43 protein-coding genes, 1 tRNA gene and 2 pseudogenes are annotated in these 42,552 nt (G+C 61.8%); 29 read left to right on the top strand and 17 right to left on the bottom strand.

Translation table 11 applies throughout. The annotated features are described in order from the left end of the window. Positions 1–987: 987 nt before the first annotated feature. The 10 genes from VHB27_RS12005 to VHB27_RS12050 all read left to right on the top strand — a co-directional run bounded on the left by VHB27_RS12005 (position 988) and on the right by VHB27_RS12050 (position 7,298). Complete coding sequence (locus VHB27_RS12005; RefSeq protein ID WP_325600640.1) at positions 988–1,377, top strand: hypothetical protein; 390 nt, start codon at positions 988–990, stop codon at positions 1,375–1,377. Between the two features lie 3 nt (positions 1,378–1,380). After that, the gene (locus VHB27_RS12010; protein WP_325600643.1) at positions 1,381–1,533 is read left to right on the top strand and encodes a hypothetical protein; all 153 of its coding nucleotides are present in this window, start codon (positions 1,381–1,383) and stop codon (positions 1,531–1,533) included. Then, the gene (locus VHB27_RS12015; RefSeq protein ID WP_325600645.1) at positions 1,530–2,009 is read left to right on the top strand and encodes a hypothetical protein; all 480 of its coding nucleotides are present in this window, start codon (positions 1,530–1,532) and stop codon (positions 2,007–2,009) included. Before VHB27_RS12010 ends, VHB27_RS12015 begins: the two co-directional genes overlap by 4 nt. Continuing rightward, positions 2,006–2,407 (top strand): hypothetical protein, encoded by a 402-nt coding sequence (locus VHB27_RS12020; RefSeq protein WP_325600647.1) that lies wholly within the window; start codon positions 2,006–2,008, stop codon positions 2,405–2,407. The genes VHB27_RS12015 and VHB27_RS12020 overlap by 4 nt, the downstream gene beginning before the upstream one ends. 2 nt (positions 2,408–2,409) lie before the next feature. Continuing rightward, on the top strand, positions 2,410–2,727 hold the full coding sequence (locus tag VHB27_RS12025) for a hypothetical protein (RefSeq protein WP_325600648.1): 318 nt from the start codon (positions 2,410–2,412) through the stop codon (positions 2,725–2,727). 5 nt (positions 2,728–2,732) lie between these two features. Continuing rightward, a complete protein-coding gene (locus tag VHB27_RS12030; protein WP_325600650.1) occupies positions 2,733–2,954 on the top strand; it encodes a hypothetical protein in 222 nt (73 codons plus the stop codon). A 50-nt stretch (positions 2,955–3,004) separates the two neighbouring features. Continuing rightward, positions 3,005–3,898 (top strand): hypothetical protein, encoded by an 894-nt coding sequence (locus tag VHB27_RS12035; protein ID WP_325600652.1) that lies wholly within the window; start codon positions 3,005–3,007, stop codon positions 3,896–3,898. A 219-nt stretch (positions 3,899–4,117) separates the two neighbouring features. Next, positions 4,118–4,351 carry a hypothetical protein gene (locus VHB27_RS12040; RefSeq protein ID WP_325600654.1) on the top strand — a complete coding sequence of 78 codons (234 nt, stop codon included), beginning with the start codon at positions 4,118–4,120 and terminating at the stop codon, positions 4,349–4,351. Then, on the top strand, positions 4,333–5,373 hold the full coding sequence (locus VHB27_RS12045; protein ID WP_325600656.1) for a hypothetical protein: 1,041 nt from the start codon (positions 4,333–4,335) through the stop codon (positions 5,371–5,373). The genes VHB27_RS12040 and VHB27_RS12045 overlap by 19 nt, the downstream gene beginning before the upstream one ends. Next, positions 5,373–7,298 carry a lytic transglycosylase domain-containing protein gene (locus VHB27_RS12050; protein ID WP_325600658.1) on the top strand — a complete coding sequence of 642 codons (1,926 nt, stop codon included), beginning with the start codon at positions 5,373–5,375 and terminating at the stop codon, positions 7,296–7,298. The genes VHB27_RS12045 and VHB27_RS12050 overlap by 1 nt, the downstream gene beginning before the upstream one ends. A 121-nt stretch (positions 7,299–7,419) precedes the next feature. Here the strand turns inward: VHB27_RS12050 and VHB27_RS12055 are convergent, their stop codons facing one another. Further along, the gene (locus tag VHB27_RS12055) at positions 7,420–8,343 is read right to left on the bottom strand and encodes a pentapeptide repeat-containing protein (protein WP_325600660.1); all 924 of its coding nucleotides are present in this window, start codon (positions 8,341–8,343) and stop codon (positions 7,420–7,422) included. Between the two features lie 55 nt (positions 8,344–8,398). Then, the gene (locus VHB27_RS12060) at positions 8,399–8,608 is read right to left on the bottom strand and encodes a helix-turn-helix domain-containing protein (protein WP_408903995.1); all 210 of its coding nucleotides are present in this window, start codon (positions 8,606–8,608) and stop codon (positions 8,399–8,401) included. A 170-nt stretch (positions 8,609–8,778) separates the two neighbouring features. On the opposite strand from VHB27_RS12060, the gene VHB27_RS12065 reads away from it, so the two are divergent. The 3 genes from VHB27_RS12065 to VHB27_RS12075 all read left to right on the top strand — a co-directional run bounded on the left by VHB27_RS12065 (position 8,779) and on the right by VHB27_RS12075 (position 10,383). Next, on the top strand, positions 8,779–9,204 hold the full coding sequence (locus VHB27_RS12065; RefSeq protein WP_325600664.1) for a hypothetical protein: 426 nt from the start codon (positions 8,779–8,781) through the stop codon (positions 9,202–9,204). After that, positions 9,201–9,683, top strand: a complete 483-nt coding sequence (locus tag VHB27_RS12070; protein ID WP_325600666.1) for a hypothetical protein — start codon at positions 9,201–9,203, stop codon at positions 9,681–9,683. Before VHB27_RS12065 ends, VHB27_RS12070 begins: the two co-directional genes overlap by 4 nt. 256 nt (positions 9,684–9,939) lie before the next feature. Next, positions 9,940–10,383: a hypothetical protein gene (locus VHB27_RS12075; protein ID WP_325600668.1), complete on the top strand. Its 444-nt coding sequence runs from the start codon at positions 9,940–9,942 to the stop codon at positions 10,381–10,383. Positions 10,384–11,022: 639 nt separating this feature from the next. Here the strand turns inward: VHB27_RS12075 and VHB27_RS12080 are convergent. The 4 genes from VHB27_RS12080 to VHB27_RS12095 form a co-directional block, all read right to left on the bottom strand. Continuing rightward, positions 11,023–11,097, bottom strand: a tRNA-Met gene (locus tag VHB27_RS12080). 42 nt (positions 11,098–11,139) lie between these two features. Continuing rightward, entirely contained in the window at positions 11,140–11,805 is a 666-nt protein-coding gene (locus VHB27_RS12085; protein WP_413788625.1) for an N-acetylmuramoyl-L-alanine amidase, read from the bottom strand. A gap of 143 nt (positions 11,806–11,948) precedes the next feature. After that, a complete protein-coding gene (locus VHB27_RS12090) occupies positions 11,949–12,728 on the bottom strand; it encodes a TerB family tellurite resistance protein (RefSeq protein ID WP_325600672.1) in 780 nt (259 codons plus the stop codon). A gap of 60 nt (positions 12,729–12,788) precedes the next feature. Then, positions 12,789–13,319 carry a VOC family protein gene (locus VHB27_RS12095; protein ID WP_325600674.1) on the bottom strand — a complete coding sequence of 177 codons (531 nt, stop codon included), beginning with the start codon at positions 13,317–13,319 and terminating at the stop codon, positions 12,789–12,791. Positions 13,320–13,420: 101 nt separating this feature from the next. Between VHB27_RS12095 and pgi the strand changes: the two genes are divergently transcribed. After that, the gene (gene pgi, locus VHB27_RS12100) at positions 13,421–15,094 is read left to right on the top strand and encodes a glucose-6-phosphate isomerase (protein WP_325600676.1); all 1,674 of its coding nucleotides are present in this window, start codon (positions 13,421–13,423) and stop codon (positions 15,092–15,094) included. An 83-nt stretch (positions 15,095–15,177) separates the two neighbouring features. Here pgi and VHB27_RS24785 read toward each other — a convergent pair. The 7 genes and pseudogenes from VHB27_RS24785 to VHB27_RS12130 form a co-directional block, all read right to left on the bottom strand. Continuing rightward, positions 15,178–15,378, bottom strand: a pseudogene (locus VHB27_RS24785) (YciI family protein); the annotation flags it as partial. Positions 15,379–15,519: 141 nt separating this feature from the next. Beyond that, entirely contained in the window at positions 15,520–15,951 is a 432-nt protein-coding gene (locus VHB27_RS12105; protein WP_325600678.1) for a VOC family protein, read from the bottom strand. 61 nt (positions 15,952–16,012) lie between these two features. Continuing rightward, positions 16,013–16,189, bottom strand: a complete 177-nt coding sequence (locus tag VHB27_RS12110; RefSeq protein ID WP_325600680.1) for a hypothetical protein — start codon at positions 16,187–16,189, stop codon at positions 16,013–16,015. Positions 16,190–16,699: 510 nt separating this feature from the next. Then, positions 16,700–17,116 (bottom strand): annotated as a pseudogene (locus tag VHB27_RS12115) (DUF6596 domain-containing protein); the annotation flags it as partial. Positions 17,117–18,254: 1,138 nt separating this feature from the next. Beyond that, a complete protein-coding gene (locus tag VHB27_RS12120) occupies positions 18,255–18,911 on the bottom strand; it encodes a glutathione S-transferase family protein (RefSeq protein WP_325600682.1) in 657 nt (218 codons plus the stop codon). An 893-nt stretch (positions 18,912–19,804) separates the two neighbouring features. Further along, positions 19,805–21,058 carry a DNA polymerase IV gene (locus tag VHB27_RS12125; protein WP_325600684.1) on the bottom strand — a complete coding sequence of 418 codons (1,254 nt, stop codon included), beginning with the start codon at positions 21,056–21,058 and terminating at the stop codon, positions 19,805–19,807. A 4-nt stretch (positions 21,059–21,062) separates the two neighbouring features. After that, positions 21,063–21,968, bottom strand: a complete 906-nt coding sequence (locus VHB27_RS12130; protein WP_325600686.1) for an ROK family protein — start codon at positions 21,966–21,968, stop codon at positions 21,063–21,065. 78 nt (positions 21,969–22,046) lie between these two features. Between VHB27_RS12130 and VHB27_RS12135 the strand changes: the two genes are divergently transcribed. From VHB27_RS12135 to VHB27_RS12155, 5 genes are all read left to right on the top strand, one after another. After that, positions 22,047–22,298: a sulfurtransferase TusA family protein gene (locus VHB27_RS12135; protein ID WP_325600719.1), complete on the top strand. Its 252-nt coding sequence runs from the start codon at positions 22,047–22,049 to the stop codon at positions 22,296–22,298. Position 22,299: 1 nt separating this feature from the next. Then, positions 22,300–23,232, top strand: coding sequence for a histone deacetylase family protein (locus tag VHB27_RS12140; RefSeq protein ID WP_325600688.1), 933 nt, complete (start codon positions 22,300–22,302; stop codon positions 23,230–23,232). Between the two features lie 50 nt (positions 23,233–23,282). Next, complete coding sequence (locus tag VHB27_RS12145) at positions 23,283–26,183, top strand: bifunctional [glutamine synthetase] adenylyltransferase/[glutamine synthetase]-adenylyl-L-tyrosine phosphorylase (protein ID WP_325600690.1); 2,901 nt, start codon at positions 23,283–23,285, stop codon at positions 26,181–26,183. Beyond that, positions 26,180–26,653: a thioredoxin-dependent thiol peroxidase gene (bcp, locus tag VHB27_RS12150; RefSeq protein ID WP_325600692.1), complete on the top strand. Its 474-nt coding sequence runs from the start codon at positions 26,180–26,182 to the stop codon at positions 26,651–26,653. The genes VHB27_RS12145 and bcp overlap by 4 nt, the downstream gene beginning before the upstream one ends. Positions 26,654–27,132: 479 nt before the next feature. Further along, a complete protein-coding gene (locus VHB27_RS12155; RefSeq protein WP_325600694.1) occupies positions 27,133–27,825 on the top strand; it encodes an IS630 family transposase in 693 nt (230 codons plus the stop codon). Positions 27,826–27,954: 129 nt separating this feature from the next. Here VHB27_RS12155 and VHB27_RS12160 read toward each other — a convergent pair whose 3' ends face one another. Further along, the gene (locus VHB27_RS12160; protein ID WP_325600696.1) at positions 27,955–28,653 is read right to left on the bottom strand and encodes a response regulator transcription factor; all 699 of its coding nucleotides are present in this window, start codon (positions 28,651–28,653) and stop codon (positions 27,955–27,957) included. A gap of 982 nt (positions 28,654–29,635) precedes the next feature. Between VHB27_RS12160 and VHB27_RS12165 the strand changes: the two genes are divergently transcribed. From VHB27_RS12165 to VHB27_RS12175, 3 genes are all read left to right on the top strand, one after another. After that, positions 29,636–30,358 (top strand): IS3 family transposase, encoded by a 723-nt coding sequence (locus VHB27_RS12165; RefSeq protein ID WP_413788626.1) that lies wholly within the window; start codon positions 29,636–29,638, stop codon positions 30,356–30,358. An 8-nt stretch (positions 30,359–30,366) separates the two neighbouring features. Then, a complete protein-coding gene (locus VHB27_RS12170; protein ID WP_325600701.1) occupies positions 30,367–30,603 on the top strand; it encodes an integrase core domain-containing protein in 237 nt (78 codons plus the stop codon). Positions 30,604–31,459: 856 nt separating this feature from the next. Next, on the top strand, positions 31,460–31,798 hold the full coding sequence (locus tag VHB27_RS12175; protein ID WP_325600703.1) for a ubiquinol-cytochrome c reductase iron-sulfur subunit: 339 nt from the start codon (positions 31,460–31,462) through the stop codon (positions 31,796–31,798). A gap of 2 nt (positions 31,799–31,800) precedes the next feature. Here VHB27_RS12175 and gspM read toward each other — a convergent pair whose 3' ends face one another. Genes gspM through VHB27_RS12190 form a run of 3 tightly spaced genes read right to left on the bottom strand, consistent with a single transcriptional unit; the run spans position 31,801 to position 33,800 of the window. Beyond that, positions 31,801–32,385, bottom strand: a complete 585-nt coding sequence (gspM, locus tag VHB27_RS12180) for a type II secretion system protein GspM (protein WP_325600705.1) — start codon at positions 32,383–32,385, stop codon at positions 31,801–31,803. Then, positions 32,382–33,335, bottom strand: coding sequence for a PilN domain-containing protein (locus VHB27_RS12185; RefSeq protein WP_325600707.1), 954 nt, complete (start codon positions 33,333–33,335; stop codon positions 32,382–32,384). Before VHB27_RS12185 ends, gspM begins: the two co-directional genes overlap by 4 nt. Positions 33,336–33,392: 57 nt before the next feature. Further along, positions 33,393–33,800: a pilus assembly FimT family protein gene (locus VHB27_RS12190; RefSeq protein ID WP_325600709.1), complete on the bottom strand. Its 408-nt coding sequence runs from the start codon at positions 33,798–33,800 to the stop codon at positions 33,393–33,395. A 342-nt stretch (positions 33,801–34,142) separates the two neighbouring features. On the opposite strand from VHB27_RS12190, the gene VHB27_RS12195 reads away from it, so the two are divergent. From VHB27_RS12195 to VHB27_RS12225, 7 genes are all read left to right on the top strand, one after another. Then, a complete protein-coding gene (locus VHB27_RS12195) occupies positions 34,143–35,873 on the top strand; it encodes a GspE/PulE family protein (protein ID WP_325600711.1) in 1,731 nt (576 codons plus the stop codon). Between the two features lie 2 nt (positions 35,874–35,875). Further along, positions 35,876–37,108 carry a type II secretion system F family protein gene (locus tag VHB27_RS12200; protein ID WP_325600721.1) on the top strand — a complete coding sequence of 411 codons (1,233 nt, stop codon included), beginning with the start codon at positions 35,876–35,878 and terminating at the stop codon, positions 37,106–37,108. After that, positions 37,105–37,503: a prepilin-type N-terminal cleavage/methylation domain-containing protein gene (locus VHB27_RS12205; protein WP_325600713.1), complete on the top strand. Its 399-nt coding sequence runs from the start codon at positions 37,105–37,107 to the stop codon at positions 37,501–37,503. Before VHB27_RS12200 ends, VHB27_RS12205 begins: the two co-directional genes overlap by 4 nt. Further along, positions 37,500–38,090: a prepilin-type N-terminal cleavage/methylation domain-containing protein gene (locus tag VHB27_RS12210; RefSeq protein ID WP_325600715.1), complete on the top strand. Its 591-nt coding sequence runs from the start codon at positions 37,500–37,502 to the stop codon at positions 38,088–38,090. The genes VHB27_RS12205 and VHB27_RS12210 overlap by 4 nt, the downstream gene beginning before the upstream one ends. A 320-nt stretch (positions 38,091–38,410) precedes the next feature. Next, entirely contained in the window at positions 38,411–38,890 is a 480-nt protein-coding gene (locus tag VHB27_RS12215) for a hypothetical protein (protein WP_325600723.1), read from the top strand. A 318-nt stretch (positions 38,891–39,208) separates the two neighbouring features. Then, positions 39,209–41,146 (top strand): alkaline phosphatase family protein, encoded by a 1,938-nt coding sequence (locus VHB27_RS12220; RefSeq protein WP_325600717.1) that lies wholly within the window; start codon positions 39,209–39,211, stop codon positions 41,144–41,146. Positions 41,147–41,212: 66 nt separating this feature from the next. After that, positions 41,213–42,552 (top strand): hypothetical protein (locus VHB27_RS12225; protein WP_325600718.1); only part of this gene is annotated, 1,340 nt, incomplete at its 3' end.

The following is a 42,552-nucleotide window of genomic DNA, read 5'->3' on the forward strand; positions in this document are numbered from 1 at the left end:
TGATCTTATCGTAAATCTTGCGACCGCGACGCAGGCTTTGCCGAATTCGGTGGCATGGCAGCGGATCGAGGAACTGCTGGCCGAGGCCAAGATTCCGCGTCGGGACTGGCCGAAGACGCGGGCTGTGATCTGGGTGCAACGACGGAAGCAGCAGCGCGATGTGGCAGCCGCCAGGTAGTCTCTTAGAGCAGATGCAGCAGGCCGAAATCGACGCCTGGGAGGCTGAGCGTCGCGCCATCCGGCCGGACCGTGCTGGGAAAAGGGCGTTCAGGTCTTCGCTGGCCTGGCGCCGAGTGCGATACGCAGTCCTAGCCGAGAGCGCCGCACAGAACGGGGGCAAGCCCGCGTGCGCCTTGTGCGGTGCGACGGCGAGTCCCGGCCGTTCGCTGCATGTCGATCATGTTTTCCCGATCGCCACCGACAAGGGTTGGGAGCACCGTTTCGACAGAAGATTTCTTCGAGTGAGCTGCGCCGATTGCAATGTGGGACGGCTCGCATCCCCGATCGAGATGGAAGGCTGGACGCCGGATGAGGGCTGAGCCAGCGGGCGCCGCCCGATGTTGGCGGTGTTCTGCTGGTAGATTGTGCCGTTACGCTGGACGGTACGGGTCTCAGGTATCTGGTAATGATTACCAGATGGATTATCTTGGGAAATTCCCAAGATAGAGCGCCGCAAGGAAGCATACGAGGCGCTGCATCCGGAGACGCGGGCGCATGTTGCCGGCGCGCACGGTTCGAACAAAGCCCAAGGTAACGCAAGCGCCAACTTGGCGCCTGCGTTCACCGCAGACACCGCCGCCAAGACCGGGCAATCCGAGCGCACCATCCACTTCATCGGCCATGCGCACTTCGGCGGCCGGATGATGGGAACAAACGCGACTAATCGTGCGCCGTTGTGTATAGTTGTTCAATGTTATGCATAGTTGTACCTAGACGTTCATTTGATTTGTGCTTGAATATCCAAAGATACCATCATATATTCTGCCCATGAGCACTTCGAACAAGATCGCCACCAGCGTCACGTTGCCGGCCGAACTTTTCGTTTACTTGGATGCCGCCGCCGAGGCAGCGGAACGGTCGCGGTCCTGGGTGATCTCCCGCGTACTCGAGCAGCATTTTCAGAATTCGACGGGTTTCTCTTCGCCCGCCGGACGAGGATCAGACGGCCAGTGCCTCGGTCAGAAAAACCCCGTCGACCAGCGGGAGGCCCCCTTTCAGGCGCCGCGGCTGGTGGAATCCCCGACCTCTGCCGTCGCTCCAGCGGCCGAGGTCGGGCGGTTTCAAACTGAACATGCGCGCCGGCATCTTGAGGCGAAAGAACGGCAGGAAGCGGCGTTGTCCGAGGCGCGGCGTATTGCTCTGGAACAGATGGGATAGAACATGGACGCAAACGAAATCCTCTGTAAATCTCTGATGGAAACATTCAAGCTGCACATCGAACATTCCGCCAGGAACACGGCCGCACAACGGGTCAATGCCGATGCGCTGGCCGATGCTCGCCGTGTCGCCGTCGAGAAGTGTGCGCCCCGATGAGCTTTGCTACAGACATGGACCGCGCGCGGCTGAATTATCGCCTCGTGCAGGCCGACCAGGAAGTGAGCCGCATAGGCCTGTCGGGCGAAGACGTTGCCGCCCTCGATGCCGCCTACTCGCGTGCGGACGCTTGCGCGATGCAGATCGGGACGACGGCGCCGAAGCCACTGCCGGGCGATACGCCGACACAGTTCAAGCGGCACCTGATCGAAACCTTCTCGCCTCATTCGCCCCGATACAAGGACAAAAAGTTCGAGACCTTGCCTAGTAATCTTCTCGATTGGGGCATGGAAGAGGTGTTCAACGATGCTGTCCATGCCGCACGCACCGCCCCGGTGCAGCGCGGGGTTCTTCGTCAGCACAAGCACAAAGACGAGGCAGGTCGCACAATCACGACGTGGACCGGCGACAATCTGGCGTGGATGCAATTTTTCTATACTCCCGGTGCTTGCGGATATATTCGGAGGCCGGAATGAGCGGACACGCTCCCAACGACGTTTTGGTCAAGTTGCCGCTCGACGTGCTGGAGAAAATCCACGGCAACTACAAAAGGATCGGCGATACCGAGGGCATGAGCCGCTGCGACGCCGCCATGCGCCAGCGCGGCTTCGAGCAGACGCCCGACGCCGCACAGTCCGGACGGCTATGGGGCAAGCTGGTCCAGCTTGATCCCGTGACAGGGGTGCGGCCGGCGGTCCAATATTTTGGAGATAACATGAGCTGGATGAAAGAATTTATGGGGACGGGTATCCGTGGGAAGATCCGGTCGGAACTGACGCGGGGTGAGAATTCGGAGACCTACCAGGACATTCAGTCGCGGACGGTGACAACGGTGTTGAAACCCGGTGAGCGCGTCGTGGTGATGAGGGATTGACGATGGCAATCACCCCACGAACCTCTGCGATCGCCAACAACCTCGGAGTTCTCAGCGAAATCGGGGGCGTGCTGCTATCTGTCGGCGGGGGGATCATTCCGTTTCCACCCGTTGTCCGGAACGCGGGTTCCGCAGATTGCGTCTGCACAATTTACGACGGCATCGACAACACCGGAACGGTGCTTGCCTCGTTTGCGCTGGCGCAGACCGGCGGCGTGGCCATGCCGAACACTTCGTACGTGCACGGACTCTATGCCACGATGACGGGCACCACCGCCGGCACAATGTCCTTGTGGTTCACCGGTCCGGTCGCGGAGTAACAGTGATGGATATCCCAGCAGCCGCTCAGGCGCTTCAAGACAAACACGCGGCGACCCTTACCGCTCTGCTCAACTCGTTGGGCGGCCGGAAGTTGACGGCGGCGGAGACCAGGGACGCCATCGACCTGCTGACGGCTTTGCAGGCGATACTGCGCGGAGTCCCCGATCTGGCGTATCGCATCGAAGCGGCGTTGCCCCGCCGCGATCCGGAGACCACGGTGGCGTAACGACTGAACGGCCCGTCGTGAGACGCGCCAGTCCCTAAGACGGAGCTACAATGGCCAATATCGCCGTATTCGCGAACAACGACACAACGACCCTTGCTGCGACCATCACGTCCAGCCAGACGTCCATCACGTTGGTCAATGGCGCCTCGTTTCCAACCCCGGCTGCTGGTCAGTTCTTCCCTCTCACTCTGATCAGCGCATCGAACTCCTCGATATTCGAGATCACCCATTGCACGGCGCGCAGCGGCAACACCGTGACCGTCGTGCGAGGCCAGGAAGGGACGACCGCTGCGGCTTTCAATGCCGGGGACTTGGCGCAGAATCTTCTGACGGCGGCCGTGATGTCGCAGATGATGCAATGGCCACAGCAAGGGATGCAGGCGTTTTTCACATCCGGCACATTCACTGTACCGCCTGGCGTGACCTCGGTCTACGTGCACGGCTGGGGTGCGGGCGGCGGTGGCGGTGGCGCGTCCGCCGTGGGCGGTGCAGCCGTGGGGGGCGCGGGCGCGGGTTATTTCGAGGGCGTGTACCCCGTCACACCTGGGGCTGTCATTCCAATCACGATTGGGGCAGCCGGGATCGGCGCATCCGGATCAGGAACTGGGACTAGCGGCGGCACGACGTCGTTTGGGACCCTCGCCACGGCAACGGGCGGCAGCGGCGGCCTAGGGGCGACGAGCGGGGCACAGCTCATTCCCTCAACACCTGGGACGGCCGTGGGTGGGGCGGTGAACATTCCAGGGCTGGAGGGCATAAACGGCCTGCAAATCGCTGGCGTCGGGTTTGGAAGCCAGGGCGGCTCGACCTTCTGTTCGCCGCCGCCGCCGATCAGCAACGGTGCCGGCAGCAGCCCGTCGTCCCCCGGCGTGGGCGGCTCGGGCGGCGCCAACGGCAACCCCGGAGCGGACGGATACGGCGGCCTGATTATTATAAGGTATTGATATGGAACCCCAAATTTCTCCCGATGTTGCGCTTTTACTACGGTCGTGGGCCGACCACTTAAGCGACATCATTCTCAACAGCGATCAAGTCGATGGGAATCATTGGTTCGCGCTGCGCACCGCACTAAGAGACGCGCGCGCGTTTCACCAGTTCGAGCCATCCGAGCGGCACTTGGCGGCTCTGGCGCGAACGCCGGACACCCTTCCGAGGACAGCGGCGTGACGGACATCGCTGAGCAGATTAAGGCCCAAGCCGACGACTTGGCCGAGGCCATTCTCGATGCTGAAACCGTGCAGGCCCATAAGTGGCTCGCACTCCAGGGAACGCTGCGGCTGAACGAAAAGCTGGACCTGTTTGCCCCCACCGAGTGGCACCGGGAAGCCGCAGCGCGCAAACCCTTGGACGAGGCGTTGCGGCCCTGGAGGAGGTATCTGTGCGCTACTACCGCATAGAGTTCGCCAAGCCCGATGGCACGGCCTACACATTCAAATCGCTGAATGGCCAGGTCCTCACGAGTCTACTCCCCCAGGGGCCGCAGACGCCTCAGTATGGCCTCACCAACCCGGCGGCGCTGCTGGTCGAATTCGACCTGCCAATGGCGAACTACGCGAACCCGGACAACAACGCGTGGCTTCGCGTCTGGGGCCTTGGCCTGGAGGATATCGGCAGCACGGCCAACCTGAACGGCCTGACGGTCTCGATCTATGGCGGCATGGCCAGAGGGCTGCCGCTGGCCAATCCCGCCCAGGCGGGACTATTGGTGCGGGGGCAAGTCTGGCAAGCGTATGGCAACTGGGTGGGCACCGACCAGACGATCGACATGATCCTGAAACCCGGCGGTGACTTTGCCGGAACCTATGAAAAGCCGGGCAACTTCCCGTTCTCGTGGAAGGCCGGGACACCCTTGGCCGATGCCATTAAGCAGACGCTCGCCGTGGGGATGCCGAAGTATCCGGCCAAAGTACAGATCAGTCCCAAACTGGTAATCGGCTACGACCAAGTGGGATACTACCAAACGCTGGGAGACTTTGCCGACTTTATCTACCAACTTTCACTCTCGATCATCACGGACGACAATTACGACGGTGTCATAATCTCCACGAATGGCGACACGATCTTGGTGATCGACGGGACGGTTACGCCGCCGCCCAAACAAATCGCCTTCCAGGACCTGATCGGCCAACCGACTTGGTTCGCTCCCAATCAGATATCGGTCAAGTTCGTGTTGCGAGCCGACCTTCAGATCGGCGACGTCATCCAATTGCCACCAGCACTGTTCACCACACAACTAGGTGCCGTCCCGCCTGGCATCCCAAACCGCCTCACGTTCTCTGGCAATTTCAAGGTTATGCACCTTCATCACTTCGGCAATTCTCGCCAGCCTGACGCTGCGTCGTGGAACACCACGGCACAGTGCGTGCTGATCCAACAGCAGGTTCAAACCGGCCCCGGCGGCCTTCTGGGGCATGTGTGATGGCTGTGAAATCGATCATCGACATCGACATCAACGACTCGGCCTTTCAAAAATTCCGCGAGCAGTTCCAGGCCTACCAGCGGCTGCTGAAAAACTCGTCGTCCGACTGGTCCAAAGTCACCCAAGAGATCGACGGCTCGCGTGAATCGTTTCAGAAGATGGTCGAGTCCTCCAAGGCGCGACTGGCACAGACCCGACTTACGGCCGCTGCAGAGAAAGAGGCGGCCAATCAACTGGACCGCTCGACCAACGCGTCTGAACGGCAGGCTCACGCATGGCGCGACCTGGCCAAGAACGCCGGGTCGTTTGCGTCCAAGATCGCTGACAGCACGCGATCGCTGCTGCGCTGGGCGTCCATCACGGGCGTCATCTCGGGCGTCCTGGGGGCCGGCGGCCTGTTCGGCATCGAGCGCCTAGCGGTCTCGGCCGGCAATCAGCGCCGCAGCGCCCTGGGCCTGGGTGTCACGCCGGGGCAATTGACGGCCAGCAGCCTGAACCTGGGGCGCCTCGTCGACCCTGGTGCACTGCTGGGCGGCGTCAACGAGGCGTTGCATGATCCCACGAAGACGGCGCCCTTTGCGGCCCTGGGGCTGAACGCCCAGGCCGAGGAGCGCAAGGGCACGGCCCAGGCGGCGATCGATGTGATGCGGGCCTACAGGAGCCTGCTGGACAGGACGGACCCGGCGCTGCGGGGCCTCGTGACGCAGCAGTATGGCCTGGGCCAATTTGGTTTCAACGGTGAAACCGCCAACCGCGTGGCCAACACGCCGCGCGCGGAATTCGACAGCATCCTACGCCAGCAGCAGATCGATGCCCGGACCCTCGACCTCACCCAGCAGCAGCAGAAGGCGTGGCAGGACCTGCAGGTCCAGTTGAACCGTGCGGCGGCCACCATCGAGAAGACCTTCACGGTCGCCCTGACCGATCTGGCCAAGCCGATCGGGGACGTGTCTGTTGGGCTGACCCATCTCGTTGAGTCCCTCGGCCGCTCCGACGAGGTGAAAACCCTGATCGGGGACGTGGCGAACGGACTTGAGGGCTTTGCCAAGTTCGTGGGCACCCCTGAGTTCAAAACCGACGTGCAGACCTTCGGCCAGGGGGTGAAGCAGCTCGCCGAGGATATAAGCTGGGCGCTGAAAAAACTGGGCGCCCTGGATACCAAGACGGTCGAGAATGAGGCGGGTGGCGGTGTGCTGGGCTGGATTCTCGGCGGTCCATTTGGCGCGGCACTCGGGGCCGGCGCCGGTTGGGGCGGTTCCAAGCTATCGCACTGGGCCGACGAATTCGACAAACGGCACCCTTGGTTTCGAGCGCTCGACGAGTATTTCGGGTGGAAGTCCGGCGCGTCCTCGGACAGCCCTTCGCCCGGTCGGTCGGGATCTGGATCCGGCGCCTGGAACTACGTGACGCCCGGCGCCTATCGTCCGGGCCGAAGTCTGTTCATGCCGGCGACCTTCCGGACCGGCGGTAGCGGTGGCCTCCCCGCAGGCCTGCTCGATCGGGTGGCCTGGGTCGAGTCCCACAACAATCCCAATGCGGTGTCCCCTGCGGGCGCCAAGGGCCTGTTCCAGTTCATGGACAGCACCTGGGCGCAATACGGACACGGCAGCGTCTTCGACCCCGTGCAATCCCGCGCCGCGGCCGGTCGCTACTTCCGCGACCTGCTCAGCCGCTTCAACGGCAACATCGAGCAGGCGGTGGCGGCCTATAACTGGGGACCCGGCAACGTGATGAACGACCTGGCGACCTATGGCCAGAACTGGCGTGCCCATCTGCCTCAGGAGACGCAGCGCTACATCGGCAGCGTGCTGGGCGGCGCGGGCAGTCAGTATGCCAGCCAGTTCAAGGACCGGTCAGTGACGATCAAAATCGAGAACCGCACGGGCGGCAATGCCTCGGTCACGGTCTCACAGTTGGCGGTGTGAAACCGTCAAGATACGGAATTAATGGTAAAATTCGTGCAATCACCAATCCAAACAATGATTCCGCCAGATTTGGTGAAACTTTTATAGGTTACTGACGTGGCACATGCATGTCAAGGCATAACTATGTGCCCTTTGAGGAGGCTCGGAACAAAAGCGATGCAAACAGTGCGATAAATATCGTGCCCAAAAGAGCTTCAGAAATGACCATGAAGGGAGGTAAAATTAAGTCAGAGCTAGGAGAGAGTAGATTGGTTGGAATGAACGGTAGAAATGCCTCAGCCGAGGTTTTATATAGCATTTTCAGATAACGAAGGACATCTCCAACCGGCTGCTGCGTCCAGAAGTATTTAGATTGATCTCTCAATGATCCAGTTAAAGCATTTACCAACGGTAATATTATTAGGCCAAATATGGCTAGGCTACGTGCGAACGATGCCCAAGACACACCATATCCCCACACCATGCCGTTGATTTTAGAAGCAATCCAGCGAAACCCATATCGCACTCTTTTTGAGCCATCATAATGCTTTCGGTAGTGATCATCTTGTCCAATGAATGCATACCAGAAGTGTCGCTCTCGCTCCTTATAGCTCTGCTTTATTAGACGATCTACTTCTTGCCAATTTCCAATAGTTTGGTGCTCGACTGCAAGATTTCGGAAGAATTTCGCCGCATTCTGCGGATCGCGCGGCTTTTGGTCAGCGACCTGAATAAGAACCGGTGCGCCTCCAAAGAAGCGCGTGTAGTTGATTTGTGTATCTGGAAAACTAGCCCAGGAGAACTGGCATTCTCGGAATACAGAACCATGAAAATTGCAATGTCGATAGGTTCCTCCCACTAGATAGCAGTCGATAAACTCACAATGCTTAAACTCACAATGCACGAACTCGGCATCTCTCAGTCCAATTTTCTCAAATGTACAGAACTCAAAGGTGAATGCAGAAAAGACAGCCTTATCCATTCGTTCGTCAATGAAATGACGATTCGTGTATTTCTTATCCACGCTATCCGGGCGAGGAAAGTCCTCCACGATCCGGGCTGGCATTTAACCCCATCCTACAGCTCCAACGCTCAGACATGTGATTGGGGGCCGATTCGTGTCAAGAAGCCTTCCTCAACCGCACGCCAGCCCCGCCGCCGTTCTCCGGGATGAACTCGACCCCGGCGGCTTCGAGGGCGCGCTCAATCGCTGCCAGAGTGGCAGGGATCGGTGTTGCCGCTCCGGACTCAAACCGGTTGACGGTGGCTACCCCGACCTTCGCGGCTCCAGCCAACTTTGCGGCGCTCCAACCAAGCGCTACCCGAGCCATTTTGCACTGACGAGAATCGATCATGTGATGATTCTACGCTCATTCGATGTTGACGCAATCGAATGATGGTGTCTTGATAATCAGGTGATTGCATTCCAATCATGTGAGCGGCCGGGCGGGAAGGTGGAAGCTCCCTCACCCGGCCTAACCATCAACACGGGGATCACACCATGCTTCAGGGTAAACACGACCATAGTCCACCCACCCGCCGCTTCGCCATGCGGTTCAGCCTCGCCGCCCTGACCGCTGGCCTCACTGGGCCGGCGGTGGCTGGACCTGCAACTGCCGAGGCACTGCCAGCTTCATCCGCGACAGATGCCGAGCTTCTCGCGCTGGCGGATGAGTTCCACCATTTGACAGGACGGATCCACGCCTGGAATGCCGGCGAAATAGATTCCGAGGAAGGCGAGGCCGCCAACGCCGACTGGTGGGACTGCATGCGTGAGATGATCGACATCCCTGCGACATCCCATCAGGGCCTCAAAGCCAAGGCCAGAAGCGCCCTGGAGGCATTGGAGTTGGTCGCGGACAGTCAGCACTCCGGCGAGGATTTGGCCCGCGCCGTACTGGCGCAGATGGCACAGGTGCAGGCATGAGCGCGCCCTATCCCGCCATACCGATTCGCAAGGCCGCTCTGCGCCTGAATGCAGCCGCGGTCGAACGCTATCGTCTGGAAAACAACGTCGATCAGCTCGTGTTGAAGAGCACACCCGCCAAGCAGGCCGCTTCCCGTCTGCTGGACGAGTGCTGCGCCTTGGAGGATCTGATCATCGCGTCCTCACCAACCAGCCTGACAGAAGCTGCAATCCAGGGCGCAGTGCTGTTTTATGGCATAGGCCGGATGCTCGATGAGGATGACGCCTTCTACCTCAAGAGAGACCTTCGGAAGGTGCAACTCTCGCTGGGCGGCATCGTTCGTGCGCTGGTGGCGGAGACCAGGCTGGATCTGAACCAGATCGGCGAAACAGACCTTGCTCGCTACCTGGATGCCCATGCACCGCCGGCGGAAACGGGGTGGGGAGGAGAAACTGGAGCGGCGGCGGATCACGCGGCGCCGCTGGAGGCCCCGTCATGACAGCAGAGATCATCGCCTTCCGTAGCACCGCCCCACGCGATCCCGACCCACCATCCACCGGGTGCAGTCCTGAGACTGAGGAAGTCCGCCTGACTCCGGACGAGGTCGCCGCTCTTCGGAGGTTCGCCCTCGCATTCTGGCGGAACCATCCCGATCGTGACGCAGAGCGATAACGCCGAGGCGCGCGATTTCTCTACCCCCTGGGCGGCAGGCTTCGGCCTAGCCGCCCTTTGCTCTGCTTGAAGGAGAGACCCCTATGGCTTCCCAGCCTCGGTTAAGTTTCGAGGCACCCACCCCCGACGACCGCTTCCTGTCGGCGATCCTGCGCGTCTCACAGCAGGTCGAGGCCGTGGCCCGGGACGTCGCGGTCCTGAAGCAGCACATCGCCAGGCAGCGCCGGGAGATCAAGGAGGCGGTGAAGCGCCAGCACGTCGCGGCCATCGCTGCGCTGGGCGGCCGCTGTCCATGCTGTGGATCCAGGGAGGTCGTCGGGGCCGATGGTCGCAAGGCCGAGGGGGCGGAGTTCGACCACTTCTATGCGGCGTCGAAGCCCGATCTGGAGCACACGTGGCTGATTTGCCGGCCGTGTCACTCGGACCTTACGACTGGGCGACTGGCACGGGATGAGCGCGAGGCCGAGTTCCGGGCGTATCAAAATCGAAGGCGGCGGATGGCACCGCGGGTGGCGGGGCTGCTGTAGGCGGTCTGGCGACTGAACTGCAGGAATTCCTGCGGTTCCTCAGATCTGAGTCCCCCCAAAAGCACCACTTGACAAGCGGGCATCCATCGATTCTCTAGAGGGCGAGGGGTGGTGCCGCCACCTCTTCCGATTCACATCACACTAGAACGGCAGTTCGAGCTGCCGTGGCCGTGAGCGCCAATGCTCGCGCACTGACTCCACACGACCAAACCGGACGCGCACGTACTGGCATACGTGAACGTCCTTTGGCTTCGTAGTTGCGTGCATCGCACCAACTCCGGGTGGATAGAGCCACCTGCTCCGGATCGCCCCATGCGCCCGCCTCAAAGGTGCATTGCAAGCGACTCGGAGTAAGTTGGACTGGTAGCGGCACCTTGCGAATAAAGGGGGATAAACGCGATTCGAGTCAATAACTAGAATCGCGTCGTCATTTGATACATTTTCGTTTTCTAAAGTGGTGTGGGCGGAATCCGGCTTGCGATGCGTGGCCGTGTCGCACCCATGTCGCATGGACTTGCCGCTACACGTTGCGAGCCATTGATATTCCTCGGTTTTCCTTGCGACACACTGCAACAAGGTTTGCAGCAAAAGGGCCACCTCTCGGCGGCCCTAATCAGTTGATATAACTGGCTTTTCGGATGGTAGCGGCGGACGGATTTGAACCGCCGACCAAGGGATTATGATTCCCCTGCTCTACCGCTGAGCTACGCCGCCATCCGGGTGGACGGCGGCATCTACGCCCCTCCCCTGCACCCGTCAACCACTTCGTATCAACTTCTGCACATCTAGCAGGCGGACCAGCGTCCCATCGTCCGCCTGCCCGGTCACTGCCTCCGGCCGCCAATGCCGCTGAAATGCCCGCAGCACCAACGATAAAGCCGGGTCCAGGGCGCCTTCCGCCGCCGCCTGATATCCGATTTCCCGCAACGCCGCCCGTACCGGCCGCAGCGATTCTGCGTCTCGCACCGCGCCACGAATGCCCATAGCGGGAGATTCCTCCGGCCACAGCCCGACACCGTTCTCCGCCAGTCCCTGCCAGTCGAACAGTTCGCCCGGATCCTCCTTCCGGTCTGGGGCCACGTCACTGTGGGCGACCACATTCCGCGCCGGGATCGGGTGGCGCGCCAGCACTCCTAGGCACAGATCACACACCGCCGCCATCTGAAGTACCGGGAAATCCCGATATCCCCACTCATGTCCGGGATTGACGATCTCGATCCCGATCGAACGTCCGTTCAACGCAGTATGTCCACGCCAGTAGGAAACGCCGGCGTGCCAAGCCCGCCGTTCCTCCGGCACCAGTCGGAACACCGTCCCATCCTCATCTACGACGTAATGCGAGGACACCTGGGCCGCCGGATCACGCAACCGGTCCAACGCATCTTGCGCTGATTTCATGCCGGTATAGTGCAAGATCAGCATGTCCACAGGCACACCGTTACGCTCGTCGTGGTTTGGACTGGGCAGATCGACGACCGGCAAGGATGGCCGGTCCGACACGGGATGCACCTTGACCCCCACCGGCATCCCAACCAGCCGTGGAAACGACGACGGCCCCCGTTCGTTCAAAGCCCCCGCTCCCGCTTGATGCGATCCCAGGCGGCGTTGATCCGCGCCACTTTCTCGCTGGCGCGCGCAATGAACTCCGGGGGCACTCCCCGGGCAGCCAAGGAGTCGGGGTGATTCTCCCGCATCAGCCGCTTCCAGGCCGCGCGCAATTCCTCCCCGCTTGCGCTGCGCGGCATCCCCAGTTCATGGTATGCATCGGCCGCCTGCACCGCGTGCGCGGGTGGCGAGGACGTCCCGAACGCCCGATCCCATGCCACCTGGTCCAATCCGAAGCGATGATGGACGCGGCGCAGATAGTCCTGCTCCCGGATATTCAGCGGGCCGTCCGACCGAGCGATGATGAACAGCGCGTTCAGCACCTGCTCCAGGACACCGCGATTGTCGTCGAAGCTCTCGGCGAGTTGCGCAGCATAGGTCTCGAAATTGTCGCCGCTGTCGCGCGCCTGATCGAACAACCGTCCGATCCCCTGGGCCGAAGCCGGAGGTACGCGGAACTGCCGCTTGAATGCGTCGATCTCCGCTCGCTTCACCGGCCCGTCGCATTTCGCCAGCTTGGCGGCAAGGACGGTGACAGAGACCGCGAAGACCTCGTCCCGCCGCCCAAACATGCCTGCCACGCGGGCCGCGCTGAAGCCGGACGACGGGATCGACCGACGCAAGACGTTCACGTTGCCGGAATCTGCGGCATGGCCCAAGGCCGCGCCGATCACAGCCCCGTACGGACCACCGACGAAAAATCCCGCCGTTCCGCCGATGATCTTACCCCAGTATCCCATCGCTCAACGATATCATGACGAACTGGACTGGAGCAAAGCACGAACGTTCGAAAGCCAGTTTCAAGCGTGCAATACGCTTGGATCCTGCAATCGTGTATCTTGGCCGACCACGGGGTCGGCGATCGCCGCCTCCAGGCTCTTTACGCCTTTCCATTGATCAGCGGGTCGCGACGCCTCACCCGGCTGGATCTGGTCGATACCCCAATAGATCTCCAGCCGATGGTTATCTGGATCGCGGAACTCCACGGCGATCTGCACCCCTGCCCGTCGCCGACCCTCGAAATCGATCGGCACATTGTGCCGGCGCAGATGCGCCCGTGCACGGAAAACGTCATCGAGCGTAGGAACCTCGAACGCGATATGATTAAGGCCGGCATCCGCTGGGTTCGAACTCCCGGCGCGGAATAGCGCTATGCCATGGTGATCTGGGTTGCAGCGCAGGAACACGGCGCCGCCCGGTACCATGGGATCCGGCATTTCATCCGAAACCTCGAAGCCCAGTACCTCGGTGTAAAACCGCTTGGACGCCTGCACATCCGCGACGTACAACGCAACATGGCCGATTTTTCCAAGTTGGAACTGGGGCTTCATGGCCGGATCTCCCTGGTTTTCGGCGACTATAGCCGAACCGGACGGACGATGCACCGGGTCATACTATCGCCTGCCACGCTCCGCCGCCCTATAGTCATGGGATGACCCAGCCCGTTCCGTTTCCGGACCGAAAGGCCGGATTTGCCCGTCTCCGCCAGCTGGCTCAGCGGCCGGACGGGGATAAAATCACGCCCTTGTTCGCCGCCGATCCCAAGCGCGCTGAACGCTATTCGGCGTCGTTCCAGGACTTGACATTGGACTACTCCAAAACGTCGATCGACGACACGGCGCTCGATGCCTTGTTTGCACTGGCCGAGACCGCGAAGTTGGAAGATTTCCGCCGTCGCTTGTTCGCCGGCGAACCCGTGAATCAGACCGAACACCGCGCCGCCATGCACATGGCCCTGCGCGCACCAGCCGATTCCGGCCTGAAGGCCATCATGCCCCGCGGCACCGAAGACGCCGCGCGCATAGCCGCTGCCGAACGCGATAAGATGAAGGCCTTCGTCACCGCCGTGCACATGGGCGAGATCAGGGGCGCGACCGGCGAAACATTCACCGATGTCCTCACGATCGGCATCGGAGGGTCGGATCTGGGTCCCCGCGTCGCGACCGAGGCCCTGACGATCGGCCGCACCGACCAAAGGCTGAACGCACATTTCATCTCAAACGTGGACGGGCACGGATTCCAGGACGTGACGAACGGGCTCGATCCCGCGCGTACTGTCGTTCTTGTCGCCTCCAAGACGTTCACCACGCTCGAAACGTCCATGAATGCCGCCGCCGCTCGGACCTGGGTGACGGGGAAGTTGGGGGATGCGGCGGTGGCGTCACATTTCGCCGCGCTGTCCACCAACATGCCGGCGGTCAAGGCGTTCGGCATGAACCCTGAACGGGTCTTCGCTTTCCAGGATTGGGTGGGCGGACGCTACTCATTGTGGTCACCAGTCGGGCTGGTCATCCCGATGACTGTAGGCTGGGAGAAGTTTCAGCAGATGCTCGACGGCGCCTGGGCGATGGACCAGCACTTCCGCGACACGCCGCTGCGCCAGAACCTGCCAGTATTGCTGGGTTTGGCTGGCATCTGGAACACCAACGCCCTGGGATGCGGGTCCCTCTGCATCTTGGCCTATGACGACCGCCTGCGCCGCCTGCCCGCGCACCTGCAGCAGGTGGAGATGGAGTCTAACGGCAAACACGTCATCCTGGCCGGCGCTTCGACCGAATGGGACACCTGCCCCGTGCTGTTCGGCGAGCCCGGCACGAACGCCCAGCACAGCTTTATGCAATTGGTGCATCAGGGCACCCGTAAGGTGCCGGTCGACTTCATCCTTGCGGCCAATGCCGATCACAATCGCCCTGAGGCCCATCGCGCCCTTGCCGCCAACGCTTTCGCCCAAGCCGAAGCGCTGATGCTTGGTCGCCAGCAGGGGGCGATCCGTGCAGAGATGAAAGCAAAGGGAGTGTCGGACGCCGAGATCGACACCATCGCTCCGCACCGCGTCGCGGTGGGCGAGCGTCCGTCCAATACGATCCTGTTCGACCGCCTGACGCCCTTCGCCTTGGGCCGCCTGATCGCACTGTATGAGCACAAGGTGGCGGTACAGGGCTGTCTCTGGGGTATCGATAGCTTCGATCAGTGGGGCGTAGAACTGGGCAAGCAGCTTGCCACCGGTATCCTACCAGAGCTGTCGCCAGGCGCCGAAGCGGGCCTCCATGACGGGTCGACCACGGGCCTGATCGGCCGGTTCAAGGCGCTGCGGGGGGAAAACTGACGGTGCCGTCCGGCGATCGATACCCCGGAACATCGAGGTCTCGCACTGGACGGACCTCGATGCTTCCGTGCTTCGTGGGGGGGAATCTCCGCGGCGATCTTCAGTGCCTCGTTCAAGTCCTTGGCGTCGACCAGGTAAAATCCCGCAAGCAATTCCTTGGTTTCGGCGAACGGACCATCGTAAAGTAACGCCCGTCTGTTACGGATACACCGTCGTTGCGGTATGGCACGGATGCAGCGGTTCGGCTGCCAACAGGCGGCCAGTACGAGCAAGCTCGCCAGCAAAGCCGTAGCACTCGCTGTCTGGGCACGCGCTCTAATGTTCGTGATCGAGGTAAACCAGGCAGAGATACTTCATGTCCGTCACGCCTTCCACTGATCGGGCGCCCCGCGGTTCAGAGCGTCCCTCCAGAGTTTATCCAAGTTTCAGCCCGCCAGATCCACATGGATCATTTCGCCATTGACGAGCCAGTGGCATCCGAATCTGTCGGTGACCATACCGAATCTCTTGGCCCAGAACGCTTCGTTCATCGGCATCGTCACGGTGCCACCCTCGGCAAGCGCATCAAATACCTCTTTTGCCTTTTCGACGCTGTCGTAGTTCAACGCGAGCGACACGCCGTGCATCCCCTGGTAGGGCATGCTGGCGGGACAGTCGCCGGCATAAAGGAACGCCCCACCGTCGAGTTCGAGCCTTGCATGGATGATCCGGTCCAGATGCTCTGGTGGACACTGCGCTGCGAAAGGAGATTGGCGGTTGGTCATCATGCCAAGCGCGCCGCCAAGTATCCTGGCGTAGAAACGCATGGCCTCGGCACAGTTGCCGTTGAAGGCGAGGTAGGGGATTGGCTGCAACATAACTGTCTCCTGTTGGATTGGGGTCAAGCATGTGGAAGCGCGGCGTTCGGGTCCATCCACGTCACTTCTCAGGTGTGATGTCCGGATCCTCATAGCTGCGGCTATAGAAACCGAAACCTTGGACCGGGGTCGGATCGGCCTGGCCGCCCGCCGCAGCCTTTTCCACCTTGGCGGTTATAGCCGCAACTGGGCTTGGGTGTGCGCGTCCATGATCGACTTCCGCGAAAACTGACGTCATCTATTGTGTATCAGCAGCATGATCAGGAAGGCGTCGGAGGCCTATGCAGGCTGCGGTATGGTCGCTGAAAGCGGGATTCACGGTAGTGCCGACGGGCTCACAGAACCGCTTTGAGCAATCGAGGTCCTGCACGGACAGGATGGTGAAGATGAGCTTGCTCATCCTTTGCTCCTTTCAGTGACTGCACGGCTTCGTGCAGCCGTCACACTCCCTGGTCGAATGAAGCTAGGCAGATTCGACAAAGGTTCGGAAAAAACTGCCAAAGCTAACCGCCCGCCAACGCGTCGAACTGGCGACGCAGATGCCGCTGCGTCGCCTCTTGCTTCGTAAGACGCAACGCTGTCGCGAAAGCCCCACGCGCGTCTGCGACTCTCCCCAGGCGGCGGTACAGCTCCGCTAGCGCCGCATAGGCCGGCGCATAATCCGCCAGTCCGGGTTGCCCGAACAGATCCTCAACAAGGGCTAGGCCAGCCGCGGGGCCGTCGCACATGGAGATCGCGACGGCCCTGTTCAGGGCGACCACTCCAAGCGCAGCAGGGCGTTATACAATCCGATGATTTGCGGCCAGTCAGTCTCGTCCAGACTGGCTGCATTAGAATGAACCGCTGCGATGGCCGCCTGAAGTGCATAAGCACCGAATCGCCCAGAAAGAAGGGCGGTCTCGACCAGCGCCTGTCCCTCTTGGATCAAGGCCTTGTCCCACAACCCGCGATCTTGCTGGCCGAGAAGAATGAGTTCCCCGTCCTGGGTCTCCCGCGCCGCTAGGCGCGATTCCTGCAGTAGCAGGAGGGCGAGTAGCCCAGTAACCTCGGGCACAGGCAGCAGACTCATGAGCGGTCGTGCGAGCCGGACAGCCTCCTGTGAAAGCTCCGCGTTCGTCACCTTATCGCCGGCCGACGGCGAATAACCTTCGTTGAAGATCAGGTAAAATGACTCGCAACACGGAGGTCAGGCGTTCTGGCAGCTCGTGCTCTTCCGGCACTCGGTAAGGAATGCATGCATCCCGGATCTTCGCCTTAGCGCGCACGATCCGTTGCGCCAGTGCTGTCGGCCTTGGCACCGCGCGCGCAATCGCCTCGGTCGGGATGCCGCAGACCTCACGGAGGGTCAGGACGATCCGGGCCTCCTCCGAGAGGCTGGGATGGCAGCAGGTAAAGATCAGGCGGAGCTGATCATCCTCCAGGATTTCAGCGGGGCCATCTGGCGAAACTGCCGAGCAGGCGCACAAGCGTCGAGAAGACACGGCGCCTCTCGCGGCGATAGACGGTATCAATGACAGACTCCCCCATGCGACAACCCCTTGGTACGCGCCGGCATGTAGGGCCCCACGGCGGCTTCGCGTACGGATGTCGGATACGACCAACCCGCATCCTGACGTCTGGCTCAGCAATTCGGTACCCAGACCCAGCGTCCACCCCAGCGGTCTGGCACCCCACCCTGCGGCTACCGCGATGCGCACCGTGAAGATACCCGCCACGATAGGCCCAAGCTAGGTCAGGGCCATAGTCGAAACGGTGATAGCCACCGCCCGGCCCACGATGCCGGCCCGCACCACATCCATCGGCGACCAGCGTCAGCTGGCGGTGGAAACTATTCAGCCCCGACGCCTGTTGCGATGCCGCGAAGTAGCGTACCCCAGCTCCGCGGTTATCCGATTGTGAGATGGTAACGATCTCGTTACGGGTTGCGACGATGGGTGTCAGCGCTAACCACATCTCCCTGCTACGCGATGCTGACGGTGATGGTGATGGTGATGGTGATGGTGACGGTGCTGCCGAAATCCGTGAGATTTCCTTGACAATCCCACACAACCTTTCGCCATGGCACTTATCGGCGGGACGTTCTATGTTGGCAGCATTGGTGGCCATGTCGCATTCCCCTATATGCCAGGTTTCACTCCGTTCGCGGATGGGCATCCGTCTGACGCGCCGCGCCGGGCTTCCTATTACCGGATGAGCGAGATACCTATGGGCGCCCGATGAGGGTCACGATCGAGCCGGCGGGGTTGTGCTGATGGCCGACGATGTTGATAACGTCATCTGACGCGTGGCGGGTCCGATAACGTTTAAGCCGGCTCATTGTTGCGTTCCGCCATCATGGACTTGAATGCAGGCCGCGACTGGCACGCGGTGATCCAGGCCTGCACATTCGGCGCGTCGGCGAACAGCTCCAACGCCGCCTGACCATAGCGTACCACTTCTGCAACATTCAGGTCGGCGACTGTGAAACGCTCGCCCACCAGGAACCCACCCCCTTCCTTCAGGGCCTTGTCCAGTACGGCGAATTTCGGCTTCAGCGCGGTACCAGCTGTGTCGTAAACCGCCTCATCCCTTGTTTTGACAGTAGCACTGTTCTGCATCGCCCGCAGAGCACATGCTTCCACTTCAGTCGCTGCCCACAGTGTCCACATCGTCATCAACCCGTCCTCCCGAGCATCTTTGGGAGTGAGAGGGCCTCCGTATTTGCGGGCAAGATAGAGGGTAATAGCAAAAGATTCGTTTAGTACGAAACCGTCATCGTCGATACTCGGCACCTGTCCGTTCGGGTTGATCGCGCGGAACGACGGGCTAGTCGTGTTCAACGGCGCATCGGCGGCATTGGGGTTGGGGAGGCGGTAGGACTGGATGACCGGCACGTGCTCGAACGAAAGACCAAGCTCTTTCGCCATCCAGATGGGCCGCGTCGCGCGAGACCTCAGGACGCCATAGATTTTCAGTGCCATATTCCCTCCCTGTAGGGCCATATTCCCTCCCTGTAAGGCTGTCGCGCGCCCGCGATAGACGCATTTGCCAATCGGCGCAATAGCGTCGCACTACGCGCATTCACACACGCAGATATGGAAAGGTGACAAGTCACAAGCCGGATCGGCGCGCTGACGCCAACGCAGCACTGCCAACGTCGGCAAGCTGGTGCCAACGCCGAACACGAAGATCACCATCGCGACGCTGCTCAGATCCTTACCCTGCATAGCCACCATCCACACTACGCCCGGTGTCTGATCGACGCAGGGACGCTAGATCAGGCCGAGCAGGACGCCGACGATGAATTGTCTGGTCCTCGTAGGGCAAACACCAGGCGCCGGATTAACCGATCGCCAGTGCTGCTGAGGCCATCCATAACGACACCCAGCCAAACCTGGAACGCCAAGCTGACGAGCGCAAGGTCCAACAGCACCGGCAGGACAGGCGATAACGTCCTAAATAAATCGCCGTGTCGTCCGATCGCGAACCCCATCGTTGCGATGAGCAAGGCAGTAAGGGTGAAAGACATCGCCACACCGCCCTCCAGCAAACAGGCCCTCGCCTGTTGTCTGCACGTACGATATCGGTCAGCCGGCCAGTCCCCTTAGCACCATGATAGACGATCAAGGCACCCTGCATCTGGAGGCAGCAACGGTTTACTCGAAATCCACGCTGCGTCGCGGAGATCTGGGCGGGATCGGCAAGTGCTGCATGGGAAGCGTTTGTCCTCGTCTGCCCATCCGACGATCCGCTCTATATCGCTGTCTAATACATGGTCGGATACGACGTCGTGACGCTCGTGAGGCGCATCGTCTATTCCGACTGTCACGATGGTGAAGGCTGCGCGCCCTCTCCTCCCGATCCTGGCATCCTGCTAGCCCAACAACCGCCCTCGCTTGATCACGGTGTCCCCGAACCGGCCACGCAGAGTGTCGATCGCCGCCTGAGCCGCTGCTAGTCGCGGTGCCGCCCGATCCGCCAAGTCTCCCAGATCGGCCGTCTCCCCGGGCGCTAACGGCTGTGCTCCAATCCCAATCAGCCGGAACGCGGCGCCGGTCGCTTCCTTGGTCAACATACTCCGCGCCTCCACGAACAACCGGTCCGGCAGCGCGGTCGGGCTTGGCAGGCGGGATGTACGGGTGAGGGTGACAAAAGTGGCTGTTTTCAGCTTCAGCACGACGCCGGCAGCAGCGAATCCCTGGGCTTTCAGTCGTTTTGCCAGTTTCTCGCAGAGCCGGAAGAGGTGCCGCTCCAGGTCACGGGCATCTGTCAGATCCTGATCGAACGTCGTCTCAGCGCTGATCGACTTTGTGCCTTGCGCCGGATCGATGGGCCGGGGGTCTTCACCGCGCGCACGGCGTACCGCCGACAGACCGTCGTCGCCCAGCTTCCGCAGCGCATCCATTTCGGACAGGGCTTGCAATTGACCCAGGCGTGTTATGCCCAACACCTCCAGCCGCTTCGCGAAGGCTACGCCGATGCCGGGCAACAGCCGGACCGGTTCGGGGGCGAGCAGTACCGGCGCCTCCTCGGCGTCTATGACGGTGAAGCCGCGAGGCTTCTCACGCCCGGCGGCAACCTTGCCCATCAACCGGTTGGCGGCCAAACCGATAGAGACCGTAACACCGACCCGCCGCTCGACGTCCAGAGCGAACCGCGCTAGCATGGCAGCAGGCGGCGCACCGTGCAGAGCCTCGGTGCCCGCCAAGTCCAGTACCGCTTCGTCGATCGACAGCGGCTGCACCAGTGGGGTTAATTCCTGCATCAGGGCACGAATCTGGCGCGACGCTGCAAGGTATTTGGTGAAATCCGGCTTGATCACGACCGCGTCGGGGCAGGCCTTCAGTGCCTTAAACATCGGCATCGCGCTGCGCACGCCGTAGATGCGCGCTACATAACAGGCTGCCGAGACCACGCCGCGAACTCCCCCGCCAACGATCACCGGTTTCGACTGCAATTCCGGCCGGTCACGCTTCTCAATGCTGGCATAAAAGGCATCACAGTCTATGTGCGCAATGGTTAGTCGTGTCAGTGAACGGTGATGCACCAGCCGCGTGCCGCCACAATCCGGGCAACGCGGCCCCATGGCCTCCGCGACGCGACAGCAATCGCGGCAGAGGCCAAGCATCCGCTCAGGACCCTTGCGCCGGCCACAGCCAAGCCGCGCCGCGCACGCCAGATGAATCGCCGTGCTTGTTGCGTCGGATCGGTGTGTGGATGGTGTCACTAAAAGCGTAACCCGGGATCAGCCGAGGCAGTTCGACATACAAGTGGTCCATGTTCGACAGTCCACCGCCTAGCACGATCACGTCGGGATCGAGAATATTGATCACCGCCGCCAGCCCGCGCGCCAGTCGATCTGCATGTCGTTCCAACGCCAGCTCTGCGGACTTCTCACCCCCTGCCGCTCGGGCGGGCAGGCTGCTCGCATCATGCGCGCCGGGACCGTCGCAGTCGCGGGCAAGCGAGGGGCCGGCGACATAGGCCTCCAAGCAGCCATACTTGCCGCACCAACAGAGCGGACCGGGTATCTCCAGACCCGAGGGCCAGGGCAACGGCGTGTGCCCCCACTCGCCGGTGACGCTGTGCAGACCACGAATCATCTTCCTGTCGACGACGATGCCGCCGCCGCAGCCAGTGCCCAAGATGGCGCCGAATACCAAGCCGAACCCGGCGCCGGCACCGTCCACCGCCTCGCTCAACGCGAAGCAGTTGGCGTCGTTGTCGACCCGGACCTCACGGTTCAGCGCCCGGCTGATGTCGTGATCGAAGCGATGGCCGTTCAGGGCGATGGAATTGGCATTCTTTACCAGACCGGTGGTCGGACTGATGACGCCGGGGATACCAATTCCCACGCTCGCGCCTGCGCCGACCTGCGCCTCCGCCGTTTCGACCAGCGCCTTGATACCCCGGACCGTTTCGTCATAGCCGAGTGGTGTGGGAATGCGGCGACGCAGCAACTCGACGCCACCAGGGTCGAGGGCGATGATCTCGATCTTAGTGCCGCCGAGATCGATGCCGATGCGATGCTGGGTCATGACGGCATAGCATCCCAAACTGACGCCATTCCCTCAAGCCGTCTTGCCGCGATTGATCTGTCTGCGCATGTTGCGGGGATGAGCGAGACCTTGCTGGACGTGAAAGGCATGAGCTGCCCATTGCCTGTACTGCGGGCGAACCGGACGTTGCGCAGCATGGCGGCGGGAGAACGATTGCGAGTGCTGGCGACCGACCGCGCGTCCGTAGCCGATTTCCAGGCGTTCTGCCGAGAGACGGGTCATGCTTTGCTGGCATGGAGCGAGGAAGCAGGCGTATTCAGCTTTCTGATCCGCCGGCGGGCGGACGCCCCCGAACCGAAAGGCCGTTGACGTGACGACAGTCCTGATCACGCATCCCGCCTGCCTAGAACATGACACCGGCCCCTACCACCCGGAGACCCCCGAACGTCTGCGAGCGGTGCTGGCTGCTCTGGAGGCGCCGGAATTCAGCGACCTGCTGCGCGAACAGGCCCCGATGGCGACGGTTGAGCAACTCAGCCGTGTGCATCCGCGGGCCTATGTGGAGACGATCCTCGCGATCCAACCCGACTTAGGCGAGCCAGTGCAACTGGATGGTGACACGCTCATGAGCTATGGCAGCGCTGAGGCCGCCGCACGTGCCGCCGGTGCGGCCTGCACTGCGGTGGATGCCGTGATGGAAGGTTGGGCGCGCGCGGCCTTTGCAGCAGTAAGGCCACCAGGGCATCACGCGGAACCGAACCGGCCGATGGGTTTCTGCCTGTTTAATAACGCCGCCGTCGCCGCCCTCCATGCTCGGACAGTCTGGGGCGTGCGCCGGGTCGCCGTGGTGGATTTCGACGTGCACCACGGCAACGGCACGCAAGCGATGTTCGAAGCCGATCCGGACCTGTTCTACGCGTCCTCGCACCAAAGCCCGTGCTATCCCGGCACCGGCTTCCCCTCGGAGCGTGGGGTCGCGGACAACATTGTTAACGCTCCCCTGCGTCCCCGGGACGGTGGTCCGGCATTCCGGGCGGCTTGGTCGGAAATCATTTTGCCGGCGCTGCGGGCGTTCAAGCCGGGGCTGCTGATCGTTTCCGCCGGATTCGACGCGCACATCGCCGACCCGCTGGCGGACCTGCGGCTGGAGAATCCGGATTTCGCCTGGATCACCAATGAGCTAGTCCAGATCGCGGACACACTTTGCGGCCGGAAGATCGTGTCGGTACTGGAGGGAGGGTACGACCTCAACGCGCTGGCCGCTGCGGCCGCCGTGCATGTGCGCGGGCTGATGCGAGCGTGACGGGGTCGGATATCGATCCTCGATATGGCACTTGGCCGATCCCTTATGATTTGGCCGCAGCCGAACGCACAGTCGAGCGAGTAAGCCAACGCTGGACCGGTGCCGTCGACATTCTGTGCGATCCTGGCGCCTTGCGCCTCCTCCGGGCCATCGGCGGCAACAGCCCCTACTTATCCGAATTGGCGATCCGGGAGTTCGCGACCTTGAGGACCTTCCTGGACCTCGGCCCGGACGCGACGCTCCGATCGATTCTCGCTGGCCTCGACACCACACCCACTACTCAGCCCCGCCCGGCCATCGCCGCGCTATTGCGCCAAGCGAAGCGCAAGGCCGCCTTGGCCATTGCACTCGCCGACATTGGTGGCCTCTGGACGATCGAGCAAGTCACCGAGACGCTGACCGTCCTGGCCGAGAAGACCCTTGGTCTGGCCGTGCGTCACCTGCTCCGCGCCGCGCACGACAAAGGCACGATCGCGCTGACCACTCCCGACCATCCCGACCGGAACAGCGGTTTCGTCGCCCTGGGCATGGGTAAGCTCGGAGGACGGGAGTTGAACTACTCCTCTGACATCGATCTGATCCTGATCTATGATGCCGCGGCGGCACCTTTCGCCCAGACTGAGGGCATCGGCTCCGTAACCGCCCGCCTCGCCCGCGACTTGATCGGACTGATGGATGCACGCGACGCCGACGGCTACGTGTTCCGTACCGATCTGAGGCTGCGCCCAGATCCCTCTGCCACGCCGCCCGCCGTCTCTTTCCTAGGCGCATTGAGCTACTATGAGAGCATGGGCCAGAACTGGGAACGTGCGGCAATGATTAAGGCGCGTCCTGTCGCCGGCGACCTAGCGCTAGGCAACCGGTTCCTGGCTGCCATCCGTCCCTTCGTCTGGCGCCGCGGCCTAGATTTCGCGGCCGTCGCCGACATCCACGCGCTGAAGCGGCGGATCAACGCGCACCGTAACACCGCGCTCTCTGACAAGACCGATCCGGTCTCGCGCCTGCTAGGCTACAACGTCAAGCTGGGGGAAGGCGGTATCAGAGACATCGAGTTCCTGATCCAGACACTGCAGATCGTCTGGGGCGGCCGGGACCCGTCCTTACGCTTGAAATCCACAATGGCTGCTGGCGAGCGCTTGGTGGAGACCGGACATTTGGACGCGTCCGCCTTCGCGCGACTGATCAACGCCTATCGTTTCTTCCGCATGGTCGAACATCGCCTGCAAATGATCAACGACCGCCAGACGCATGAACTGTCTGGCACGCCAGAGGGGCTGGCCGCCGTCGCCATATTCCTCGGCTTCTCCGATGCATCCGCCTTTGCAGGAGCACTGATCCGCCACATCGACGTCGTCCGCGCCCATTACCGCCAAGTGTTCGAAAGCGTGCCGGAAACGGCCGAATCAGCCGGGGACGGACCGGAGCTAGATTTCCGCGGGGATCATCCGGAACCAATCGAGACGGTAGCAGCGCTGAAAGCGATGGGCTTCACCGATCCCATCCGGGTGGTCGCCGCCGTACGGCGCTGGTTGGCCGGCCATGTGCGCGCCTTGCGGTCCAGCCGAGCACGGGACCTCATGACATTGATGGTGCCGCAGGTACTGGCGACACTGGCTCGGCAAACGCAACCGGACGAGGCGTTCAGCCGCTTCGACCGCTTCATCGGCGCCCTGCCGACCGGCGTGCAGCCGATGTCGCTGTTTCACCGCAATCCTGTGCTGCTGGAGCGTGTGGCGCAAGTATTGGGCGCGGCGCCGATCTTGTCTGAGCACCTCGTCCGAAACCCCGCAGCGCTGGAAGGCATGCTCGCCGGCGAATCGGCGCACGACGCACAGCGGATGATACAGCGGTTGCTTCGAGACACCCCTCGGCTGGAGGATGTGATCCAGCAGGTACGCCGCCGTGTGAAGGAACGCGACTTCCTGATCTCAGTCGCCACGCTAGATGGGCAACTGGACGCGGATGCCGCGGGACGGGAACGGTCGGCGTTGGCGCATAGTGCGCTGCGAGTGCTGCTGCCCCGCGTGTTGGCGGATTTCGAGAGTCGGCATGGCCGGGTACCGGGTGGCGAGTTGGCGGTGGTGGTGCTGGGAAAGGCGGGCAGCCTGGAGATGATGGCCGGATCCGACCTGGACCTGATGTTCATTTACGACCATCCGACTGACGTGACTGAGAGCGATGGCGCTCGGCCGATGTCGCCGGGACAGTGGTTCGTTCGAGCAGTGCAGGCCTGCGTGGGCGCGCTGACGGCGCCGGGGGTTGAGGGACCGATGTACGCCCTCGACATGCGCCTGCGGCCATCCGGCAATAAGGGGCCGCTGGCGGTGTCGCTATCGGCGTTCGAACGCTACCATCAAAACGGCGACGCCTGGACCTGGGAGCGCATGGCACTCACGCGCGCCCGGGTCGTTGCTGGACCGCCGGCTTTGCGGGCGCGGGTGAAAGCAGCGATCAGGCAGGCACTGTGCCGGCCGCGGGAAGCGACACAGGTGCGGGCGGACGCAGCGTCAATGCGGGCGCGTATGGCGAAGGAGTTGCGACCGCACGGTCTCTGGGACGTGAAGCATAGACAGGGCGGGATGGTAGACGTCGAGTTCATCGCCCAAGTATTGCAATTGATCCATGTCGGCGCACCGGCTTTTCACCCGGACCAGGCAGGCAAGGTGGCGTTGCGGCGTCTGGCAGACGCCGGCCTGATGTGCGGCCAGGATGCCGAGACGCTGATCCGGGCCGACCTGCTGTGGCGCACGGTCCAGGGCGTGCTGCGCCTGACGGTGGGGCAGACGGGCAAGGATGCACTGCCCCAGGCGTCGGCCGAACCGTTGTTAAAAGCGGCGGCCAAGGCAGGCTTCCAGACAATTGACAGTTCGTCGCTGTTGCGTAAATCGGACGAGATGGCCCAGCAGGTTCGTTACCTGTTCAGGCACTACATAGAAGGGGCAAGTGCATGAGTGTGACGGAGGGCGACGCGGCACCGGATTTCTCTATGCCGGCTTCGGGGGGACGGACCGTCTCTCTGGCAGACTATGAGGGCAAACCATTCATCCTATATTTTTATCCGAAAGCAGATACACCAGGCTGCACTAAGGAAGCCTGCTCGTTCCAGGAATCGCTTCCGAATTTCGCCTCGGCTGGGATCAACGTGATTGGTGTATCGCCAGACAAGATGAAGCCAATCGAGAAATTTGCGGAAAAATACAAGCTGACATTTCCGCTTGCATCGGACGAGAGCCACGCGGTGGCGGAGAAATATGGGACCTGGGTTGAAAAATCGATGTACGGCCGGAAGTACATGGGCATGGAACGCAGCACCTTCTTGATCGACAGCAACGGTAAGGTGTTGCGGGTATGGCGGAAAGTCAGCGTGACGGGGCATGCGGACGACGTAATGAAGGTCGTGAAGGCGAACGGTCTAGTATAATGGAGACGCGGCACGATCCAGAGTGCCGCTACCGAACGATCCAACCCGTATCCATCACAAACGTGGTGTTCCTACCGACAACCGGCGGACAACGACCTATTCGGCGTTCACGGATGCGTCTCGAAGAAGCAGGTTGCTGGCTAGGATCGGCATATACCGGCCGAACTGATCGCGCCACTAGCTGGACTCTGAAGCTAGGATTGGTTCCATGCAGTTGATGGATACCCGCTCCCCAGCCGCGATCGAACAAAAGGGAACGGTTGCGCATCTATATCTCGCGCCCGGACGGTCGGTGCCCTGCGAAGGCGCTCTAAGCGCCAGCTACTCCCGGTACCGCATACAGTTGTCTGCGATCCAGTTCAGGACGTGATGGGTCGAGGACTAGATCGTCATAGGTTGAGGTTGACTCGCTTTTGATTTCTCGACGCGGGGGTTATTCAGATTCAAGCTGCTGGCTGGGATGAAGGAGGCCAGCATGAATGGGATCTCCGTATTCTCTGGACCTGCGCGAACGTGTGGTGGCGGCGGTTGCGTCTGGTCTGAGTTGTCGGGCGGCGGCTGAGCGCTTTGACGTCAGCGTCTCGACGGCGATCCGTTGGACGCGGCGATTGAAGGAGACGGGCAGTTGGCAAAAGCATCAGGACAAGCTTGACCCGAAACGCTTGGTTTTCATCGACGAAACCTGGGTGAAGACCAACATGACGCGGACGCACGGTCGCAGTGCCTTGGGTGAGCGCTTGGTCGCGAAGGTGCCTCATGGACACTGGAAGACGCTGACCTTCCTGAGAGCCCTGCGCTGCGATGGGATTACCGCGCCCTGCGTGCTCGATGGCCCGATCAACGCGGTCAGCTTCCTGGCCTATGTCACGCAGTTCCTGTTGCCGACATTGCGGCCTGGCGTTGTCGTCATCATCGACAACTTGGGCAGCCACAAAGGTAAAGCTGTGCGCCGGGCTATCCGCGCGGCGGGAGCGCATTTGCTTTTCCTGCCGCCTTACAGTCCTGACCTAAACCCGATCGAACAACTGCTCGCCAAGCTAAAAGCCCTGCTACGAAGAGCAGACCCGCGATCCATCGAACAGGCATGGAAAACCATAGGAACACTCTTGGACGAATTCACTGCCCAGGAATGTGCCAATTATCTCCGCAACTCCGGATACGCTCCACCCTGAACCTATAAAGCTCTAGCGCTGCGGCAGACCCGTCCGTTGATTGCATCCGCCACGGATCCGTTCTCGATCCATATTTGGAAGTATTTTATCAAACGGTGCCAATGGCATGCTAATCTTTCGCGTCGGCACTCAGGCCGCCAGTTGATCCCCCCCTGCCGTGCATTCGGGACTTGGACTTACGACAGTATAACCATGCCCCCAAACGGTACGGATGAGATGTTCTGCGCCAGCTTGCTCCAATTTCTTTCGAAGTCTGCAGACGAGGACATCAAGAATCTTCGCATTCGGCTGATCGATGCCTCCGTAAAGTTGGTCGAGCAGCGTCGACTTCGTCACGATTGAGTCTCTGCGAAGCATCAAGACTTCCAAAATATCCATTTCTCTGCCTGTCAAGTGGATTTCCGCCTTACCAAAATGGGTCCGGCGGGTGGCCAGACACAACCTCAAGTTGCCGACCTCCAGCATCGACTGACTGAAGCCTCGATTTCGACGCACGATACTGGCCAGCCGAGCATGCAACTCGCAGTACTCCAGCGGAAGCGACGCCGCATCGTCAGCCCCAAGGGTAAGGGCCTTTACTCGATCATGGGGTTTGGCACCGGTCAGAGCGAGGATGGGAGTATTGTCTTTGGCAGCGCGCATCCGGCGGATTAGACCGAATGTGTCATAGATGCGAAAGCCCATATTGAGGACGACTATATCAAAACTATCATAGCGGAGTAGGGACATCGCTTCGTCCGCATCTTCTGCGCACAGAAGCACAAAGTGCTGATGATCAAGATATGAGGAGACGGAGTTTCGTGTCCTCTCAACAAGGAGAATGCGCATGTCAACCTCCAAACAACCCCAAGTAGTATCTTTGTAGGTGAATTTGGTTGCAAAGCGAAAAGTGCGGATGACATATAGTTGAAGAATGTCACTGTACAAAGAATTAAAATCTATTTTGATGTATCGCACATGGGTTTATACGAAATAAAAACGAACTCCCAAGCGTAGTAATTGATTGATCAACTAATGCCTGGATAACGAATTATTGTCACCGCGCCAAGCCAAGCAGATAAAGATCCGCCACGTTTCCAGAATGGGCGAATGGCCACGCTAAAGTGAAATTACAACCGATGCCATGCAAGCTCGATTGGTGCGTGATACGACGCTGGCAGAGAGGTAGGGGTCTGGTCGTGCTATGGCAGCCTTTCGTAGCCGAGCAGCCTAAGGTTTGCTGTCTTCGCGTTAGCTGATCGGCCATGCGCTACTATGACACAACCCGGGACCGCCCGCCCAATTGCACCAACCACGAGATCCAGCACGCGAACTGCTCGGCTTGATCCGCCGACCCCCAAACAGATACGGGGATATTTGCCCGCCAGCGCGGATTAGACGATTCTGGCGCCAACAATCGTGGGGCATGACCAGCCGAAGGCTGAGACATACGACCTCATTGTAACGGGCGCCGGTTCGACTGGTTGCCTGGCAGCGGCAGGCCGTCTGGCCGAGATATAGACACTACTTGGAAAGCAACCTGTCAATCGACGCGCAAGTCTGACCCCGGATTTGGAGTGCGCCCCTGCGGGTGGACAGGATAGACGTTTTGAATTGACCCCCTTTGCTGGGCTTCCGGAGGATGGAAGCCATGACGAGACACCGATCCCATAGTGTAGCGTTCAAGCGGCAGGTGGCGGAGGAGCTCATCGGCAGCGAGACCTTGCACGCGCTCTCCAAACGCCACGACATTTCGCGACAGTTGATCCGGATCTGAGTCGGCAAGTTCGAGGCCGGGGCGCTGGACGAGGATGTACAAGCGGCCGACCTGATCCAGGAATACGAGGCCAGGATCGCTGCTCTCGAACGGATGGTTGGTCGCCAGGCGCTCGAGATCGAGCTGCTAAAAGGGGGCTTTGAAGCACGCACCCTGGCCGAGAAGCGCGACCACCTCCGTCGTCACCGGCCCCGTGCCATCTCCATCCAAAGAGGGTGCGAGCTGATGGGCCTCGCGCGATCCACCTTCTACGACGCGGCTCCCGTTCCTGTTGGTGCGGACGAGCTTGTCGCCCGCATCGTCCTGATCTGCGACGAGTTCGAGTGCTACGGCTACAGGCGGGTCGGAGCGGCGCTGCGCCACCAGGGTGTGGTGGTGAACAGCAAAAAGCTGCGCCGCCTGATGCGCGAGCACAGCCTGCAGCCGAAGCGGCGTCGGCGCTATGTGGTCACCACGGACAGCGACCATGCCGGGCCGATCTATCCCGATCTGGCCAAGACGCTCGTTCCCGATCGCCCGAACCAGCTCTGGGTGGCGGACCTCACCTATGTCGCCATTCCTGGTGGCTTCGTCTATCTGGCAGCCATCCTGGATGCCTGGTCACGCAAGGTGGTCGGCTACGCGATCAGCCGATCGATGGACGCCCCCATCGCCGTGGCCGCGCTGAAGGCGGCGACCAGAGGCCGCAATCCCAGCAAGGGCTGCATTCACCGCTCAGACCGAGGCTCGCAATACGCCTCGGAGGCATATCGCGAGCTGCTGCCACCCATGGACTGAAAGGCTCGATGAGTCGCCACGGCAATCCGTACGACAACGCCAAAGCGGAGAGCTTCATGAAAACGCTCAAGGTCGAAGCCGTTTACTTGGCCGCCTATGAGACGTTCGAGGATGTCACCGCCGATCTTCCCCGCTTCATCGACGAGGTTTACAACTCAAAATGGATGCACTCGGCCCTCGGCTATCTCAGCCCGATGCAGTTCGAGGATCAACATGCTCAGCAGACGGTCAAAGCTGACGCTTGATTCCGTCCACCCGCAGGGGCCCACTCCAATGGGTCCGTTAGGTTAATTGGCGGTTAGACCGAACCGCGGCCGCAACCAAGGTCTATTTGTCCAACCCGCCGGCGAACTTGTGCATCCACCCGGCACGCATGCGACCAAAGTGTTGCTGACGGGAAACCGTGGGACTGACGTGTTCCGCACTGCGGTCGGGCGGCACATGGCGCTGGTGCGGCGGGAGATCACGGCGTCAGGCGGGATGTAGGGCTCGCCCAACTGCTGGTGCCCTCTGGCCTGGGTCCGGCCGAGCAATCTGCACGACTGGGCATCGAGGTGGTCGGCGACATTCCGGCGGCCGGCTCGAACCTGCAGGACCATTTCAATACGATGGCAAGCTGGCGAGTGGCTACGATCGGTTGGGCCGGCCGTATTCAGAATCGTAGATACACAGCATGTTGGCCACCAGGCCTTTCTCGCTCATCCGATACTGCTCGATCTAAAGGGGGAGAAGGTTTAGCAGCCATGAAGCCCTGTCCCTTCAGGACATGGCAGTAGCATACGACCGTTCGGCAGCCCAATCTCTGGCCCGAAATGTCGCGGAATTGTCGTTTGCCTTTCCTGAGTGCCTTCTGATATCGCTGACGACTAGCAACTGACACCCTAAAGAATCACTCTAGGTGGCATGATCGTACCCCGCCGTCAGTTCCTGAATACTAGTCTAGGCTCCATCGCCGTGACCGCGACTCAGGGGTCTGTCTCCCAGCCCACGATCAAGCCGCCACAATTGGGCGATATGCTCGTTGCATATAGTGACCCATCCCATGTACCTCTGCGATCAGAGGGGCTCCAACCCGGCAACGCACCGACGCGAGCATGGCCGATGGACCCCGCGACCGGTGCGTTGCGCGACCAGAATCGGCTCAACCAAATCCTGATCCTCAGTTTGGACAGCCACGGCGCGACGCCGGCCAAGGTCGTTGCGTTCTCTGCCATCTGCACACATGCCGGCTGTCTCGTCTCCAATTGGATCGCGCTGACCCATCATCTGCGCTGTCCCTGCCACGGCTCCGAATACGATCCGGCCAATGGGGGGGTCGTCGTCGCCGGTCCCGCCCCGCAACCGCTGCCTTCGTTGCCGGTGGCGGCCAGCAACGGCGTGATTACGATAGCTGGCCCGTTCTCCGCAGCACCGGGTGGCCATACTAGCCGAACCACCTGACGCTATCGCATCGCCGATTGCTCGCTCGACCGGAAGCCATAGAGTGTGACGGAAGCCTGAACTGGCTCCGCTGCCGTGGGCTTAGCCGCTAGCGTCGCTTGGACGTGCAGGTCGTCTACCAGGATGCGGGTCGGTCCCTGATGGATCGATCGCAACAGGCCGATCAGCACGGACCAGGGCGCGGTCAGGCTGATCCGCAGCGATATCCGGCGCCAAGACCCAGTCGACACGGTCGGCAGCGTCTCGACCGTCGTCAGACTGGCACCCGCGGCGGTAGCCATGCGCTGGACCTGTTCCTGCAGGCGGGCTGCAGCCAGGGCGTCCGTATTACCTGGTACGACCAGCCCCTCATCCGAATCGCCGGAGCCATGCCGCGCCGCCGCCTCACGCAACGCGGGCAGGCTCATCGCCATCTGGCGCATATGTCGCAGTAGCATCTCACGTCGTGCCAAGGTCGCCGCACGATCCTCGAAAAAGGTGTGCGCTGGCGCGACAACGCCGAACCAGACCAGGCCCAATGCCAGGACCGTTGCCCCGATGGCCAAGGCTCGACCGCACACCCCGGTCAGCCACGCATCCGTCATCATCGCGCGATCTCGGCTTTGATCGAGAATACATCGGCCGTTGCTCCTTGCGCGCGGGTCACCGGCGCGGCGAAGGCGGCATTCCGAATGGCGGGACTGCGGGACAGGTCGGCGATCAGGTGTGCTGCCGAGGCAGACTGCCCACCGAGCAGCACTTGGCGGTCACGCAAGGAGAGGTCGGTCAGGTAGGTGTCGTCGGGCAGGATCTTCGTGATCGCGGCAATCGTTTCCAGGAGGTCGCCGGTCCGAGCTACTTCCTGTGCGACCACCGTGCGACTATCGTTGCCGGCACTGATGTCTCGGTGCAGCGCGTCTATCTGGATAATTGCCGGCCGCAACTGCTCGATTGCGGTGTCTGCTTGATGCAGTGCCACCTCCTGCGCTCCGAACGGGAGCACCAAGGCCACGGCCGCGAGTACGCCGGCTAGGGTCGCCAACCTTGGCGCCCAACCGATCTCCCGTTCCATTGCCGTATCCGCCAACAACCAGGTCGGCCTGTCCTCCGAACCAACTTCCAGGGCACAAGGAGACAGTCCGGCCTGCTCTAGAATCCGCAGTGCGGGCATCAGGGACGCTTTCGGCACCATCGTCACCGTCACGTCGGTCCGTGTCCGGTCACTCGGCCTGCGGCGACTGGTCCAATGCCAGAATAGATCCCGCGTGGCAAATGGTGTGATCCGTGGCAGTTCGTGTCGCAACACTTGTTGCATCTGATCCAATGGGACGGTGGGGACGGTATGGCTTTTGGTCAGGACCAGTTCCACTGGCGGTCGCACCACTACGGACCGCCGGCCTTTCCGGCGTCCCACTCCCTTGGTCAACGCATCCGCCGGGCTGAGCGGAACCCATTGCCCGCCGCGACGAAGATACCATCTCACTTCGAGAGAAGGATCGACCTCGATCCGGATCTCGTTCTTCGTTCGCACCAAAAAACTTGGCGTTAGCTCAGACATTCGACTCAACCACCACGCGAAGCAACGTCCCAGCATAGTTTGAACCTTCAACGGACGTCAGTGCGCGGTTATCTGGACGCCGCTGACCTGGCCAGTAAGCCAGTTTACATCGATGCCGTAGCGGCCACCCATAGCGAGCAACAGGATCGGGCCGCCCCGAGCTCCACCATCGGCGAAGAAAACAACCCGTCCTGGCCGTAATGCCTCACCCGGTGGCAACGGCAAGGCGTGGCCGCCATCCACGGAGAATCTGTCATATGCCAGGTCGACCCGGACATCCCGGTCCTGGGCGATCGCACGCGACCGCGCTAAACGTGACACATCGATGACCGCGCGGACAGTCGCCTCGGCATCCAGTCGGCTGCTGCGCCAAGGCTGGCGTGTTATCACGACCCCTACCACTAGGCCGAGGATCGCCAGAACCACGGTCATCTCGATCAGCGTGAAGCCCGTCCCGACCTTCATCGCAGGGCCCAACCCTGAAGAACGTTGGCCTGACAGACCATCAACACCCCCCATGGTATCATATCAAACCGCGTCGACATTGATCCTTCCTGCCGGGGTCAGACCCGTCCCAGCCATTCACGACTGCTGCGACATCAACGGCCAACGTCGCGGATGATTGGCGCAGGACCAATCACGACGATAAAGGTCGCGATCAACGCCGGTTCGTATTAGACCAGTTGGGGAACCCTACGGAAGCACGGCTTTCATGACAGTATTCTGACAGTATCGATTGTGGCCTATTACTTGGGCGCGACTTGGACCACATTCGCCCCAGCTGCCCGTTGCAGCGCGACAGGGAGCATGCAGGAAACCGTTACCGAAGAGAGGCTGACAGCGCTGGGTGATATCCTGCTGTGTGAAGGCCATTGTGATGAACGGGCGCTGGTGCGTGCCCGCCGAATTGCCACGGAGTCGGATCAGCGTGTTGATTCCGTATTGATCCAGTTGGGCCTTGTCTCCGAACGGGGCTTGGCCGAAGCCTATGCCGTCCTGCTGTCGACCCGGATCGTCGCACCGGAACGCTATCCGGCTGTGCCGGTCGCGCTGTCTGACCAGTTGAACACATCGTTCCTGCGTCACAGCCGCGCAGTCCCCATCGAGGCCGACGATGACCACCTCGTATTGGCGATGGCCGATCCGCTGGACCCGTTCACCCAGCCAGCCGTCGCATCCGTCACCGGGCGGCGTGTGGTTGTTGAGATCGCGGTTCCGATCGAGTTGGAAGCCGCGCTGAACCGCCTCTATCCCACCGAGGACACCGCCGACTCGACGGAGTCTGCGACAGACACACCGCTGGAAGAAGACACCGAACGCCTCAAGGACCTGGCCAGCGAGGGTCCCGTGATCCGCTTGGTGAACCAGCTGATCACGCGCGCGGTGGAGGCCCGGGCCTCTGACATCCATATCGAGCCGTTCGAGGACCGAGTGCGCGTCCGCTACCGTTACGACGGCGTCCTGCAGACCGTTGAATCGCCGCCCCGCACGCTCGCAGCCGCCATCACGTCACGCGTCAAGATCATGGCGCGGCTCGACATCGCCGAACGGCGGATCCCTCAGGACGGCCGCATCAAAATGGCGGTGCGGGGGCAGGACGTGGATTTCCGTGTCTCGACCATCCCGTCGTTGCACGGGGAGACGATAGTGCTGCGCATCCTGGATCGGTCCTCGGTCGTGCTCGATTTTCCGAAGCTGGGTCTGGCGCCGGCGGTTGTGACGCAGCTGACCACCGCGCTGGAACTGCCGAATGGCATCATCCTAGTCACCGGTCCTACGGGCAGCGGCAAGACGACCACTCTCTACACAGGTCTGCTGGCGCTGAACTCCGAGACACGCAAAATCATGACGGTCGAGGACCCGATCGAATACCAGCTGCCCGGGATCAACCAGAGCCAGATCCACACCCAGATCAACCTGAGCTTTGCCAGGATGCTGCGTTCCATCCTCCGGCAGGATCCAGACATCATTATGGTCGGCGAGATCCGCGACGGCGAGACGGCACAGATCGCCGTCCAGGCGGCGTTGACTGGGCATCTGGTACTGTCAACTTTGCATACCAACTCTGCCGCAGCGGCGGTGACCCGTCTGCGCGACATGGGCCTGGAGGACTATCTGCTGACAGCCGTCCTGCGCGGCATCATGGCCCAGCGGCTGATCCGCCGGCTTTGCACCGTCTGCCGACGGATCGAACCCGCCCCCCCCTCGGTGGTCGAGCGGTTCAGGCTGAGCCGCCGCACCGCCAGCCGTCCCGTCATGATCGGCCGATCCGTCGGCTGCCCGGTCTGCCGCGACACCGGCTTTCGCGGCCGCATGGCGGTGGCGGAGTTTCTGTCTATGACGCCGGAGATCGAACAGTTGATCTACGCTCGTGCCGATCATGCCAGCATCGAGCGCGCCGCCGTCGGCGGTGGCATGCAGACGATGTTCGATGCCGGTCTTACCGCCGTCCTGGTGGGGGAAACCACACTGGAGGAACTCGTCCGCGCCGTCGGCATGGAACCGGCCGGAAACGAGCCCGCGGAGATCAGCGCGTGACGATGTTCCACTATACGGCCTTCGGCCCTGGGGGTGAGCGGCTCACGGGAATGATGGACGCCACCGGCGAGGCCGAGGTCATCGCCACGCTGCAACGCCAGGGATCCCTGCCCGTCAAGGCCCAACCGGCCGACAGGCGCCGCGACTTCGCCGGCGCCTGGACAATCAATCCCACATTCCGGCGAGGCATCAGCAAGCGCGACACCGCCTATCTATTCCGCGAGCTGGCCACGATGCTCACAGCCGGACAGGACCTGGACCGCGCGCTGCGCTTCATGGAGGCGACCGCATCCGGCGGGATCGGCGGTGGCAGCGTGTGTAACATCGTCACCAGCCTTCGCGACGCGGTGCGCGGCGGCAGCGCGCTCTCAGACGCCATGGCCCGCCACGCCGAGATGTTTCCCCCGATGCATATTGGCCTTGTGCGCGCCGGCGAGGCCAGCGGTGACCTGGGCGCGACCCTGACCCGAATCGCCGACCTGCTGGACCGGCAGCAGGTGCTGTCGTCGACGATCGTGTCGGCAATGATCTATCCCGCCGTCCTGGCGGTGGCGATGACCGGCGCCACCACCTTGCTACTGACGCAGGTGCTGCCGCAGTTCCTGCCACTGTTCGAGCAGAACGGCGTGACCCTGCCAGCCTCCACACAGTTCCTGGTCGCCGCAGGCGGGTTCGTCCAGGATGACGGACTGATGATCCTGCTCGGACTGCTGCTTGCCGGATTGATCGCCCATGCCGCCTTGCGGCAGGAGCGCATCCGGCTGGTCGTGGACACGCTGCTAATGCGCCTGCCGCTGACCGGCGGGCTGATGCGAGAGGTCATGGCCGCCCGCCTGACCCGGGTGCTGGGCACGCTGCTGCAGAACGGCGTCGCGCTGATCCCGGCGCTGGCCATCGTCCGCGATTCGATCGGCAATCGGGCGGCTCGGCACGCGGTGGGGCAGGCAAGCATCACGGCGCGAGGCGGCGGCGGCCTGACCCCGGACCTGGAGGCATCACGGCTGTTTCCAGTGCGTATGATCCACCTGCTGCGCCTGGGCGAGGAAACCGGCCAGCTCGCCATCATGGCCCTGCGCGCCGCGGACATTCACGAGGACAAGGTCCGCACCGCCACGCAACGGCTCACCGCCCTGCTAGTCCCGGCGATGACAATCCTGATGGGAATCACCACCGGCGGAATCGTGACCTCGCTGATGACCGCGATGCTCAGCCTCAACAGCCTGGCGGGCGGATGAAAGGCTTTACCCTGCTGGAGGTCGTCGTCGCGCTGGTCGTCGCCTCACTGGCAGCGGTTGCGCTGTTCGAGGCGACGAGCAGCGGCTTGTCCGCGAGCCAGAACGCCGCCCAATACGTACAGGCCCTGGTTCGCGCAAAGTCTCGTTTAGACGTCACCGTTTACGGGGCCCACCTAGCACCCGGAACCTGGACCGGCGACGATGGCGGCGGCTTCCGCTATCGCGTGCAGGTCACGCCTATCGAGACTGTGAATTTGCAATCGGCCGTTCAATCCGCGGCAAGAGCGGAGGCCGCGGCGAAGGTCGTGCTGTATCAGGTGAACGTCTGGATTGACTGGGGTCGGAATCCGCAGCGACACGACGTCCATTTGGTCACCCAGCAGATCGGTGGATGAAGCGCGCCGGTTTCACACTGCTGGAATTGCTAGTGGCGTTGGTGGTGTTCGGCCTGCTACTGGCAGGTCTCAGCCGCACGCTGTCCTTCGGATTGACCGCATGGCAGCAGGACACACGACTGTCCGCGGCCCATTCCGATCTAGAGGCTGCCGACCGAGCGCTGCGCTTGGTGGTCGAGAATCTGACGCCGGACAAGAATATGGATGCACCGACCATGACCGGCTCCTCGGACCGATTGATCGGCCAAGGCCGGCTGCGAACGCCGGACTCGGATTCGGCTCCGATCCCGGCGGAGGTCGGCCTGGCGCTGTCAGGCGACCGTCTGGTGCTGCGCTGGCGGCCGTATCATCATGGTATCCCCGTGCGGCCGCCACCGCCGCCACGGGAAGTGACCTTGGCCCGCCATGTCATCCGGCTGTCGATCGCCTATTGGGGAGCGACGGGCGTATGGTTGTCTCACTGGGACCAATCGTCGTTGCCATTGTTGATCCGTTTCCGGATCGGCCTCACCGGCGCACCCGGCTCGGACCATTGGCCGGACATCATCATCGCCACGAGGCTGTCCTCCTCCTTGGACATCGACTAACGATGCGCGCCCCGTCCACCAACAGCAGGCAACAGGGCTTCGCGCTGCTGATCGTGCTGCTGGCTGTCGGATTCCTGGCGCTGCTGGGCGCCCGTGTCGTCGCCGCCGGCCGCGCCGATACGCAGGTCGCGCACAACCTGCTGCAAGCCGCTCGGCTGCAGGCCGCTGCCGACGGGGCAGCTGCCCAGGTCGCTCTGGGAATACTGGCCTCCCATGCTCGTGCGGACGGAACAGTACAGGTCGTGCGGGTCGGTCGCATTTTCGTACAGGTCCGGGTCGAGAACGAGTCGGACCGAGTCAACCTCAACACCGCCTCGCCCATGTTGCTGCGCGCGCTGATTATCGAGGCTGGAGGCCCTGCTCCCGCGGCGGCACAACTCGCGGCGGCGATCGTCGACTGGCGCGCGGCCGGCGCGACGGGAGCGTCCAGCGTCAGGAGCTATCAGGCGGCAGGCCTGCCTTACACACCGCCGCACGCACCTTTCCGCAGCGTGGCGGAATTGTCTGACGTCGTCGGCATGACCTCGGACCTGTTCGCCCGAATCGCACCGCATCTGACTGTGATGAGCGATGACGATCCGGCCCCGTCGACGCGTGACCCGGTGGTGGCGAAGGCGCTGGCCGATCTTGGCGACACCGCCGACGCGAACAGGAACGCTCCGTTCGACGACCATGTGCTTCGCATGCACATGACGGCGGCCGGTCCGGGCGGCTCTCGCCTATCGACGATCGAGGTCGTGATGACGGATTTTCATGCCATTTCGCCATGCCTTGCGGTATTGTTCCGATATAGTAATTGAATTCCATGAGCGAGATCCGGACCGAGCGGCGTGCGTCACAAAAACTACTTCCAATTGTCAAGGAAGCCAAAAGTTCCGACCAGAAACAACCAACCTGAGAATAACCTAGGAATTGCCTTCCTGTTAGGCGAATGGCCCTGTGTCTGATTATGGTTTCAGATTATACCTCTTCCCATGGCCTCCGTTCTGCAACCAAGTTGTAACTACTCGTTCACAATCCCAGTCTAAGAGTGGATCGTCGAAGGTGGAGATCTTGGTTTGCTCATTTCAATCGTAACCATGGCTCTCCGTTGCTTCGCGCCTTTCGGAGGATACAAAATGAAGCGAAAACCTCTTTGGTCATCGACCGCCCTGCGCGGCGGGATGGCCGCCCTGACTCTTTCTGCGGTCACGCTCGACCCCGTGTGGCAGGCGAATGCCGCAGCGAGCCACGATAACGACACGCGCACGCCGATCAAGCACATCATCGTGATCATCGGTGAGAACCGTTCGTTCGACCATGTCTTCGCGACCTACAAGCCGAAGAAGGGCGAAACCGTATTCAACCTACTGTCGGAAGGCATCGTGAAGGCCGACGGCACGCCGGGCACAAACTATGCCAAGGCAGCGCAGAATCAGGCCAGTGTCACTAATCATTATAACATCAGCCCGGCCAGCCAGAAGCCCTACAAGACGCTGCCGCCGGCGATGACCGACGGGGCGCCGACCTCGGCCAGTGATACGAACCCGCCGCCATTCGCGACGCTGGCGGCCGTGGAAACGACCGAAGCGCAGATTAAGGACGGGCTGCCGAAGCGAGATTTCCACTTGCTGACGACGGGCGCGACCGGTCTGACCAACGACAGCGTCGATACCCGCGTGCCGAACGCTACAAAGCTGCCAAATGGGCCTTACCAGCTTAGCGGTGGAAAGCTGTCGTATGACAGCTACACCGCCAGCCCGGTGCATCGCTTCTATCAGATGTGGCAGCAGGCCGACTGTTCCGCGTCCACCATTACCGCCGAGAACCCGTCGGGCTGCACCAGCAAGCTTTTCCCGTGGGTCGAGGCGACGATCGGCGCTGGCAGCAACGGGAACTCGCAGCCCGCGAACTTCACCGACCAGTCGACCGGCGAAGGCGCGACGTCGATGGGGTTCTGGAACATGCAGCAGGGTGACGCCCCGTACTTTAAGCACCTAGCTGACACCTACTCGATGAGCGACAACTTCCATCAGTCAATCATGGGTGGAACCGGCGCGAACCACATCGCGGTCGGCACAGGCCTCGCGATCTACTACACGGACGGCCAAGGCCACATGGCGACGCCACCATCGAACGAGATCGAAAACCCGAACCCGCAGACGGGCACGAACAACTACTACATCCAGGACGGCTACAGTGGCGGTTCGTACAGCGAATGCGCCAACTCCAACCAGCCGGGCGTCAAGGAGGTGACAGCTTACCTAGCCAGCCTGCCGTACACGCCGTCGACGCGTTGCCAGGCGCATGCCTATTACCTGCTGAACAACTACAATCCAGGCTATTTCGGTGATGGCACGGTCAACACCTCGACCTTTACTATCCCGCCGTCTCCGGTGCGCACAATCGGCGATACGCTGAACGACGCCGACATTTCCTGGAAGTACTACGGTGCGGGCTGGAATGCTTACGTTGCCAACCCGAACAGCGACACGGGCTCAATTTACTGCAACATCTGCAATCCGTTCCTCTATGAAACCTCCATCATGACCAGCGCCAAGCAACGCAAGGCGCATCTGGCGGACGTTCCAGATCTGGAAGCGGATATCAAGTCGGGCGCCCTGCCGGCCGTCTCGATCGTGAAGCCGGACGGATTGCTCGACGGCCACCCGGCTTCCTCCAAGCTGAATCTGTTCGAGGCGTTCACCCGCAAGATCGTCAACGAGGTGCAGGCGAATCCTGAGCTGTGGGCACACACCGCGATCTTGATCACCTTCGACGAAGGTGGCGGATACTGGGATTCTGGCTACATCCAGCCGCTTGATTTCTTCGGCGACGGCACCCGCATCCCGGCGATCATGGTCTCCTCGTACTCCGAGGGCGGTCGCATCTCCCACGTTTACGGCGACCACGTGTCCTTCCTGAAGTTCGTCGAACGGAACTGGCGTCTGCGTCCGGTTTCGGAGAATGGCCGCGACAACCTGCCGAATCCGATCACCAAGTCCTCCAATCCCTATGCACCGGTCAACAGCCCGGCCATCGGCGATCTGATGGACTTGTTCGACTTCAAGAAGTAGCGGCAACGCCTATGGCCGCTGCTCTCTCCGGAGAGCGGCGGTTTTCTTCCTCAAGGTATTCACTTCATGACGGTGACGGACGAGTCCCGCCTTTCCCAAGCCACCGCGCTGCTCCGGTCACTGGGCATCTGCACCGCCGCCGCACTGCTGTCCGCCGGCATGCTGTACAGTTTGTTCTTCCTCGCGCGACTATCCTTTCTATGGGGGCTTTATCCGGCCCCCTTCGCGGCCGCTGCCGTCGCGGCGCTGCTCCTGGCGGCGTTCGGTGCCGCCGCCTCCATGATGGTAGTGCGCGGCCGCACCCGCGACGCCACCGACACCACCGGCAAATTCGATTCCGTCCCCTCGCCGAACCACGCCGGCCGCGCCGCCGGCTGGCCGCAGTCCGCGATGGCCGTGTTGTTTTCGGCGCCGGCCGCCACAGTCCTCCTGGTCTTCTGGCCCCATTGGAACACCCCGGCACTAAGCAACGGCTTCGCCGGCGCCAGCGCGACCCTATTGTTTGCCACCCCTTGGGTGATCGCAACCCGAGCGGTCGGAGCAATCGGGGAGGAGCGGCTTCCGGAAGTCGAGGCATTGCGGGCGTTGCTTTGGCTACCTGCGCTGGTGCTCTTCGCCGAAGCGGCGGTGCTGGTGATCGCCAGCCTGGGCCTTGGCAATCAGGCCTGGGCACAGATCGCCATCGCGGTAATCATCCTGGTGGTGTGCGCTGAACTTGCGGTGCGTGCGATCGGCGCGCGCTTCCTGCCGCCGCCGACGCGCGACAACGCCAAGGCCCAGATCTCCAGCGTCGTGGCTCAGGCGCTGTCCAGCCGCTCCCTGTCACCCGTCGGCGTGGCAATCGTCATGCGCTCCCAGTTTGGCATGGATTTCTCCCGTAGCTGGGCTCTCCATTTCGTCCGTTCGGCGTCCATCCCGATCATCCTGCTGATGGTGGGTATCTGCTGGTTCCTCACGGGCATCACTCGCGTCGATTTGAACCAGCGTGGCTCCTACGAGCGGTTCGGTTACCCGGTGGCCATGCTGACCTCGGGTCTGCACATCGTGCTGCCCTGGCCGTTCGGCGTTGTCCGCCATCAGGAGTTGGGCGATGTGCATGAGGTGATGATCAGCAACACCCCGGTCGTGGCCGGCAACGATCATTCCACAGCCGAGGGGCCGGCGCCGGCAAGCGCCAATCGCCTCTGGGATTCTGAGCAGCCATCCGACGTATCCTATCTGATCGCCAGCGGCACCGCCGACCGGCAGAGCTTCGAGACGGTCAGCGCCAGCCTACGCGTCCTGTATCGCGTCGGACTGACCGACGCGGCCGCCCGCGACGCCCTGTACCGCGAGACCGACGCCAAGGGGCTGGTCCGCGCGCTCGCCGGCCGGGTGCTGGCGTCCTATTTTGCCTCCCGGACCCT

The sequence above is a fragment of the Rhodopila sp. genome (assembly GCF_035548235.1).
In the GTDB taxonomy this organism is placed as follows: domain Bacteria; phylum Pseudomonadota; class Alphaproteobacteria; order Acetobacterales; family Acetobacteraceae; genus Rhodopila.

Excerpts from the sequence above, each read along its gene's own strand:
- VHB27_RS12005 (WP_325600640.1), top strand. The coding sequence starts at position 988 with ATGAGCACTTCGAACAAGATCGCCACCAGCGTCACGTTGCCGGCCGAA.
- VHB27_RS12010 (WP_325600643.1), top strand. The coding sequence starts at position 1,381 with ATGGACGCAAACGAAATCCTCTGTAAATCTCTGATGGAAACATTCAAG.
- VHB27_RS12015 (WP_325600645.1), top strand. The coding sequence starts at position 1,530 with ATGAGCTTTGCTACAGACATGGACCGCGCGCGGCTGAATTATCGCCTC.
- VHB27_RS12020 (WP_325600647.1), top strand. The coding sequence starts at position 2,006 with ATGAGCGGACACGCTCCCAACGACGTTTTGGTCAAGTTGCCGCTCGAC.
- VHB27_RS12025 (WP_325600648.1), top strand. The coding sequence starts at position 2,410 with ATGGCAATCACCCCACGAACCTCTGCGATCGCCAACAACCTCGGAGTT.
- VHB27_RS12030 (WP_325600650.1), top strand. The coding sequence starts at position 2,733 with ATGGATATCCCAGCAGCCGCTCAGGCGCTTCAAGACAAACACGCGGCG.
- VHB27_RS12035 (WP_325600652.1), top strand. The coding sequence starts at position 3,005 with ATGGCCAATATCGCCGTATTCGCGAACAACGACACAACGACCCTTGCT.
- VHB27_RS12050 (WP_325600658.1), top strand. The coding sequence starts at position 5,373 with ATGGCTGTGAAATCGATCATCGACATCGACATCAACGACTCGGCCTTT.
- VHB27_RS12055 (WP_325600660.1), bottom strand. The coding sequence starts at position 8,343 with ATGCCAGCCCGGATCGTGGAGGACTTTCCTCGCCCGGATAGCGTGGAT.
- VHB27_RS12060 (WP_408903995.1), bottom strand. The coding sequence starts at position 8,608 with ATGGCTCGGGTAGCGCTTGGTTGGAGCGCCGCAAAGTTGGCTGGAGCC.
- VHB27_RS12065 (WP_325600664.1), top strand. The coding sequence starts at position 8,779 with ATGCTTCAGGGTAAACACGACCATAGTCCACCCACCCGCCGCTTCGCC.
- VHB27_RS12070 (WP_325600666.1), top strand. The coding sequence starts at position 9,201 with ATGAGCGCGCCCTATCCCGCCATACCGATTCGCAAGGCCGCTCTGCGC.
- VHB27_RS12075 (WP_325600668.1), top strand. The coding sequence starts at position 9,940 with ATGGCTTCCCAGCCTCGGTTAAGTTTCGAGGCACCCACCCCCGACGAC.
- VHB27_RS12085 (WP_413788625.1), bottom strand. The coding sequence starts at position 11,805 with ATGCTGATCTTGCACTATACCGGCATGAAATCAGCGCAAGATGCGTTG.
- VHB27_RS12090 (WP_325600672.1), bottom strand. The coding sequence starts at position 12,728 with ATGGGATACTGGGGTAAGATCATCGGCGGAACGGCGGGATTTTTCGTC.
- VHB27_RS12095 (WP_325600674.1), bottom strand. The coding sequence starts at position 13,319 with ATGAAGCCCCAGTTCCAACTTGGAAAAATCGGCCATGTTGCGTTGTAC.
- pgi (WP_325600676.1), top strand. The coding sequence starts at position 13,421 with ATGACCCAGCCCGTTCCGTTTCCGGACCGAAAGGCCGGATTTGCCCGT.
- VHB27_RS12105 (WP_325600678.1), bottom strand. The coding sequence starts at position 15,951 with ATGTTGCAGCCAATCCCCTACCTCGCCTTCAACGGCAACTGTGCCGAG.
- VHB27_RS12110 (WP_325600680.1), bottom strand. The coding sequence starts at position 16,189 with ATGACGTCAGTTTTCGCGGAAGTCGATCATGGACGCGCACACCCAAGC.
- VHB27_RS12120 (WP_325600682.1), bottom strand. The coding sequence starts at position 18,911 with ATGGCACTGAAAATCTATGGCGTCCTGAGGTCTCGCGCGACGCGGCCC.
- VHB27_RS12125 (WP_325600684.1), bottom strand. The coding sequence starts at position 21,058 with ATGCTTGGCCTCTGCCGCGATTGCTGTCGCGTCGCGGAGGCCATGGGG.
- VHB27_RS12130 (WP_325600686.1), bottom strand. The coding sequence starts at position 21,968 with ATGACCCAGCATCGCATCGGCATCGATCTCGGCGGCACTAAGATCGAG.
- VHB27_RS12135 (WP_325600719.1), top strand. The coding sequence starts at position 22,047 with ATGAGCGAGACCTTGCTGGACGTGAAAGGCATGAGCTGCCCATTGCCT.
- bcp (WP_325600692.1), top strand. The coding sequence starts at position 26,180 with ATGAGTGTGACGGAGGGCGACGCGGCACCGGATTTCTCTATGCCGGCT.
- VHB27_RS12155 (WP_325600694.1), top strand. The coding sequence starts at position 27,133 with ATGGGATCTCCGTATTCTCTGGACCTGCGCGAACGTGTGGTGGCGGCG.
- VHB27_RS12160 (WP_325600696.1), bottom strand. The coding sequence starts at position 28,653 with ATGCGCATTCTCCTTGTTGAGAGGACACGAAACTCCGTCTCCTCATAT.
- VHB27_RS12170 (WP_325600701.1), top strand. The coding sequence starts at position 30,367 with ATGAGTCGCCACGGCAATCCGTACGACAACGCCAAAGCGGAGAGCTTC.
- VHB27_RS12175 (WP_325600703.1), top strand. The coding sequence starts at position 31,460 with ATGGACCCCGCGACCGGTGCGTTGCGCGACCAGAATCGGCTCAACCAA.
- gspM (WP_325600705.1), bottom strand. The coding sequence starts at position 32,385 with ATGATGACGGATGCGTGGCTGACCGGGGTGTGCGGTCGAGCCTTGGCC.
- VHB27_RS12185 (WP_325600707.1), bottom strand. The coding sequence starts at position 33,335 with ATGTCTGAGCTAACGCCAAGTTTTTTGGTGCGAACGAAGAACGAGATC.
- VHB27_RS12190 (WP_325600709.1), bottom strand. The coding sequence starts at position 33,800 with ATGAAGGTCGGGACGGGCTTCACGCTGATCGAGATGACCGTGGTTCTG.
- VHB27_RS12195 (WP_325600711.1), top strand. The coding sequence starts at position 34,143 with ATGCAGGAAACCGTTACCGAAGAGAGGCTGACAGCGCTGGGTGATATC.
- VHB27_RS12200 (WP_325600721.1), top strand. The coding sequence starts at position 35,876 with ATGTTCCACTATACGGCCTTCGGCCCTGGGGGTGAGCGGCTCACGGGA.
- VHB27_RS12205 (WP_325600713.1), top strand. The coding sequence starts at position 37,105 with ATGAAAGGCTTTACCCTGCTGGAGGTCGTCGTCGCGCTGGTCGTCGCC.
- VHB27_RS12210 (WP_325600715.1), top strand. The coding sequence starts at position 37,500 with ATGAAGCGCGCCGGTTTCACACTGCTGGAATTGCTAGTGGCGTTGGTG.
- VHB27_RS12215 (WP_325600723.1), top strand. The coding sequence starts at position 38,411 with ATGTTGCTGCGCGCGCTGATTATCGAGGCTGGAGGCCCTGCTCCCGCG.
- VHB27_RS12220 (WP_325600717.1), top strand. The coding sequence starts at position 39,209 with ATGAAGCGAAAACCTCTTTGGTCATCGACCGCCCTGCGCGGCGGGATG.